Origin of the sequence: Bacillus sp. ISL-45 (genome assembly GCF_018613195.1) — a bacterium.
GTDB lineage: Bacteria > Bacillota > Bacilli > Bacillales > Cytobacillaceae > Mesobacillus.
Map to the genome: position 1 here is coordinate 56071 of NZ_JAGGQQ010000001.1, position 52786 is coordinate 108856.

At 44.7% G+C, this 52786-nt stretch carries 54 protein-coding genes and 2 riboswitches (1 of these 56 cut by a window edge); of the genes, 18 read left to right on the top strand and 36 right to left on the bottom strand.

The annotated features are described in order from the left end of the window. The 18 genes from sufD to J7E35_RS00410 all read right to left on the bottom strand — a co-directional run. A protein-coding gene (sufD, locus tag J7E35_RS00325; protein WP_214776230.1) for a Fe-S cluster assembly protein SufD crosses the window boundary here: on the bottom strand, positions 1-175 show its beginning. The gene continues 1133 nt to the left of window position 1, outside the view; only the first 175 of its 1308 coding nucleotides appear in the window; it begins with the start codon at positions 173-175; its stop codon lies beyond the left edge, outside the window. 18 nt (positions 176-193) lie between these two features. Further along, the gene (gene sufC, locus J7E35_RS00330) at positions 194-979 is read right to left on the bottom strand and encodes a Fe-S cluster assembly ATPase SufC (RefSeq protein ID WP_214776231.1); all 786 of its coding nucleotides are present in this window, start codon (positions 977-979) and stop codon (positions 194-196) included. 1031 nt (positions 980-2010) lie between these two features. After that, positions 2011-2163, bottom strand: coding sequence for a YuzK family famiily protein (locus J7E35_RS00335; RefSeq protein ID WP_214776232.1), 153 nt, complete (start codon positions 2161-2163; stop codon positions 2011-2013). Positions 2164-2427: 264 nt separating this feature from the next. Next, positions 2428-2799 (bottom strand): carboxymuconolactone decarboxylase family protein, encoded by a 372-nt coding sequence (locus tag J7E35_RS00340; protein WP_214776233.1) that lies wholly within the window; start codon positions 2797-2799, stop codon positions 2428-2430. A gap of 104 nt (positions 2800-2903) precedes the next feature. Next, positions 2904-3743 carry a MetQ/NlpA family ABC transporter substrate-binding protein gene (locus tag J7E35_RS00345; protein WP_214776234.1) on the bottom strand — a complete coding sequence of 280 codons (840 nt, stop codon included), beginning with the start codon at positions 3741-3743 and terminating at the stop codon, positions 2904-2906. A 14-nt stretch (positions 3744-3757) separates the two neighbouring features. Further along, on the bottom strand, positions 3758-4426 hold the full coding sequence (locus tag J7E35_RS00350) for a methionine ABC transporter permease (RefSeq protein WP_214776235.1): 669 nt from the start codon (positions 4424-4426) through the stop codon (positions 3758-3760). After that, the gene (locus J7E35_RS00355) at positions 4419-5444 is read right to left on the bottom strand and encodes a methionine ABC transporter ATP-binding protein (RefSeq protein WP_214776236.1); all 1026 of its coding nucleotides are present in this window, start codon (positions 5442-5444) and stop codon (positions 4419-4421) included. Before J7E35_RS00355 ends, J7E35_RS00350 begins: the two co-directional genes overlap by 8 nt. Before the next feature lie 286 nt (positions 5445-5730). Further along, a riboswitch (SAM riboswitch) is annotated at positions 5731-5844 on the bottom strand. Between the two features lie 111 nt (positions 5845-5955). Next, complete coding sequence (locus J7E35_RS00360) at positions 5956-7272, bottom strand: O-acetylhomoserine aminocarboxypropyltransferase/cysteine synthase family protein (protein ID WP_214776237.1); 1317 nt, start codon at positions 7270-7272, stop codon at positions 5956-5958. A 77-nt stretch (positions 7273-7349) separates the two neighbouring features. Continuing rightward, positions 7350-7452: riboswitch (SAM riboswitch) on the bottom strand. A gap of 86 nt (positions 7453-7538) precedes the next feature. Then, entirely contained in the window at positions 7539-7877 is a 339-nt protein-coding gene (locus J7E35_RS00365) for a hypothetical protein (RefSeq protein WP_214776238.1), read from the bottom strand. A 183-nt stretch (positions 7878-8060) separates the two neighbouring features. Then, positions 8061-9326, bottom strand: a complete 1266-nt coding sequence (locus tag J7E35_RS00370; protein ID WP_214776239.1) for an MFS transporter — start codon at positions 9324-9326, stop codon at positions 8061-8063. A 208-nt stretch (positions 9327-9534) separates the two neighbouring features. Continuing rightward, on the bottom strand, positions 9535-9843 hold the full coding sequence (locus tag J7E35_RS00375; RefSeq protein ID WP_214776240.1) for a thioredoxin family protein: 309 nt from the start codon (positions 9841-9843) through the stop codon (positions 9535-9537). Between the two features lie 6 nt (positions 9844-9849). Continuing rightward, positions 9850-10206 (bottom strand): toprim domain-containing protein, encoded by a 357-nt coding sequence (locus J7E35_RS00380; protein WP_214738930.1) that lies wholly within the window; start codon positions 10204-10206, stop codon positions 9850-9852. A gap of 334 nt (positions 10207-10540) precedes the next feature. Beyond that, positions 10541-10780, bottom strand: coding sequence for a YusG family protein (locus tag J7E35_RS00385; RefSeq protein ID WP_214776241.1), 240 nt, complete (start codon positions 10778-10780; stop codon positions 10541-10543). Positions 10781-11124: 344 nt separating this feature from the next. Further along, on the bottom strand, positions 11125-11505 hold the full coding sequence (gcvH, locus tag J7E35_RS00390) for a glycine cleavage system protein GcvH (RefSeq protein ID WP_214776242.1): 381 nt from the start codon (positions 11503-11505) through the stop codon (positions 11125-11127). Between the two features lie 53 nt (positions 11506-11558). After that, on the bottom strand, positions 11559-11915 hold the full coding sequence (locus J7E35_RS00395; RefSeq protein WP_214776243.1) for an arsenate reductase family protein: 357 nt from the start codon (positions 11913-11915) through the stop codon (positions 11559-11561). A 225-nt stretch (positions 11916-12140) separates the two neighbouring features. Next, a complete protein-coding gene (locus J7E35_RS00400; protein ID WP_214776244.1) occupies positions 12141-13925 on the bottom strand; it encodes an acyl-CoA dehydrogenase family protein in 1785 nt (594 codons plus the stop codon). Positions 13926-13979: 54 nt separating this feature from the next. Beyond that, on the bottom strand, positions 13980-15155 hold the full coding sequence (locus J7E35_RS00405; protein WP_214776245.1) for an acetyl-CoA C-acetyltransferase: 1176 nt from the start codon (positions 15153-15155) through the stop codon (positions 13980-13982). A 59-nt stretch (positions 15156-15214) separates the two neighbouring features. Continuing rightward, positions 15215-17596, bottom strand: a complete 2382-nt coding sequence (locus tag J7E35_RS00410; RefSeq protein ID WP_214776383.1) for a 3-hydroxyacyl-CoA dehydrogenase/enoyl-CoA hydratase family protein — start codon at positions 17594-17596, stop codon at positions 15215-15217. A gap of 240 nt (positions 17597-17836) precedes the next feature. Between J7E35_RS00410 and J7E35_RS00415 the strand changes: the two genes are divergently transcribed. Then, positions 17837-17968 (top strand): YuzL family protein, encoded by a 132-nt coding sequence (locus J7E35_RS00415; protein WP_214776246.1) that lies wholly within the window; start codon positions 17837-17839, stop codon positions 17966-17968. Between the two features lie 169 nt (positions 17969-18137). Here the strand turns inward: J7E35_RS00415 and J7E35_RS00420 are convergent, their stop codons facing one another. Continuing rightward, positions 18138-19055 (bottom strand): proline dehydrogenase family protein, encoded by a 918-nt coding sequence (locus tag J7E35_RS00420; protein ID WP_214776247.1) that lies wholly within the window; start codon positions 19053-19055, stop codon positions 18138-18140. A 217-nt stretch (positions 19056-19272) separates the two neighbouring features. On the opposite strand from J7E35_RS00420, the gene J7E35_RS00425 reads away from it, so the two are divergent. Together J7E35_RS00425 and J7E35_RS00430 are read left to right on the top strand one after the other, a co-directional pair. Next, on the top strand, positions 19273-19557 hold the full coding sequence (locus tag J7E35_RS00425; RefSeq protein WP_214776248.1) for a hypothetical protein: 285 nt from the start codon (positions 19273-19275) through the stop codon (positions 19555-19557). Between the two features lie 25 nt (positions 19558-19582). Then, on the top strand, positions 19583-19924 hold the full coding sequence (locus tag J7E35_RS00430; protein WP_214776249.1) for a spore coat protein: 342 nt from the start codon (positions 19583-19585) through the stop codon (positions 19922-19924). A gap of 276 nt (positions 19925-20200) precedes the next feature. Here J7E35_RS00430 and J7E35_RS00435 read toward each other — a convergent pair whose 3' ends face one another. From J7E35_RS00435 to J7E35_RS00455, 5 genes are read right to left on the bottom strand one after another with little or no spacing between them, the layout of a single operon-like run. Further along, the gene (locus J7E35_RS00435; protein ID WP_214776250.1) at positions 20201-20443 is read right to left on the bottom strand and encodes a YusU family protein; all 243 of its coding nucleotides are present in this window, start codon (positions 20441-20443) and stop codon (positions 20201-20203) included. Between the two features lie 13 nt (positions 20444-20456). Further along, a complete protein-coding gene (locus tag J7E35_RS00440; RefSeq protein ID WP_214776251.1) occupies positions 20457-21221 on the bottom strand; it encodes an IucA/IucC family C-terminal-domain containing protein in 765 nt (254 codons plus the stop codon). Then, positions 21218-22039, bottom strand: coding sequence for an ABC transporter ATP-binding protein (locus tag J7E35_RS00445; protein ID WP_251040682.1), 822 nt, complete (start codon positions 22037-22039; stop codon positions 21218-21220). The genes J7E35_RS00440 and J7E35_RS00445 overlap by 4 nt, the downstream gene beginning before the upstream one ends. 23 nt (positions 22040-22062) lie before the next feature. After that, the gene (locus J7E35_RS00450) at positions 22063-23118 is read right to left on the bottom strand and encodes a FecCD family ABC transporter permease (RefSeq protein WP_214776252.1); all 1056 of its coding nucleotides are present in this window, start codon (positions 23116-23118) and stop codon (positions 22063-22065) included. Continuing rightward, positions 23115-24119: a FecCD family ABC transporter permease gene (locus J7E35_RS00455; protein ID WP_214776253.1), complete on the bottom strand. Its 1005-nt coding sequence runs from the start codon at positions 24117-24119 to the stop codon at positions 23115-23117. Before J7E35_RS00455 ends, J7E35_RS00450 begins: the two co-directional genes overlap by 4 nt. A 284-nt stretch (positions 24120-24403) precedes the next feature. On the opposite strand from J7E35_RS00455, the gene J7E35_RS00460 reads away from it, so the two are divergent. The 4 genes from J7E35_RS00460 (at position 24404) to J7E35_RS00475 (ending at position 29336) form a co-directional block, all read left to right on the top strand. Next, complete coding sequence (locus J7E35_RS00460) at positions 24404-25366, top strand: ABC transporter substrate-binding protein (RefSeq protein ID WP_214776254.1); 963 nt, start codon at positions 24404-24406, stop codon at positions 25364-25366. Between the two features lie 251 nt (positions 25367-25617). Next, positions 25618-27162, top strand: coding sequence for a spore germination protein (locus J7E35_RS00465; protein WP_483297642.1), 1545 nt, complete (start codon positions 25618-25620; stop codon positions 27160-27162). Positions 27163-27184: 22 nt separating this feature from the next. Next, positions 27185-28279, top strand: a complete 1095-nt coding sequence (locus J7E35_RS00470) for a GerAB/ArcD/ProY family transporter (RefSeq protein WP_214776255.1) — start codon at positions 27185-27187, stop codon at positions 28277-28279. Continuing rightward, on the top strand, positions 28269-29336 hold the full coding sequence (locus tag J7E35_RS00475; RefSeq protein ID WP_251040683.1) for a Ger(x)C family spore germination protein: 1068 nt from the start codon (positions 28269-28271) through the stop codon (positions 29334-29336). Before J7E35_RS00470 ends, J7E35_RS00475 begins: the two co-directional genes overlap by 11 nt. A 39-nt stretch (positions 29337-29375) precedes the next feature. Here J7E35_RS00475 and J7E35_RS00480 read toward each other — a convergent pair whose 3' ends face one another. After that, complete coding sequence (locus J7E35_RS00480; protein WP_214776256.1) at positions 29376-30551, bottom strand: FtsW/RodA/SpoVE family cell cycle protein; 1176 nt, start codon at positions 30549-30551, stop codon at positions 29376-29378. A 420-nt stretch (positions 30552-30971) separates the two neighbouring features. Here J7E35_RS00480 and J7E35_RS00485 point away from each other — a divergent pair, with 420 nt between their 5' ends. The 6 genes from J7E35_RS00485 (at position 30972) to J7E35_RS00510 (ending at position 36655) form a co-directional block, all read left to right on the top strand. Further along, positions 30972-31754, top strand: a complete 783-nt coding sequence (locus J7E35_RS00485) for an undecaprenyl-diphosphate phosphatase (protein ID WP_214776387.1) — start codon at positions 30972-30974, stop codon at positions 31752-31754. Between the two features lie 735 nt (positions 31755-32489). Further along, complete coding sequence (locus tag J7E35_RS00490; protein WP_251009766.1) at positions 32490-33410, top strand: substrate-binding domain-containing protein; 921 nt, start codon at positions 32490-32492, stop codon at positions 33408-33410. A gap of 4 nt (positions 33411-33414) precedes the next feature. Next, positions 33415-34275, top strand: coding sequence for an ABC transporter substrate-binding protein (locus J7E35_RS00495; RefSeq protein WP_214776257.1), 861 nt, complete (start codon positions 33415-33417; stop codon positions 34273-34275). Between the two features lie 60 nt (positions 34276-34335). Continuing rightward, positions 34336-35034 (top strand): ABC transporter permease, encoded by a 699-nt coding sequence (locus J7E35_RS00500; protein ID WP_214776389.1) that lies wholly within the window; start codon positions 34336-34338, stop codon positions 35032-35034. Further along, complete coding sequence (locus J7E35_RS00505) at positions 35031-35762, top strand: ABC transporter ATP-binding protein (protein WP_214776258.1); 732 nt, start codon at positions 35031-35033, stop codon at positions 35760-35762. Before J7E35_RS00500 ends, J7E35_RS00505 begins: the two co-directional genes overlap by 4 nt. Before the next feature lie 140 nt (positions 35763-35902). Further along, positions 35903-36655 (top strand): (S)-benzoin forming benzil reductase, encoded by a 753-nt coding sequence (locus J7E35_RS00510; protein ID WP_214776259.1) that lies wholly within the window; start codon positions 35903-35905, stop codon positions 36653-36655. Positions 36656-36834: 179 nt separating this feature from the next. Here the strand turns inward: J7E35_RS00510 and J7E35_RS00515 are convergent, their stop codons facing one another. Next, positions 36835-37278: an STM3941 family protein gene (locus J7E35_RS00515; RefSeq protein WP_214776260.1), complete on the bottom strand. Its 444-nt coding sequence runs from the start codon at positions 37276-37278 to the stop codon at positions 36835-36837. Positions 37279-37439: 161 nt separating this feature from the next. Here J7E35_RS00515 and J7E35_RS00520 point away from each other — a divergent pair, with 161 nt between their 5' ends. The 3 genes from J7E35_RS00520 (at position 37440) to J7E35_RS00530 (ending at position 39425) form a co-directional block, all read left to right on the top strand. Then, on the top strand, positions 37440-38789 hold the full coding sequence (locus J7E35_RS00520; RefSeq protein ID WP_214776261.1) for a sensor histidine kinase: 1350 nt from the start codon (positions 37440-37442) through the stop codon (positions 38787-38789). 51 nt (positions 38790-38840) lie between these two features. Further along, complete coding sequence (locus J7E35_RS00525; RefSeq protein ID WP_214776262.1) at positions 38841-39143, top strand: hypothetical protein; 303 nt, start codon at positions 38841-38843, stop codon at positions 39141-39143. A 126-nt stretch (positions 39144-39269) separates the two neighbouring features. Continuing rightward, the gene (locus tag J7E35_RS00530) at positions 39270-39425 is read left to right on the top strand and encodes a hypothetical protein (protein WP_192470097.1); all 156 of its coding nucleotides are present in this window, start codon (positions 39270-39272) and stop codon (positions 39423-39425) included. Positions 39426-39584: 159 nt separating this feature from the next. Here J7E35_RS00530 and J7E35_RS00535 read toward each other — a convergent pair whose 3' ends face one another. From J7E35_RS00535 to J7E35_RS00555, 5 genes are all read right to left on the bottom strand, one after another. After that, entirely contained in the window at positions 39585-39776 is a 192-nt protein-coding gene (locus tag J7E35_RS00535) for a hypothetical protein (RefSeq protein WP_214776263.1), read from the bottom strand. Positions 39777-39860: 84 nt separating this feature from the next. Then, positions 39861-40778, bottom strand: coding sequence for a DUF7916 family protein (locus tag J7E35_RS00540; protein ID WP_214776264.1), 918 nt, complete (start codon positions 40776-40778; stop codon positions 39861-39863). A gap of 938 nt (positions 40779-41716) precedes the next feature. Further along, positions 41717-41902, bottom strand: coding sequence for a hypothetical protein (locus J7E35_RS00545; protein WP_214776265.1), 186 nt, complete (start codon positions 41900-41902; stop codon positions 41717-41719). A 49-nt stretch (positions 41903-41951) separates the two neighbouring features. Next, entirely contained in the window at positions 41952-43328 is a 1377-nt protein-coding gene (gene nagE, locus J7E35_RS00550; RefSeq protein ID WP_214776266.1) for an N-acetylglucosamine-specific PTS transporter subunit IIBC, read from the bottom strand. A 284-nt stretch (positions 43329-43612) separates the two neighbouring features. After that, on the bottom strand, positions 43613-44818 hold the full coding sequence (locus J7E35_RS00555; RefSeq protein ID WP_214776267.1) for an MASE3 domain-containing protein: 1206 nt from the start codon (positions 44816-44818) through the stop codon (positions 43613-43615). 184 nt (positions 44819-45002) lie between these two features. Here J7E35_RS00555 and J7E35_RS00560 point away from each other — a divergent pair, with 184 nt between their 5' ends. Then, the gene (locus J7E35_RS00560) at positions 45003-46022 is read left to right on the top strand and encodes a YeiH family protein (RefSeq protein ID WP_214776268.1); all 1020 of its coding nucleotides are present in this window, start codon (positions 45003-45005) and stop codon (positions 46020-46022) included. 225 nt (positions 46023-46247) lie between these two features. Here the strand turns inward: J7E35_RS00560 and J7E35_RS00565 are convergent, their stop codons facing one another. Together J7E35_RS00565 and J7E35_RS00570 are read right to left on the bottom strand one after the other, a co-directional pair. Beyond that, complete coding sequence (locus J7E35_RS00565; RefSeq protein ID WP_214776269.1) at positions 46248-47660, bottom strand: FAD-binding oxidoreductase; 1413 nt, start codon at positions 47658-47660, stop codon at positions 46248-46250. A 134-nt stretch (positions 47661-47794) separates the two neighbouring features. After that, on the bottom strand, positions 47795-48823 hold the full coding sequence (locus J7E35_RS00570) for a ThiF family adenylyltransferase (RefSeq protein WP_214776270.1): 1029 nt from the start codon (positions 48821-48823) through the stop codon (positions 47795-47797). 144 nt (positions 48824-48967) lie between these two features. Between J7E35_RS00570 and J7E35_RS00575 the strand changes: the two genes are divergently transcribed. Continuing rightward, positions 48968-50809 carry an aldehyde ferredoxin oxidoreductase family protein gene (locus tag J7E35_RS00575; protein WP_214776271.1) on the top strand — a complete coding sequence of 614 codons (1842 nt, stop codon included), beginning with the start codon at positions 48968-48970 and terminating at the stop codon, positions 50807-50809. 227 nt (positions 50810-51036) lie between these two features. On the opposite strand, the gene J7E35_RS00580 is transcribed toward J7E35_RS00575, so the two are convergent. The 3 genes from J7E35_RS00580 to J7E35_RS00590 form a co-directional block, all read right to left on the bottom strand. Beyond that, a complete protein-coding gene (locus J7E35_RS00580) occupies positions 51037-51309 on the bottom strand; it encodes a MoaD-like domain-containing protein (RefSeq protein ID WP_214776272.1) in 273 nt (90 codons plus the stop codon). Position 51310: 1 nt separating this feature from the next. Next, entirely contained in the window at positions 51311-51583 is a 273-nt protein-coding gene (locus J7E35_RS00585; protein ID WP_214739017.1) for a ubiquitin-like small modifier protein 1, read from the bottom strand. A gap of 91 nt (positions 51584-51674) precedes the next feature. Next, positions 51675-52559 carry a selenium metabolism-associated LysR family transcriptional regulator gene (locus tag J7E35_RS00590; RefSeq protein ID WP_214776273.1) on the bottom strand — a complete coding sequence of 295 codons (885 nt, stop codon included), beginning with the start codon at positions 52557-52559 and terminating at the stop codon, positions 51675-51677. Positions 52560-52786: the final 227 nt, after the last annotated feature.

The following is a 52786-nucleotide window of genomic DNA, read 5'->3' on the forward strand; positions in this document are numbered from 1 at the left end:
ACTGAGTGAAATTCCACTTGTCAATTTTCGTTTTATCCGGTCTTGGCATGGAAAGATCTTCAGCTTTCGCAAGTGATTGTACACGAAGCTCTGTCAGCCATTCCGGTTCATTCATTTCTTTTGAGAAGGAAGTAATGTACTCCTGGTCAAAAGCCCATTTCGTTTCCGTAGTCATTATAAATCCCCCCAACGCTTAAGCTTCTTGCCCAACTGTTTCGTCTTCGATGCCCAGTTCTTGTTTAATCCAGTCGTATCCTTCTGCTTCTAAGCGCTGTGCAAGTTCTGGTCCACCAGACTTAACAATGCGGCCCTGCATCATAACATGAACATAGTCAGGAGTGATGTAGTCAAGAAGGCGCTGGTAGTGAGTGATAATCAAGCAGCCGAAATCTTCGCCGCGCATTTGGTTGATTCCTTTAGAAACAACCTTCAATGCATCGATATCAAGACCTGAGTCGATTTCGTCAAGGATTGCAATTTTTGGTTCAAGCATCATCAATTGTAGAATCTCGTTACGCTTCTTCTCGCCGCCGGAGAAACCTTCGTTAAGATAACGCTGTGCCATATCCAGATCCATCTCTAGGAATTCCATTTGCTTATCCATCTTGCGGATGAACTTCATAAGTGAAATTTCATTTCCTTCGCCAAGACGGCTGTTCAGAGCAGAACGCAAGAAGTCAGCATTCGTTACACCGCTGATTTCGCTTGGATATTGCATCGCAAGGAAAAGACCAGCACGAGCTCTTTCATCAACTTCCATTTCCAGAACATCTTCGCCATCTAAAGTTACGGAACCGTTTGTTACTTCATATTTCGGGTGACCCATGATTGCAGAAGACAAAGTGGATTTACCAGTACCGTTTGGTCCCATGATCGCATGGATTTCTCCACCCTTTACTTCGATGTCCACACCTTTTAATATCTGCTTGCCTTCAATCTCAACTTGAAGGTCCTTAATTGATAATACAGATCCTGCCATAATATTACCTCCGTCAATATAGAAAAGATTTTAAGCCGACTATTGCCGTCTTTAGCTCTATTCTCATTTTATTCTCATTACAATCTTATAACAAATGAAAAGTGTTAGCAACACTTTAGAAGTGGAAAGAAATACAACGAACCCCGCAGATTTTTGTCAAACCCCCATTGATTTTTGGCTCATGCCGAGTGGGAAGGAAACGACCGAGCAAATTCATTTGCTCGCAGCGTTTCATTTCCACTCGGCAGCTTTTCAGCCGTGGATGAAAAGCAAGTGAAGCGGCAGCTTCACGATGTGAGCCAAAAATCAGCAGAAACCCTGACATACACCCTATTCTGCAGATGGACCTCCTAGTCTTCTTTTCACTTCCCCCACCCCGCCATTCAGCTTGCTGAATGGCGACAGGACACGACGACATAACACCATTTCATTTTAACAGAACAAGCAATTTAAAGTCGGGATATCCGCTCAAAGCTTGTACATCATTTTATTTTTCACCTTCTGTTATAAAAAAATGTACTCCGAAGCTGAAGTAACTCCTTCTTCTGACAGCCTATCCCTTTTGGACCCCAAACCTGTCTGAAGTTACCTCGACTTCTGACAGCTTTTCGTCTTTTGGCACCGAACCTGTCTGAACTTCCCCTTACTTCTGACAGCTTTTTCTCTTTTAGCACCAAACCTGTCACAATAACAGTTTTTTCTTGACAGCTTTTCCCTCTAACACCTCAAACCTGTCACAATAACGGTTTTTTCTTGACAGCTTTTCGTCCTTACACCTCGAACCTGTCACGATAACGGCTTTTTCTTGACAGCTTTTCGTCCTGACACCTAGAACCTGTCACGATAACTGCTTGATCTTGACAACTCTTAACCTAACACCTCAAACCGCTCTGAATATCATCTTGATAAGGACAAATCTCTGTAGTGTTTTCAATTCCACCTTAATGTTAACCACAACAAATAATAAAGAAACCAGTGCATCATTCACACTGGTTCCCAAAGAGTTTCTTCTATATAATATATTCTCTCGCTTACGAGTGGACTTTTCTGTCCAGGTCTGCGACCATCCGTTGGCTTTTGATATAATCTCTTTCGCGTTTTCTTTCGACTTCCATTCTTGCGTCATGGTTCATGCTGTATACCTCGTAACTAATTCCATGAGCTCCATGCATTGCTTTTTCCATTTCACTTGTGTAGTTCAGTTTGAGCTGACTAATAGTGAATCATCCCTTCGGTTTTTCGCTTTAATAAGCGTTTTTTTGATAATGCAATCTTAACACCTTTTATTTACCACTATCAAAGCGGTTAAAACCGTTAATTTTTGGATGTAATGGAATATGGCGGCCTAACGCGACTTCACCTCTGTCATTCTTAGAATACTGGCAATATCCTCCCAATTGAAGCCTTTCCTGTTATTTAACAGCCATTTGAACTGAATTTAACAGTTTTTACTGCTTCAAAGTATTCAGTTCGGACATTGCTTCCTGGACGAGTGTCACGGCCTGGCTCATTGCTGCGCCGCCGCCAAATGCAGCTGTAACTCCAACCGCCTCCAGAATTTGCTCCTCGGACGCCCCCTGATCAAGGCATCCTTTCAAATGGTAGATAATGCAATATTCATCCTGGGAATACAAAGAAATCCCAAGTGCAATCAATTGTTTTTCTTTTTGCGTCAAGGTTCCTTCCTGAAAACATACTTCCGTGAATGCATTATAGTGGCTTGCAAGCTCCGGCATTTTTTGCGTGAAAATGCCCAATCCTTGCTTATATTCATGAAGAGCTGCTTCTGTTGAATTCCGGGGTTCATAATGATGCTCCATTGTTTCCACTCCAATCTGCTTTTTTCTCGGTTAGTATGTTAATTTTCCTGGCCCGTTATGCGGCAAAAAGAAAAAGCAGGCTGCCCGCCTGCTTTTTTTAGGAGTTATTCTTTTACTGGTACGACTGCACCTTCATATTTTTCAAGGATGAAGTCCTGGATTTCTTTTGAATGAAGCACTTCAACCAGCGCCTTGATTGCTGGCTTGTCGGCATCTCCTTCACGTACAGCAATTACGTTTACATAAGGAGAATCGCTCTCCTCGATTGCGATAGAATCCTTTAGAGGGTTCAAACCAGCGTCAATTGCATAGTTGGAGTTGATCAATACTGCGTCGCCTTCACCATTGTTGAAGATCTGCGGAAGCATTGCTGCTTCATACTCTGTATCAAACTTTAGTTCTTTAGGATTTTCTGCAATATCATCAATTGTAGCTGTTACTTTTTCTACGCCTTCTTCAAGGGTGATCAATCCCTCTTTTTCAAGCATTGTCAAAATACGGCCATGGTCTGCTACTGAGCTGCTCATAATGATGTGCGCACCCTTTGGCAGATCATCCAGTGTAGTATGTTCCTGGGAATATATACCGATAGGCTCGATGTGGATGCCGCCAGCATTTTCAAACTTATAGCCATGTTCAGCCATTTGTGACTCAAGGTAAGGGATATGCTGGAAGTAGTTAGCATCTAGCTCACCTGAATCAAGGGCCTGGTTTGGCACAACATAGTCATTGAATGTCTTGATTTCCATCTCGTAACCTTTTTCTTCAAGTAATGCTTTTGCTTCTTCCAGAATTTCTGCGTGAGGTACGTTTGAAGCACCTACGACGATTTTTTTGCTTTCTTCCTTGCCGCCTTCTCCTCCAGTGTTTTCCTCAGAAGTTCCGCAAGCTGCAAGTCCCGCTGTTAAAATTAGTGCTAACAGTGCTAATAACCATTTTTTCATTTCAATTCTCTCCTTTATCTCTTATCTAATTTTCTAGTGAAGAAATCCCCTGCAAACTGGATTATAAACACAATTATCAAAATAATGATGGTGGCCATCAAGGTGACATCATTCCGGCTTCTCTGGAAACCTTCAAGGTATGCCAGGTTCCCAAGTCCGCCTGCGCCGATGACTCCGGCCATCGCAGTGTAACTGACCAGCGCGATTGCCGTCACTGTAATACCGGAAACCAATGCTGGCATCGATTCCGGCAGCAGCACCTTCCAGATGATCGTTGTCGTCTTGGCCCCCATAGACTTTGCTGCTTCAATGACCCCTTTATCAATCTCACGCAAGCCAATTTCAACCATCCTTGCGTAAAATGGAGCCGATCCAATGATCAGTGCAGGCAATGCAGCGTTTTCCCCGATCATCGAGCCCACGATGACCTTTGTAAAAGGAATCAATAGGACGATTAAAATAATGAATGGGATCGATCTGAAAATATTAACAATTGCGCTCAATACTAAATTGACCGGTTTGTTTTCCCAAATATTGCCCTTAGATGTCAAAAACAGCAGCAGTCCCAGGATTGCTCCAAGGATGAAAGTAGCCACAACGGAAATGGCACTCATGTATAGTGTCTCAACTGTCGCTTCCCACATTCTGTCCCAGTTGACATTCGGAAACAATGTCTCAGCCATTCGAAATCACCTCCACGCCGACTTCATGCTGGCCGATATACTCTATTGCCCGGGCTACTTCGCCCTCTTCACCATCAAGATGGATGAACAAGGTTCCATATGAACCATTTTGTGTCTGCGAAATTTTACCCTGGACAATATTGACCGTTATTGAAAACTTACGGATCAAGTTGGTGATCAGCGGCTGTTCGGTCCCTTCACCTACGAATGTCAGCTGGATAACACGACCATGTGGATATCGCTCAAGTAAGTGGTCAACTGTTTCCTTTGTTTCCTCCGGTTCTGTCACCTGCTGGACGAATCTTTTCGTGATTGGCTGCTGTGGATTCTTGAATACTTCCAAAACAGGTCCTGTTTCAACAACCTTTCCGCCTTCCATTACGGCGACACGGTGACAGATTTTCCTGATAACGTGCATTTCATGAGTGATCAGGACAATCGTAAGACCGAGCCTTTTATTAATATCAACAAGGAGATCAAGAATCTGGTCAGTCGTCTGCGGATCAAGTGCTGACGTTGCTTCATCCCCAAGCAGTACCTTAGGATTATTGGCAAGCGCCCTGGCGATTCCGACCCTTTGCTTCTGACCGCCGCTCAACTGGGAAGGATAGGCATCTCCCCGGCCCTCGAGACCTACAAGTGTGATTAACTCTTTTACCCGTTTCTCTCTCTCAGCACTTGGAACTCCTGCAATTTCAAGCGGGAACGCGATATTCTCTGCCACTGTTCTTGACCAGAGCAGGTTGAAATGCTGGAAAATCATGCTGATTTCCTGGCGGGCCTTGCGCAGTTCTGCTCCCTTAATCCTGGAAACTTCCTTGCCGGCTACAACTACAGAACCTGATGTCGGGATCTCCAGCCCATTCAGCATTCGAATCAAAGTACTTTTACCGGCACCACTGTAGCCGATGACTCCGTAGATTTCTCCTTCCTTGACTTCAAGGTTGACATCATCGACTGCCTTAACCTCTCCCTTGTTGGAAGGATAAATCTTTCTGGCATTTTTTATTGTAATCAATTGACTCCCCCTCTTTGCATCCGAGTATTCCACACTTATTAAAACCGTTAAATTTCCCTAAAAATAAGAAGGTTATCAATCTAGTTTCCCATTCCCTAACCGAAAAAATTCAAACTCAGTAAAATCGGGCAATAGGCTCTTATCCTTAACGGGAAAGTTGTGCTCTTGTGATAAAATCTTTTCGGACATGCTTTTTGGCTATAACTTTTTAGCATTTATTCGAAAAGAACAAAATAAAAGCCTTCCTGCAAGTGAGCAGAAAGGCATAGTAATAGTGGATTCCTTTCTCTCATCTGTCAAAGCGATCGCTTTGCGTGAATTGGCACCATTTCAGCAAGCAATGCTTACTGACGGTTGCCGGGCTTCATAGGGCACTTCCCTCCACCTCTCTTGATAAGAGCACGCTATTAAATTATCTAATCGGTTTTAAGTTACGAGTGTGATTGTAGCACGGAGTAAAAAAGTGTGTCAATAAAATTATTTTCAAATATTTTCTGGAAGGTTATGGATTTCAAATTTTAGCCGGGACTCCAGGTACTCCGGTCGCTTTTTCGATCGCCTGCTCCAGGTCTTCAATGATGTCCTCAACGTTTTCAATCCCCACTGACAGGCGGATTAAATCTTCAGGAACCCCAGCTGCTTTAAGGCCTTCTGAGTCCAGTTGCTGATGGGTTGTGCTTGCAGGATGGATAATCAGACTTTTTGCGTCGCCGACGTTCGCGACATGGGACCATAATTCTAATGAGTTGATCAGCTTTGCTCCGGCTTCCCTGCCGCCTTCAATTCCAAAAATGACTACTGCCCCGGCTCCCTTTGGAAGATAACGATCTGCCAATTCTTTGTCAGGATGTGACTCATGACCTGGATAGCTGACCCATGTAACAGCAGGATGGGACTCAAGGTAACCTACGATTTTACGGGTATTGGCGATATGCTCCTTCATGCGGACATGCAAAGTTTCTATGCCAAGATTGAATTGGAACGCACTCTGCGGACTGATTGCCGGTCCAAGGTCACGCAAAAGCTGTACTCTTGCCTTTACGATATAGGCGGCAGCACCGATTGCTTCACTGTAGACAATGTTATGGTAGCTGTTGTCCGGCTCATTGAAGCCTGGGAATTTAGGAGACTTCCAATCAAAGTTTCCTCCATCCACAATAATCCCGCCCATGACTGTCCCATTTCCTAATAGCCACTTGGTTGCCGAGTGGACGACGATATCTGCGCCATGTTCAATTGGCCGGCATAGATATGGTGTTGCAAATGTGTTATCGATGATCAGCGGAACACCTGCTTCGTGAGCAACTTCGGCCACAGCTTCAATATCCAGAACCCTGAGACTTGGATTGCCGATTGTTTCTGCATAGACTGCTTTTGTTTTTGGAGTGATCGCCTTTCGGAAATTTTCAGGATCAACAGAATCAACTAAGTGAACTTTTATTCCATACTTTGGAAGGGTGACAGCAAATAGATTGTATGTGCCCCCATATAGATTAGCGGCTGCGACAATCTCATCACCCGCATGCGCAATGTTCAGGATGGCCATCGTGATGGCAGACATCCCGCTTGATAAAGCGAGCGCACCTACACCGCCTTCAAGCAAAGCCACTTTTTCTTCCAGGGCAGTAACAGTCGGATTATGTATCCTTGAATAAATATAACCCGGTTCTTTAAGTGCAAATAAATCTGCTGCATGTTCTGTGTTTTCGAATTGGAATGCATTGCTCGAATAAATTGGTACTGCCCTTGCTCCGGTCACCGGGTCTGGTGACTGGCCGCCATGTACCCCCAGCGTTTCTATCCTGTAAGTCTTTTGCTCATTAGTCATCTCCATCTCTCCAATCTAAATAATTTATCTGAAAAAACAAAAACCCTCTTCCTAAGAAGAGGGTCATTTATCATCTCTCCTTATCTTTTCAGAGCAAAAACTCTGCTGGAATTAGCACCGTGTTTCACAACCGGTTGCCGGGCTTCATGGGGCCAGTCCCTCCGCCTCTCTGGATAAGAATATTCAATTTCGTTTTTACTGCGTTAAAGTGATAATAGCACGTCACAAATTACCAGTCAATATATTTAGATTATTCAGATATAAATTTATACACGAACTGGTCCCGCAAGATAAAATAACGATTCCAAAACCAATTGGGCGCGAAAAGGACAATCAGTTGTAAAATAATTCATCTTTATTCCTTGCAGCAATTTAAGATTCCCATCAAATAAATGCTCAAAATACGCATTCATCCCCGAGATCGTTGCAGTTTTTCCCGTATCCATGCAGGGATCACAGCGGGCAACCCTGCCATCCTTAAAAGACATGTAGTATGTGTTACCCTCTGCTTCTATTTTTAAGATTAAATCCAGTTTTTTTACTAGTTGCAGAATATGCTCCTTGTTGGGAATCTCATTTACAAACCTGTCTATTCGTTCTTGCATTCCGATCAACTCCCTCATATTACATATTCCTTGTAATTAGGGAAAAACCTGTTGGAATCCTTCGACAAATAATTCGATGAAAAATGAATTTACATCGTGAATAACGTAAAAAAAGACAATACCGTGTGATATTTCGGCATTGTCTTTCATTTCCCGAGAAATATATCCAAAGAAATACAGTAATCAAGCCGTTTTTGTATTCACTATGCCGGATTTTGGCTTATCCATCGTTTTGAAGACTACGAAGAAATAAGTGGATCCAACTAAATACAGACAAGCAGTGATAGTAAAAACTGTTGCATATCCCCAATAGGAACCGTATTTCAAGACAATCCCAGTCGATACCGGCCCCATCACTGCCCAGCCGAGATTAAACACCATTTGATTCACAGAGTTGGCCAAACCCTTCATGGAATCATCAACCTTCGACATCATTAACGACATCTGGATTGGATTGCCCGCGTTCATTAGTGCCTGACGGAATAAAAAGCCTAGAGCTGCCAGCCAAAAATTCTGAGTGTACGCTGTCAGCAGCAAAAACGGCAAAGAAAGCATCTGTAAAACAACTACCGCTCTTACTTCCCCAAGTCTGCGCACAACCAAAGGCCCGATGATCATCGCAACAGCTGTTGCTCCTTGCCCCAGTGAAATGACCAGGCCAATCAATGAATTGGAAGCCATGAACCGATCCGCAAAATAGAGGTTCAAGTATGGGATGACCAATCCTGCTCCAAAGCCTATCATCAATTGGGCTACCGCAAACAGCAGGATGATTTTGAAGCTGGCTTTTTGGGGGATGATTTTGGATTTTCCTTTTATATCGCCAGCCGATATGCGGGATGGCCGATTTTCATTTAACCTCATAATCGGAAGCAGGGCAGCCATAAACAAGAACGATCCAATCATCAATGTATATCTGATACTTTCAAGTCCAGGTACCACCATGCCGAATAAGTCTGTGAGGATTCCACCCAAAAGACTTCCTATTACATTGGCACCCGTCATTATCGCAAAGTGAATACTGAATAAATGTACGCGTTGTTCAGGTTTCGAATTCTCCGCCAGCCAGGGAATGATCGACACCTGGATAAATGCGGAAGCAAGGCCTGTTCCAAACGCAAAAAGAATTAATAAGGACTGACTTTCAACAATACTCCGGCTGAATAAGATCAGCCCTGTCGCGACGGCTCCATACAGCATCAATTTTTTCCTGCCTGCTTTATCACTCAGTATGCCTGCTGGGATAAGAATGAGAGCAGTTGCCAGCGAGGTCATGGCTATGACCTTTCCGTTTACAAGCTCATTATAGCCTAACTCCCTGATGTAAAAATTATAAATGACCATGAAAATTCCAAGGCCAATCTGGGTCAATATGTTCGCAATGAAGGTAAGTCGTATGTTTCGATTATAAGTTTTAATTTGTGCCGCCCATTCCTGGTATAGAGCCATTTTATTTCGCCCCTCAATTATTTCGCTAATCTAAATATAATATTTATGGAACGATATGTAAATCTATTTTGTCGGTTCATTTTTATTAGAAAAGGATCTCTATCCAACGGGGAAGTATCGCTTCTATCCGGCAATATCATCTTTTATAGGTAAAAACAAAACACATATCTGAAATGGGCAAAAAAAAAACGGCATAGCCGCTTTTACATCAATTTAAACCTTTTAGTTTTTCATAAAGATAAGGAACAGATTGAAATGCGTAGATTTTTTCTAGCACCTCTCCCTTGTTCAACACAATCAGACATGGGACACTTTCAATCTCAAATCGTTCCGCCATCTCAGGCAGATAATTCAAGTCTGCTTTGCCTGAAGGAATTTCCGGCAGCAGCTGATCGATGACAGTGAGCATCTTTCCAGCTACCTGGCAGGTACCGCACATTGGTGTGTAAAAATATAGGTAACCTGTTCTTTTTTCCTCCAGGAAGGTTTCCATCTCTGATTTAGTCCATTCTTCCATCTACAGTCATCCTTTTTCTAAATACTCTGCATGAACATCAATATTTGCGCCAATTAAAACTGTAGCAAGGTGATTTTCCGGTGCCGTAGCCACTTCCCTGTACATCCTGTCAATATACAAATGGTTCGCCTCAGGAAATTCCCTTTTAAATTGCTTTCTCAATTTTTCCCCTGACGCATCTGCATCCACGAGGATATATACATCTTTATCAAAAAGGGAATCAATCAGTTCATCAAGCTTCGAAACACCAATAGTCCCATTAGTACAAATAATTTCAACCGGTTCATTTAGCACGGTTTGAACTTTCTTTTTGTCTGACGAACCCTCTACTATGATCACCTTGTGATTTTCGTCCATCGCCATAACCACCTATGCACCAGAGATAATTACCTTACAATATTATAAACATGAATATTGAATTTGTGCTGTTATGTTCATATTTCTATTGTCACTGTTTTTAAAGGAGATTGCAAAAAATTAGACTAGCATGCTGACAGGAAAGCTGCTTAAACTTTTCTTATATGACCATATTGAGCGTTGCGCTGTGTTTTGGGTTTATAGAAACTTCCTGTGTGACCTTTTTCATGATCTAGCGTGATTTAGGGCTTATAGAATTTTCTATGTGATCTAACCAGCATTGCTTACTTGGAGCACATAGAGAAAAACAGCGGCATGTCTGGCCGCTGTTCTGATTTGTCTAACACCAGCCGCCTTCATCACAATCAGTATACCGAGGTTGTGATTGATCCGGCACTGATACATGCTGGTAAATCTTATTCTGTTCTGCCTCATAGTGATGCTCCAATTTCATCTGCATTCCTTCTGGAAGCTCTATGGATCCAATGTGTTCGTTTTCCAGGTAAAGCTGTACCTGGCCGTTTTCAAGCTTTCCTGTCACTCTGTCCGTTATATCAAGCTTTTGTTGGTTCAGTGTCATAAGTTTCACCCTTCTTCGATAGTTGATTGCTTTTAGTTTGTCCGAATTCAGGCAATGAATTGATGGAAAAATGAAGGAGTTTATAAGAAAAGCGGAAGCGCCTTGTTCAGCCCTGACAAGCGTTGGAGGGCCGGCCAATGAAGTCGCTCTTTGACTTCATTGGCCGGACCGAAACGTCTCGAGCTGCTCAAAGCTAACGCCTTTCGCAAGATACTCGAGGAAGCAATAGCAGGGATGAAAACTGGTTAGGCGCTGGAGCTGGAGCTGGACAATCTTCATCATAAAATTTCCAATAAATTATTCACAATAGAAAACGCCTTGAATTATCAAGGCGTCAGTTTAAATTATTCTTTGATCATGTCTTCGTATTGTTCAGATGTCATTAGCTTTTCAACTTCACTGTTGTCAGATAGCTCAACAGTAATCATCCAAGCTTTTTCGTATGGTGATTCGTTAACAAATTCAGGGCTGTCATTTAATTCTTCGTTAATTTCCACTACCTTGCCGCTTACTGGTGCATAAAGCTCTGATACCGTTTTTACGGATTCTACACTTCCGAATGGCTGGTCAACAGTGATTTCGTCGCCCACTTCCGGCAGTTCGACGAATACGATGTCGCCAAGTTCAGATTGCGCGAAATCTGTGATTCCGATGCGAACCTTTTCTCCTTCTACCTTTACCCATTCGTGTTCTTCAGAATAACGCAACTCTTTCGGTGCATTCATTGACTATCCCTCCAATTGTATATCTCTATCGATTAATATCGATGGGACCAAAATTACAGCCAGGCTTTTTCAAATTCATCCTCTTTAAAGCCTACAGTTACTTTTTCCCCGTCTGTCATCAGCGGGCGTTTGATGAGCATGCCGTCAGATGCAAGCAGTTCAAGCAGCTCATCTTTAGATGCTGTCTTGATTTTGTCTTTCATCCCCAGTTCCCTGTATTTCTGGCCGCTCGTATTGAAAAATTTCTTGATATCGAGGCCACTTTTTTCCAGCATTTCTTCCAGCTGGGATTGGGAAGGCGGGTTTTCGACAATATGTACTTCATTATAGTTTACTTCATGCTGGTCCAACCATTTTTTGGCGTTCCTGCATGTGCCGCATTTAGGGTACCAATAAAACGTCTTTGCCATATTTTTCACCACCCTTTGCTAGTATCCCAATAATAAAACCCTCTAATCGGATAGTAACATAATAAGGCTGAAAAATACTAACATTCCGTGTTTAATTTCCCCGATATTTTAGGCATCCATTACTTAATTCTACATAATTCGAAAAATTCCTGCATGAATTAAAAGGCAGTCCAAAAAAGTAAACACTCCTCCCGGAAAACAGGAGAAGTGTTCAAAAACATTAGATTAAACGATGAAACGCTCTGCTTCGATCAGCTTTTCAGATGCTTCACGCTTCTTCGCAATGACATTGATCGGAGTATGTCTTGTGAACTTGCGCAATGCAGAAGTCAACATGCGAAGCGCGTCGCCTTCTTCTGTTGCAACAAGAGTTTCTTTTGCGTCACGCTCGATTTCATTGAATGCTTCCTGGCAGAAGATTTGCGTGTAAAGAAGCTTTTGCTTGCTCTTTTCAAGACCTTCTTTGTCGATCGCTTTTTCTGTACGAAGAACAGCAGATTCCATTGAATAAGCGTTAGAGATGATATCCGCGATATTAACGAGGATCTCCTGCTCTTTTTCCAATGCTTTGCCAAACTTTTGTGCAGCTAATCCAGCTGCAAGCAAGCCGATTTTCTTCGCGTTTTTAACAAGGTATTTCTCCTGTGCCAACGGCTCATCGCCTGGCTCTTCAGGCATTAGCATCATGAGCTCTTCCTGCAGCTGTTGAGCTTTTTGCAATAATGGAAGCTCGCCCTTCATAGCTTTACGCAGGAATGTTCCTGGTACCAACAGGCGGTTGATTTCGTTCGTACCTTCGAAAATACGGTTGATCCTTGAATCACGGTAAGCTCTTTCGATTTCATACTCCTGCATGAAGCCATATCCACCGTGGATCTGTACACCTTCATCTACAACATAGTCAAGTGTTTCTGTTGCGAAGACTTTGTTCATTGAGCACTCGATTGCGTACTCAGCGATTGAGTCAGCGACTGCTTTACCGTTGTTGATTTCTTCCTCAGACAACTGGTTCATTCTTTCTTCGAACAAGCCTACTGTACGGTATACAGAGCTCTCAGTTGCGTATATTTTGGAAGCCATTGTCGCAAGCTTCTCTTTTGTAAGGTTGAATTGTGAAATAGGTGTCTTGAACTGCTGGCGCTGGTTAGCATACTTTACAGTCAGACCGAATGCCTGCTTGGCACCGCCAGTTGCGCCTACACCCAGCTTATAACGGCCAATGTTCAGGATATTGAATGCAATAAGGTGGCCTTTTCCAGCTTCACCAAGAAGGTTTTCGACAGGAATTTGAGCATCCTCAAGAATCAATGTACGTGTAGAAGAGCTCTTGATCCCCATTTTCTTTTCTTCTGCGCCTACTGATACTCCAGGATATTCTCTTTCAACGATGAAAGCGGTGAATTGTTCGCCATCGATTTTAGCATAAACAACGAATACGTCCGCAAAGCCAGCGTTTGTGATCCATTGCTTTTCTCCGTTCAGAACGTAGTGAGTGCCTTCAGCATTCAGCTTAGCAGTTGTCTTAGCACCAAGTGCGTCTGATCCCGATCCTGGCTCAGTAAGAGCGTAAGCTGCAAGCTTTTCACCAGTAGCCAATGGTGGAAGATATTTTTGTTTTTGCTCTTCATTACCGAATAGAACGATTGGCAATGAACCGATTCCAACGTGTGCACCGTGGGAGATGGAGAAACCGCCGGCAACTGCCATCTTCTCAGCGATTAAAGCTGAGCTGATTTTATCAAGGCTTAAACCGCCGTATTCTTCAGGAACGTCAGCTCCAAGAAGGCCAAGCTCTCCAGCTTCCTTCAATAGTTTCACAGTGCGGTCAAACTCATGCTGCTCGATATATTCAACCTGAGGCAATACTTCGTTCGTGACGAAATCCTCAGTTGTTTTTGCAATCATTTTATGCTCATCTGTGTAATCCTCTGGAGTGAAAACATGGTCATAAGTTACATCTTCGATTAAGAAGCTTCCGCCTTTTACAAGCTTTTCTGTTTGGTTACCCATTTATTGTTCCTCCTATCCATTTTGGGGAGAGGCTGAGGCCTCTCCATATATTGTTTAAAGTAGTTCAAATACTCCAGCTGCACCCATGCCGCCGCCGATACACATTGTGACGACGCCGAATTGCTCATTTCTGCGTTTCATTTCGTGGATCACCGTCAAAGTCAGCTTCGCGCCAGTTGTTCCCAGTGGGTGTCCCAATGCAATCGCTCCACCGTTCACGTTGACTTTATCTTCATCAAGACCCAGCTCGCGGATGACCTGGATTGATTGTGAAGCGAAGGCTTCGTTCAATTCGAATACACCGATATCTGAAACTTGAAGTCCAGCAAGCTTCAATGCTTTAGGGATTGCTGCCACGGGACCGATTCCCATGATTTCAGGAGGTACTCCGCCAAGTGCGAATGACCTGAATTTAGCCAGAGGCTTCAATCCAAGAGATTCAGCTTTTTCGCGGTCCATGACCATGACTGCCGCTGCTCCGTCACTAGTCTGTGATGAGTTACCTGCAGTTACTGTGCCGTTGATATTGAACGCCGGACGCAGCTTCGCAAGTGTTTCCAGGTTCGTGTCAGGACGTACTCCCTCATCCTGTTTGAATTGGATTGTCTTTTCAACAAGCTTATTGTCTTTTCCTACTGTACGGAGGGTTACATCGACAGGAACGATTTCATTCTCGAATTTGCCTTCCTGGATTGCTTTTGCCGCGCGCTGATGGCTTCTTACTGCAAATGCATCCTGGTCTTCACGGGATATGCCGTACTTCTTGGCTACTTCCTCAGCTGTGTGGCCCATTCCCATATAATATTGCGGAGCACTTTCAGCCAATTTAGAATTAGGGCGGACGACATGGCCCATCATTGGAACAAGGCTCATTGATTCGGCACCACCAGCGATAATGGTGTCTGCATGGCCAAGCATGATTCTTTCCGATGCATTCGCAATAGCCTGCAGTCCTGAAGAACAATAACGGTTGATTGTAATGGCCGGCACTTCATGTGACAGACCAGCAAGTGCACCGATATTACGCGCCATATTCAAGCCCTGTTCTGCTTCTGGCATTGCACAGCCAATGATTAAATCATCAATATTCCCTTCATAATTGCCTGCTCTTTTTAGAGTTTCTCTTACTACAAGAGCTCCAAGATCGTCAGGCCGGACATTAGCAAGAGTTCCTTTTTTTGCTTTTCCGACCGGTGTCCGTGCTCCGGCTACGATTACCGCTTCTCTCATCTCATTCCCTCTCTTTCCTTTGATGTTAAAATATATTTCACTGTGAAACTATAAATCTATTAGTTGCGCAATGGCTTGCCTTTTAAGAGCATATGCTGCATGCGCTGCTGTGATTTCGGTTCTGCCACAAGGCTTAGGAACGCTTCTCTTTCAAGGTCAAGCAAGTATTGCTCATCTACTTCGGTTCCGTATGGCACTTTTCCGCCGGCGATGACATACGCAAGCTTCTTCGCGATTTTCAAGTCATGTTCAGAAATGTAACCTGATAGATGCATCGTTTGAGCACCCAGCAGCAGGGTTGCATATCCCGGTTCGCCTGTTACAGGAACCTTCTTCCTCACAGGTGCTTTATAACCGCTTTCATATAAGTTCAATGCAGCCTGTTTGGCATCATATAACAAGTGATCGCTGTTAACGCTGATACCATCTGCTTCATTCAGGAAGTTATTTTCACGGGCCTCTTCTCCTGAAGTGGAGACTTTAGCCATTGCGATTGTTTCGAATACTTTATTCGCAACCTTTTGAAGGTCGAAATCAACGCCTTTTGGCAGTCCTTCAAGATGCTTGATATAAAGCTCCTTGTTTCCGCCGCCGCCCGGAATCAAGCCTACACCAGCTTCTACCAGACCCATATATGTTTCCATGGATGCCTGGATATGAGCTGCCGGCAAGCACATTTCAGCGCCTCCGCCAAGCGTCATTCCAAATGGAGCAGCTACAATTGGCTTAGAGCTGTATTTGATTTTCATCGTCGTCTGCTGGAATTGGCGTACGACCATATCAAGATCCCAGATATTATCATCCTGGGCTTCCATCAGGATCATGGCAAGGTTGGCACCAACTGAGAAGTTTTTGCCCTGATTGCCGATTACAAGACCCTTAAAATTCTTTTCTACTTCATCGATCGCGAAGTTGATCATCTGAAGGATATCTGGTCCGATTGAGTTGCTGTGTGAGTGGAATTCCAGAAGGGCGATTCCATCTCCAAGATCAATAAGGCTTGCGCCGCCATTCTTTTTAATGACACCCTTTTGCTTCTTCAAGAGCTTCAGGTTAATTGCCTTTGGATTTTCTTCTACAGCTGCGTATTCACCATTATGGTAATAGCTCAGTCTGCCATCTTCTTCTTTGTAGAATGAAGTGAAGCCTTTTTCGACCATTTCTTTTACCCACGCAGGAACAGTCTTGCCTTCAGACTCCATTTTGCTGATTGCTTTTTCGACGCCTAGTGCATCCCAAGCTTCGAAAGGCCCCATTTCCCAGCCGAATCCCCACTTCATTGCACGGTCAACCGCGACGATATCATCGGCAATTGTCCCAAGCAACTCAGCTGAGTAAACAAGCACAGGGCTGAAAATATTCCATAAAAGTTCACCGGAGCGATCCTTACCATAAACAAGCGCTTTCATTTTATTGGCAAGGCCTTTTTCCTGCTTAGCCATTTCAGTAGACGCTGTCTTTAATTTTTTACGCGGGCCGTATTCCAGTGTCTGTGGATCGAGTTCAAGAATTTCCTTGCCCTGTTTCAGGAAGAATCCCTGCCCTGACTTGCTTCCAAGCCAGCCGTTCTCAAGCATCTTCTTCATGAACTCAGGTACTTCAAAGACTTCCTTTTCTTCCCCTTCAACCTGGTCATACACGTTCTTTGCAACATGGGCGAATGTATCGAGACCAACTACATCCAGTGTTCGGAATGTTGCGCTCTTAGGACGGCCGATCATTGGGCCAGTTACAGAGTCAACTTCACCAACACTGTAGCCGCCTTTCACCATTTCTCTTACTGTTACCAGCAATCCGTAAGTACCGATACGGTTTGCGATGAAGTTAGGTGTATCCTTCGCCTCAACGACACCTTTTCCTAGCTGGTCTTCACCGAAAGTCTTAATGAATGAAAGGACTTCAGGATCCGTATCCTTAGTAGGGATCACTTCAAGCAGCTTCAGATAGCGCGGCGGGTTGAAGAAATGCGTGCCCAGGAAATGCTTCCTGAAATCTTCGGAACGTCCTTCCGCCATTGCCTCGACTGAGATTCCTGAGGTATTTGAGCTGATGATGCTTCCCTGCTTGCGGTATTTATCTACATCAGTGAAAACTTTCTTTTTAATATCAAGGTTTTCAACCACTACTTCAATAACCCAGTCGACATCTTTGAGTTTTTCCATATCATCTTCGAAATTGCCTGCTTCAATTAGAGCAAGATTCTTTTTGGAAGCCAAGGGTGCCGGCTTTTGCTTCAATAACTTCTGCAGTGCTCCTGCACTGATTCGATTGCGCACCTGCTTGTCATCAAGTGTCAGGCCTTTCGCTTTTTCCTGTTCCGTTAATTCCCGAGGTACAATATCCAGCAGCAATGTCGGAATCCCGATGTTTGCCAGATGTGCGGCAATCCCTGATCCCATGACACCTGAACCAAGCACCGCTGCCTTTTGAATTTGTCGCATCAATTTTGTCTCCCCCTTTGACTCTTTTTGAATGAATACTCATTCATTTTTGCACCAAAAAAAATATGCATATAAATGAGCTCTGTTAATTACTACTATAAAATATTTAAAAAATTTCCGCAATAATAAGGTGCGGAAAAAAGAAAATTTTTTGAATCTTTAATCCCCATGCTTATTTCTCCTGACTTGGGCACTCTATAAAGGCAGTACCTTTATCTTTAAAAACACGGAGGTATGATCATGGCTAGATTGAAAAAAGATCCATCCAAGGCTGGCGTCAGCGCTGCAAGTGTAAAAGGAAATGCTGGCCCGTCTATGGGTAAGGGCGGCGAAAGAAAACAGAACAGCCAGAACAGCCAGTATAAAAAATAAAAGCGTAAGCGCCTTGGTCGGCGTAGACAAGCGTCTCTAGGAGTTAGGAGCCCCAGCTAGACAAGTCTCGAGAGGCTACGCGCTGAAGCTGGATAATTCTCAAAGTAGAGTTGTACACCCTCCTAAATGAAATAAATAAAACAGGCTGACAAGTTTGTCAGCCTGATCATTATTTCTTTAACATTCCTTTTAAAACAAATGCCACGTTTGCCGGACGCTCTGCAAGACGGCGCATGAAGTAACCGTACCAGTCTGTTCCGAATGGGACATAAACGCGCATCGTATAGCCTTCTTCGGCAAGCTGCAGCTGCCTTTCCGGCATGATTCCAAACAGCATCTGGAATTCGAACTGGCTTTTCGGGATATTGTTTTCTTTTGCAAATTCTTTTGTAAAATTGATGATATTGTCATCATGTGAAGCAACTGCAGTGTAGTTGCCATTCATTAAGTGCATTTTGATGATTTTCTTGAAGTTCTCGTCAACATCCTTCTTCTCCGGGAAGGCCACTTCCGGCGACTCTTTGTACGCACCCTTCACAAGGCGGAGGTTTGGAGAATATTGATTCAAATCCTCGATATCTTTTTCAGTCCTGTATAAATAAGCCTGGATGACCGTGCCGATGTTGTCATATTCGGACTTCAGCTGCTTGAAAATATCCAGAGTCCTCTGGCAGCGCTCGTAGTCCTCCATGTCGATTGTCACAAATACATTATTCTCTTTGGCTGTATCCATGATTCGGCGCATATTGTTCATGACTACTTTTTCAGAAATATCAAAGCCGAGCGAAGTCATTTTGACGCTCATCTGCGAGTTTAATTTTTCGCGGCCAATCGCTTTTATCATTGCAATCGAGCTTTCAGCTCTCTCATTCGCTTCTCTTTCATTGTCGACAAATTCGCCAAGGAAATCGACGGTTGCCGCAAGGTTCTTGCTGTTAAGCTCTTTGATGACTTCCACTGATTGCTCGACTGTTTCGCCGGAAACGAAGCGTTTTGCCCCTAGACGAAGGCCGTATTTCTTGGCCATCTTCGTAAAAAATTTATTTTTCGATAGAAAAAGAAAGAAGTTCCTCATTAATTGTTCCATAGCTTTTCCTCCCCTTAATGAAAACGATTACAACACCCTTTAAAAAAATTGCTTCATCTATATATATTTTGCAAAATTATTTTATCACTTTTTATTAGCTTTGAATATTACTTTCGTAGGAAAATGTTCTTTTTTGACGAATCTTGTCCTGCATACTTTATTTCGGCCCGGGAACGATAATATCCGTAGGAATGAACATAAAACAGGAGGTTCTATTATGCAGCAGCAAAACGTGAATTTTCAAGGCCAGCAGCAAGGGGTCATGCAGACGCCGCCGTCAGTTGTATCGACTAAAGATTCTTTATACTTAACAGATATGCTTTCATGGAACTTACTTGCGATGAAAAAAGCACATTTCTTTGCCCAACAGTGCCAGGACCAGGAGTTGAAGATGGAAATCGAAAAGTGCGGACAAATGCATCAGAGACACTACCAGAACATCCTTACACACTTGAACAGCCCGCAAAATCAGGCATATTCCCAAACCCCAGGAATGCAATAATCGAACAAGACAGGAGGAAAAGCGGATGAACCAGAATCAGCAAAAAATCCAAAACCCGGAAACACAGGTCCAAAAGACACCGCAGATGAATGATCGTGATTTTATCAATGATATTTTAACGACTGAAAAATACATGACTCACGGGTATGATACTGTTCTTAATGAATTAAGCCACGACCAACTTTATCAGGATGTACTCGGAATCTACACCGAAACAGCCAATGCCCAGCGCAGCCTTTATAACCTGATGTTCAAGAAAGGCTGGTACGGAGTCGAAGCGGCAGACGCACAGAAGCTTCAGCAATCTCATCAGCAATTCCAGGGATACTCAAATCAATTCCCGTATGGCGGACAGCAGCTTCAATAATGGAAGCTGTCATTATGATGGAACCGGGCTTGTTTGACCGGTTCTTATCTTTTCTCTTTGGTTGGTTCTTCAACTTTTCCCTTACATTGGTGCACTGATACTCTCTCTTCCCCCCTTAACCCCTTGTTCTTTTTCTGGACACTGAAACAACTTATCCCTTCTCTTGCTTAGCCTTTAACATTTGTTCGGGTACTGAAACTTCGTTTACATGTCTTTTCACTTTTCTCCGCTAAAAGCAGACAATAAAAAACCACCTCGCTAAGAGATGGTTCTTCGTTATTTCTGACGTTTTTGCTCATTCAGTTCTTTGACTTCTGCTATAACGTTCTTGATCTGTTCCTTGGCATCCGGGTATTCTGCATTCCAGTGCTTTGCCAGGGGAGGCATCGACTTAGCGATATGGCTGTACACTATCCATGTTTTAACCTTTTCAATGTTATCTGCGGAGGCTTCGCCAACCAGCAGCTCGGTATATTTTTCGAGCAAGCCATTGATTTGTTCTGAGAATTCGTTATCCAATTTCCATCCTCCTTTAATTTATGCCGCATGTCCTTGGACAGGTTTTGCAGTAACCGCCTTTTTCCTTTAGCAGATAGCTGTAACAACAGGTTTTTCGTATCCTGATATAAGAATTTGCTTCTTCCTGATAGACTGGTTCACTGTAATACCTCGCGATTGGGTTGTTGTGATAGCGTCCGAACAACTTCCCGGGGGCCGACTTGATCAGAAAGGAAAAGTCATCTTCTGCCCTCATCTTTACCTCGAGATCCTCGGTCTGGCTTAATATTTTTTCATAGAGCCAAAAAATATAGACTGCGACATTTTCCCATAAAATCAATTTTGAGATTTTCGCAGATTTTGAGATGGCATCCATGACTGGAAATAGATTATCCGCAAACAAATGCCTGACTGCTTCCTTCCTCCACTCTTCCCGCTGCCCCGAAGGACACACGTCGGTGCTTTTGTTTTTCAGATAAAACCCAGGCAGCCAAAGTCCATCCTTAATGGCGTCTGCCAGGATAATATTTTCCGGTGAAACATCCAGCTTTTTGTTAAAAGCCGTCATGGAGTATAGATACAGGACGGCAAGAAAGGCATGGCGTTTGATGAAAACGGATGCCGCCGTTTTAGCATCTGGAGCCTTTAACCCTTCATTGAACCTTTCCAGATAAGTCCCCATTGCCGAAGCATCCGTAAACGGCCTGAAATCGATCTGAATATCTGTTTCAGGCTCGGAAACGACAAAACGGTAGTTGGCGAGAATTCCGCTTTCAGCTGCAGTCAGTTCCGCCTTCATACGGGTGCTCCTACTTTGTCCCTGACGATGCGGCGCCCTTTGCCATGGGGAATGCAAAGCGGCGTGCCGAACAACGGATCGATGGTCACTTCACAGTCCATTCCAAAAACATGTTTCACAAGACCGCAGTTAATGACAACTTCCGGCTTTCCCTGATCAAAGATTTTCTGGTCCTTGATCGCGACGATATTATGGGCATATCGGCAGGCAAGATTCAGGTCATGTAAAACCATGACAATCGTTCTGCCTTCGTTTTCATTCAATTCAAAAAGAAGGTCGAGGATCTCGATTTGATGAGTCATATCCAGATAAGTTGTCGGTTCATCGAGCAGGATGATATCCGTATCCTGCGCCAGGGTCATCGCAATCCAGGCACGCTGACGCTGTCCCCCAGACAATGAATCGACAGTGCGGTCCTTCAGGTGGTCAATGCCTGTTGCCTTCAAAGCATTTTCAACACTTCTTTCATCTTCTTCCGACCATTGCTTCAGCCAGGTCTGGTAAGGGTATCTGCCTTGTTTTACAAGCTGCAGGACGGTCAATCCTTCCGGAGCTGAGGGTGACTGGGGCAGAATCGCCATCTTACGCGCAACTTCCTTCGTAGACAGCTTGGAGATCGCCTCGCCTTCCAGGAGGATCGCTCCTGCCTGCGGCTTTAGCAGCCTGGCGATTGAGCGGAGCAAGGTGGATTTACCGCAGCCATTCCCTCCGATAAAAACGGTAATTTCCCCTTTGGGAATTTTTATGTCTAATTCATTTATGATAATGGAATCTCCATAGGAAAGCGTCAGTTTTTCCGTTTCTATTGCCTGGTTCATGTCGATTCCCCTTTCTGTCAGGTTTAGGAATTTCTCGTCTTATATAGCAGGTAAATAAAATAGGGTGCGCCGATTCCGGCGGTGAAAACTCCTGCAGGGACCTCTAGTGGCGAAAACATCGTACGTCCGATCAAATCAGCCAGCATGACCAAGATCCCGCCAATTACAGCCGATACTGGTAAAAGTGCCCCGAATGCTGAACCGACAAGCCTTCTCGCCATATGCGGAGCCATCAGGCCAACGAAACCGATTCCTCCGGCAAAAGCGACCGAACTGGCAATCAATGCCGTGCTGACGAGCAGCAGTACGAACCGCTGCCTCTGTACATGGCCTCCAACGCCTGTGGCTATATCTTCCCCAAGCTCCTGGACATTGACATTCCTTGCAAAAATAAACGCAATCAGCAGCATGATGACCGTCCATGGAACAAGCACGGCAACATTGCTCCAGGTGGATCCATAGACCGTTCCCGTAATCCAGATATTCGCCTGGCTTGCGCGATAAATAGGACCCATGATCATCATCAGTGTGGTCAATGCCTGCATCAGCGCAGAAATCCCGATGCCAATCAATACTAGGCGTACAGGCGATACGCCATTTTTCCAGGAAAGAAAATAAACAAGGAATGCTACAATAGAAGCACCCGCAAAAGCCGCTACCGGCATCCATTCTATGCTCACTGTCAGTGCATTATTATCACCGCTGAAAACTGCCAGAAACCCGACTACCGCCACTGCTGCGCCACCAGTGATTCCAAGGATATCAGGTGAAGCAAGCGGATTCCTGATCATCCCCTGGAGTATCCCTCCAGCAACTGCCAGACTGATGCCAACCATCAGGGCGACGATGATTCTCGGCAAGCGGAAGGATTGCACAACCAATCTCTCCATATCGCTTCCCCCGCCAAAAAACACCGCAATCACGCTTAATGGACTTATCGCCATATCGCCCATGCCTGTACTGATGACAAACACGGCTATTGCGGCAATCAGCAGTCCCAATAAAATCCCGGCTGCCCTTTTATCTATCAGAAAAGATACTTTATCTTTAAAAATCCTTAGGCCTTTATACTGGCTCATTTTCCGTTGAACCCCTTTCTCGCTATATAAATGAAAAATGGAGTCCCGATCATCGCTGTCATGACACCGACAGGGATTTCCTGGGGCATCAGCACGTAGCGGGCAGCGATATCCGCCGCCAACAACAGCATTCCTCCAAATATTGCCGAGAAAGGAATCACCCAGCGGTGGTCAATGCCGACAACCGCCCTTGTCAAATGCGGAATGACAATCCCGATAAATCCAATTGGTCCAGCAACAGCAACGGCTCCGCCAGATAAAAGAACAATGATCACACCTGCACCAAGCTTTACAAGACCAGTATTCATTCCAAGCCCCTTCGCAACGTCCTCATCCATTGACAGAACGTTCATTTTCGAGGAAATCAGGATAGCTGCCAGCCAGCCAACAACTAAATATGGAAGAACACTGATGAGCGTTTCCAGCTTACGCCCCTGTACGGAGCCAGCCAGCCAGTATAGTACCTGTTCAAGTGCTGCCTCATCCAGAACAAGAAGCCCCTGGGTGAAGGAGGAAAACATTGCTGTCATCGCTGCACCTGCAAGAGTCAACTTCATCGGTGTCAATCCTTCACGTCCGGCAGAGCCAATCACATAGACACTGACTGCTGCCAGTGCTGCACCCAGGAAGGAAATCCACGCAAAGGCCTGAAGACTGCCGACAGAAAATACCGTAACAGCCACAACTACCGCAAAACCGGCTCCGGCATTGACCCCAAAAATCCCCGGTGAAGCAAGGGGGTTTTTTGTTAACGTCTGCATCAGGACACCGGCAATTGCCAGGCTCGCACCTACAGCAGCCGCAATCAGCGCCCTGGGAAGCCGGACGGATTGAATGATGATATGTTCATTTGAACCATCATAATCGGTGAACGTGTTAAAAGCTGTTCCCCACGATGTATCGGTATAGCCGTATACGATACTTGCACATATTAAAAATAAAATAAAAAAAAGGGCCGCTACTAATCCGATCCATCTTTGGCCGTTGGTTTTCAGAAGCATGCTGGTTACCTATCTTTCTGCCGGGAATACTGTTATTTATTCTTTCTTCTCAAATAGCATTGATCACAGCTAATAAAAGTATTTTTAAAAAGTTGCTTATGTTGTTAATTTAACTTTACGTGAAAAAAGGGTTCTTTTCACCGGTTTGGCTGACAAGTTCACAAAATCGTCAATGATGATGAAAATCATTATCAATTAGTGTTGACATCTCACTCTATTGCATTTTATCATAAGGAGGCAGTAATTGAAAACGATTATCACTAACAGTCTAGGAGGAACTACATATGAAAGTTTCAAAACATTTACTGGCTCTTCTCAGCATCTTCACCGTCCTGCTTTTGGCAGCATGCGGCAGCAACGAAGATGATGCTAAGAAAACAGCAGAAGCACCAAAGGAAAAGGAAGAAGGATACACAGTTGAACATGCAATGGGTGAGACCACCCTGGACAAGACTCCAGAAAAGGTTGTCATCCTGACAAATGAAGGGACAGAAGCACTTCTTGCGCTTGGAGTCACTCCAGTCGGTGCCGTCCAGTCATGGACAGGCGACCCTTGGTATGACCATATTGCTGAGGATATGAAAGATGTGGAAGTCGTTGGTGTTGAGAGCCAGGTTAATGTAGAAGCCATTGCTGCGCTCCAGCCAGACCTGATCATTGGCAATAAAATGCGCCAGGAAGATATTTATGAACAGCTTAAAGCAATCGCACCTACTGTTTTTGCAGAGGACCTTCGCGGAAATTGGAAGAACAACTTCGAACTTTACGCAAAGGCTGTAAACAAAGAGGAAAAAGGCAAAGAAGTACTTGGTGATTATGACCAGCGTATCGAAGGTCTGAAAGAAAAGCTTGGAGAAAAGTTAGATACAAAAGTATCGATGGTCCGCTTCATGGCAGGCGATGTACGTATTTACCACAAAGATTCATTCTCAGGCGTTATTCTTGAACAAATCGGCCTGGCTCGTCCAGAAAGCCAGGATAAAGAAGACTTTGCTGAAAAAGGCGTAACAAAGGAAAGAATCCCGGCAATGGACGGAGATATCCTCTTCTACTTCACATATGATGAAGGCGACGGCAAAGCAACAGAAGTCGAAAAGGAATGGATTGAAGACCCGTTATTCCAAAACCTTGAAGTAGCGAAAAAAGGTGAAGTCCACAAAGTGGATGATGCTATCTGGAACACAGCAGGCGGCGTATTGGCAGCCAACTTGATGCTTGATGATCTTGAAAAACATATGTTGAAATAGGCTTTTTTCTCGAACCAGGATTTTTACAATAATTTTTACAAATGCAGCTTTAAATAAAATCCCCCCAAGATTTTATTTAACTAATCCCCCTTCCCCATATATATATAAGAGCAGAAACCCCGCAAAATTTTGCGGGTTTTTCTTTTTTGTTCCTCCCCCATTCACTTACAAATCAAATCAAGAAAACAATCTTCATAATCCTCCCATTTCCGGAAAGAATAAGTGTAAATCTAGATTGGCGGAGATTAACAATGAGACATCCATTCAAGAAAAAACTAATGCAAGAAATCGAGAAGGAAGCTGCACGTCAAGATACCGAAGGACAAAAGCCAGAGCAATATCTCAATGAGCACGAATGGGAAAAAGCGCTTTTAAGGTCACATGATTTTAAAAAGACTTTTTACGTGAATCAAAAATCAGAAAAAAAGTTCTGCTTCTCTTTTATGTCAACTTTAGTAGATGAAAGCATCCTTCAGAACAATGCCCTCCCGTATCTGCTGGAAGGCGAATTAACGGAAATCGAAGATGTTAAAAGCCTGATCCCCATTGCTGATGTCCAGGTTTCAGACAACAATGAGGATATTGAAACGAAATTATTCAACGGATATGTACTCCTGACACTTGAGGGTGAAGAAAAATTTTTCGCCTTTATTGCTGCCCAAAAAGAGGTTGTCCGAACAGTCGCCCAGCCTGAGGTAGAATTCAGTGTTATCGGGCCAAAGGAATCTTTTGTAGAGTCCCTGGACCATAATCTCAATATGATCCGCAAAAGGGTCCCTGTGAAAGAGCTGATCATTGAGAATTACACGGTAGGTTCCATTTCTAAATCAGGTGTGGCTATCCTGTATATTGATGGAATTACAAATAAAGATAATGTCAATACTGTAGTTCAGCGGGTCAAAGATATTGAGTTTGATGAAATTACCGATAGCTCCTATATCGTCCAGTTGATTTCAGATAACCAGAACTCTCCTTTTCCGCAGCTTCTTGATACAGAAAGGCCAGACCGTATTGCGGCAATACTTGCAGAAGGTAAAGTCGCCATCCTTGTAGATGGTTCGCCGCACGCATTGATCGGGCCAACTACCCTGGTGGAATTTTTCGGGTCTTTCGAAGACTATTTCCTGAATTATTTATTGTCTTCTTTTTTCCGGCTGATCCGTCTATTCGCCGTTGCTTTCTCGATCCTGATCACACCGATTTATGTAGCAGCCCTTTCCTATCATTATGAATTGATCCCGAAGGACCTGCTAAGTACATTGATTACGTCAAGAAGGGAGATTCCGCTCCCTCCTATCCTTGAAGCGTTGTTCCTTGAATTGACGATCGAGCTATTGCGTGAGGCCGGGGCCCGCCTGCCAACCAAGGTCGGCCAGACGATCGGTATCGTAGGAGGAATCGTAATCGGGACAGCTTCCGTTGAAGCTGGCCTGACGAGTAATGTCCTGCTGATCATTGTCGCACTGGCAGCACTGGCGTCTTTTACTACACCAGTATACCGGATGGGCAATACAATCAGGCTGCTGCGATTCCCGTTCCTGTTTTTCGCTGAGCTTTGGGGAATGCTGGGAATCGTCGTATCTTTCTCGTTCCTCCTGGCGCATTTGCTTAAACTGACATCATTGGGCAGGCCATTCCTTGAGCCTTTATATCCTCCGAGAGTGTCAGATTTCAAAGATGCGATCATTCGGTTGCCATTTACAATGCAATATAATCGGCCTCAATATTTGAGGACAGAAAATCCAGTCCGTTTCAGTGAGAAAAAGGCAAAGGAAAAAAAGGACATCGACGAGTGAGCATTGGAGGTTTTGAAAAAACATGCAGCAGCCAATACCTGAAAGATTGCAAGTGTCACCATTCCTCGTCCTCTATTTAATCATGTCCATGCAGATTGGAATCGGTGTCCTTGGCTACCAGCGCATCATCGCAAAGGACGCTGGCTATGATGCCTGGATATCGGTCATTGTTGCTGGTTTAAGCATCCATATCATCGTTTGGATGATCTATAAAATATGCGGGACGGTTGAAGGAGATATTGTCTCTGTCCATGCCTTTGTCTTTGGCAAAATCATCGGCAATATTTTAAGTACTGTTTTTATTGTCTACCTGCTAATCTTTGCGTTGGCTGTTTTAAGGACTTACCTCGAAGTCGTTCAGGCATGGATGTTCCCAGAGATCAGTCCTTTCTGGTACAGCCTTGTCTTTTTGATTCTTTCGGTTTATATCGTATTTGGCGGATTTCGAACAGTGACCGGTATAGCTTTTTTCTGTATCGTCCTCCCTAGCTATCTGCTGCTGACGTTTGGCTTTGCACTCAGGTTTGCAGAATTCAGGAATCTGCTGCCGATACTCGATCATTCTCTAAAAGACATGGCGATCAGTGCGTTCAATATGTCCCTTACGTATGTCGGGTTTGAAATACCGCTGTTTTTCTATCCATTTATCAAGGATGCACCTAAATCACAAAAATGGGCCCATCTAGGTGTCTTTATAACGACCATTATTTATACCATACTGGCGATTATAACTTTTACTTATTTTTCTGAAGCACAACTGGCCAAATCCATCTGGGCAACACTTGAAATGTGGAAAATTGTCAGCATGCCCTTTGTTGAACGATTTGAATATATCGGAATCGCAAACTGGAACCTGATTATCCTCCCGAATATTTGCATCGCTCTTTGGGGCGCCAGCATGATTTTAAAAAGATCCTTTAAGCTGCAGCAAAAAAAAGGAGTGATTGCCCTCGCTATCGTCTGCTTAATCGCTATTCCTTTTTTGGATACAAGGGCTAAAATAAATTTACTGAATGACTGGGTCGCACGGATTGGGTTCAGTGTGACCTTCGTCTATATTCCTTTTTTATTTATCGCAACGATGATCGCCAAGAAGGTGAAAAAAAATGATGAATAGGATTTTGGTCGTACTTTCGTTTATTTCCCTTTTGCTTACAGGATGTGTCGAAAAGGAAATTATTGATGATGTTAATATCGAAATGGGCGTGGGTTATGACCAGAAGGAAAATGATAAAATTGAAGGCACGATCATGGTCCCTATTTTTAACCCCGATAAGAAAATTGGTAATTTCACCTTTTCTGCAACAGCTTCGAGCAACAGAGATTTAGTACAAGAGATTCAGCGCAAGTCCGCACAGCCACTCGTAACAGGCTCCCTGGAAATTGCCATCTTTGGTGAAGAGATCGCTAAAAAAGGGATCAGGGAATTCATCGATGCTTTTGAGCGTGATCCGAGTATCGGCGCCAGGGTATATTTTGCAGTTGCAGATGACAAGGCAAAAGAAATTTTAACAGGAACATATGGCAATAGAGGGAATGCTGTTCATTTATCTCAATTGATCAAGCACAACACTGAAAGTCGCAATTTGCCGATTACCAACATGCACCTCTTTTTATTCGATCTATACCAGGAGGGAATAGACCCCTATCTGCCAATCCTGAAAAAAACGGAACCTGAAGTAATCGATATCGTCGGAATTGCCTTATTCAAGGATGAAAAAATGGTGAGTGAACTGCCTTCAGATAAAATGTTCTTCCTTAAGCTTCTTACTGATAAATTCAGCGAAGGATCTTATAGATTGGAAATGGATGAAGAGCAAGTCGCAATCAAAGATCTGGATTCGAAAAATAAGTTAAAAATAAGGAAACGGGAACCCTATGTTGTAGACGTAGAAATTGAGATTAAAGGACTTATTCGTGAGTATACCGGAAAGATTGTGACACCTGAAGTGATCAAGAAGATTGAAAAGGAATTTGAGGATCAAGTCAACAAAGAAACCACAGCGATGATACAGGATTTCCAGGAAAAAGGAATCGACCCAGTTGGTTTTGGCCAATTCATCAAAACCAAAACAAGAGGCTTTGATTTTAAAAGATGGGAAGATGAGTATAAGAATTTAACGGTGAATGTAAAAACTGATGTGATCATAACAGAGGTAGGGATTGTTGAGTAAATGAAAGAGGGTGTCCATATATGGCACCCTCTTTCATTTTTATGCAGAAGTCGAGAACATGTATTTCTTATAATGGTACCGTATCGAGAAAATCAAGCTTACCGCGAGCATATTGCCCATTAACGAGCTACCGCCGTAGCTGATGAATGGCAAAGGGATACCCGTGATTGGCAGCAGGCCGATAGTCATGCCAATATTCTGGAATACGTGGAAGGTAATCATGCTGATGACACCGACACAGATGTAAGTGTAGAAATCGTTTTTTGTTTCCATGCCAATCTTCGTGATTTGATAGATCAGCAGGAAAAACAAGCTTACGATGATGCTTGCACCTACAAAGCCGAATTCCTCGCCGATGATGCTGAATATGAAGTCAGTATGGCTTTCTGGCAGGTATACTTCCCTTGTGCCATAGCCTTTCCCGACAGTTTCACCTGAGCCGATCGCCAGCAGCGACCTCGTCAGCTGAAACCCGGTTGTGCTCTGGTAATTATAAGGGTCAAGCCAGGAGTAGATCCTCCCGAATTGATATTCCTTCACCCCAAGATATTTTTCAAGGATTTCAGGCTTCCAGATCACAAAATAAAATATGATTGAAATCAGTGTCAGGCCTGTCCCGAAAATAGGGACAAGCAGCTTCCAGGTGATGCCCGAGATGAAAATCATCCCAAGCATGATGGCAATATAAACGAGTGAAGTACCAAGGTCAGGCTGCTGCATGACAAGCAAGAGCGGCACCATCGTGACAATACCGATTTTAATCAAAAGCCAGAAGTCCGTTTGCATCGATTTCAGCCGATACTTCTGATGATGGTCGACAATCACCCGAGCAAGCGCCAGGATGATGAACACCTTCACCAGCTCGGAAGGCTGAAGGGTACCCATTGCCGGCACCCTGTACCAGCTTTTCGCGCCATTGATGACAGGAGCAATACTTGAAGGTGCGACAATCAGCCCTGCCAGCAGGACCAGTCCAAAACCATACGCATACCAGCTCAATTTTTGCAGCTGGTCGGAGTCAAGAGTGATGACCGCGGCAATAATGCCGACACCTATTATGTACCAGATGATTTGCTTAATCAAAAAGTTTTCAGAGCCATACTGTCCCGTCGTTTGGGCACTGTAAATGGCGATGCAGCTTGACAGAAATAATAAGATCAATATCGTAACCAGCCCATAGTCGAGCCGGGAAGTCGTTTTAGGATTCGAAGTCATTTTTATTCCCCTTTTAAATGAAGGCAGATTCCATCTGACATTTGAGTAAGCTTTTTATTAGGGCATAGAATCGAGCCCTGAATGAAGAACTGTTCAATACTTCATTATATTTTTTTCGACAATAAATCACAACTTCTGACTATGAAATGGTTATTATTACATATCTGAATAATATTATTCAGGAAATTTGACGGAGGTAAATGGAGGAGGTTTCCTTTTCAACTTTTAGCCCTTAATGACGGACAGTTTTGCGGCTTTGCCTGGGATTTTTGTCCGTCATGACCTCGATGACGGACAGTTTTACTGCTTCCCCCGGGATTTTTGTCCGTCATCGAGTCATCTGTAAATTTACGTGCATACTGCTGGGACATGTTTCATAGCTTTGTAAGGGACAAAGTCTTTGAAAAAGTGGGGATTCGTATGCTATCAAAAATTGAAGCTTTCATACTTGGAATTATCCAGGGCTTGACGGAGTTTTTGCCGATCAGCAGTACCGGGCACCTTTATCTTGGCAGGAATTTGTTCGGTCTTGAAGAGGCCGGCTTGCTGCTCGATACGATGCTTCACGTAGGTACGCTGCTGGCGGTGTTTGTGTTTTATAGATATGAGTTTATCAAGATTTTGAAAGATCCGTTTGGGAAGCTGACCTTCCTCCTTGTTGTCGGCACGCTGCCGGCTGTCGTGGTCGGACTGCTTTTTGAGGATTACTTTGATGAGATATCGAAAACCGGCGTGACGATTGGCTGGGAATTCCTGATTACGGGGACCATGATGTGGTTCGCCGACTCAATCAAAAATGGTCGCAAAAAGATGGAGGAGATCAGCTATACAGATGCACTGGTGATTGGCAGCTTCCAGGCAGCGGCTATTTTTCCTGCGATTTCCCGTTCCGGATTAACGATTGTCGCGGCGCTATGGCGTAAGCTCGACCGCGAGACTGCAGCCTACTTCTCTTTCCTGCTTTCAACTCCTGCGATTCTGGGAGCGATTGTCCTGCAGGGAAAAGATCTTTTCAGCGGCGGAAGTGAGACAATTTCGATTCAGGGTTTGCTGATTGGGATCATTTCAGCAGCGATTTTCGGTTATATCGCGGTCAAATGGATGATTGGCTATTTGACAAATCATTCTTTGAAGCCTTTTGCGATTTATGTGTGGATCATGGGGCTTGTTGTTCTGTATTTTCAGTATGCAGGGCAGTTCTAATAAGGTTAGCGATAATTTAATTTTATTGGCGGAGTTCACAATTTTATTGGCGATAATTTCGTTGTATTGGCGATTTTATAACTTTATTGGCGAAAATCCAGTTTTATTGGCGAATTGGAAATTCTCGCTGATTTTTACCAGTTCAGTTCAGCTAATCACCATAAAAATGCACACCTTTCACTTGGTGTGCATTTTCCTTTTATCAGCAGCCGCCGTCTCCGCCCATTAGGACAAGACCTTCACGATACTCGTCATATTCAAGTGCCATACCTTGAGTATAGTCGACGATATTGGATTCGATTGCGACTTGGATTTCATTGATTACTGTTACATGATCATCTTCTTCCGGCTCCTCCAGAGCCAGACCAATCTGCGGGCCTCCTCAGCCAAAGCCGCCGAAGTATACGCGGATACCTTCTGCGTTGCGCTCAGCGAGGATCTCTTTTAAAATGTCGCGCGCTTTATCTGAAATCTGCATTCTCCCTTTTCCTTTCTTCATCAATTCTGTCTAGTGCTTAGTTTACCATGGTATCAATAATAAATACACAATACTGCCCGGAGTATTTTGTGAAGGTTATATTTGGAAAAAATTGTGCATCTCCAGCTGTAATTGTGAACGATTTTTGATTGAAACACGACGAAACTAAACGAAACTTAACAAAACTAAACAAAAAGTATACCCATCTACTAAATATTCTATTATATTTAGTTTAGGATGAAAAGGAGGGAAACCATTTGCAAATCTACACTCCAGATGAAATCGCTTCCATGCTGAAAATTTCCAAGCATACTGTCTATGAAATGATTAAGCGTGGTGATCTTGCAGCCTTTAAAGTAGGCAATAAAATGCGGATTGAAGAAAGCGAGTTTGAAAGATATAAAGCCAGCATGTCCGCAAATCCGGTGAAAGCGCAGGAATCAAAGGCGGCAGGCCAGCATTCTTTGCAGCTCGCAGGCAGCCATGATTTCCTGGTCGAACAGCTGGTAAAGTACATAGCGTCTGAAGGAACAGGACTTTCCATCACTCCCTCCTACATCGGCAGTCTTGAAGGGTTGATGATGCTTTACAGAGGCAGTGCTGATATCGCTGCGGTCCACTTGCTTGACCCGGCATCGCAGCAATACAATCTTCCCTTCATCCGCCAGCTTTTTGTCCATGAGCCGATTACGGTGATGAGACTTGCTTCCCGGGACCAGGGCTTGATTGTCGCAAAAGGAAATCCAAAGAACATCACCGGTGTCAAAGACCTGGCAAGAAGTGATGTCACGATCATCAATCGGCAAAAAGGTGCCGGAACCCGCTTCCTGCTCGATTCCTTCCTGGCCGGTGAAAAACTTGAGCCAGCAGCAGTGAACGGTTATGAAAATGAAGAATGGACCCACCTTGGCGCAGCGGCCCACATCAGCAGAGGAAGTGCAGATGCTGCCTTCGGAATCAGATGTGCAGCAAGCCAGCTTGGACTAGATTTCATCCCGCTTACGAAGGAACAGTTTGATCTTGTATTCCGCTGGACTCCCGGAAACAAAGATGCTCTCATACATTTGATTGACCTAATCCAGCTTACCAATTTCAAGGACAGCATCGCCGACCTTGATGGCTATGATGCTGAGGAGTTCGGAAAAATCATCTATGGAAACCATTTATCGGAGGCATAAAAAAATGAAACTGAAAAAATTAATATCTATCTTACTTGTGCCTATGTTAGCTCTTGTAACCGGATGTTCAGATTCTGATTCTACTGCCAATGAACCAGAAAAGGCTCCAATAGAAGAAAAAAAAGACCTGATTCTCGCGACTACTACCAGTACCCAGGACAGCGGATTGCTCGAGGTGTTACTGCCTGAATTCGAGAAAGACAATAACTACAATGTAAAAACGATTGCGGTCGGCACTGGCCAGGCACTTGAAATGGGAACGCGCGGCGAAGCGGATGTCCTGCTTGTCCACGCTCCAGCTGCGGAAGAGGAGCTTGTTAAGAGCGGCGATGCAATCAACCGCCAGAAGGTCATGTACAATGATTTCATCTTTGTCGGTCCTGCTGAAGATCCAGCTAAGATAAAGGGTTTATCTGTGGCTGAAGCATTGACGAAAATCACTGAATCAAAAGCTTCATTTGTATCACGCGGTGATGATTCCGGTACACATAAAAAAGAGCTGGAGCTTTGGAAGAAATCTTCCCTTGATCCAAAATCCTTAGGCGATGCCTATATTGAGACTGGCCAGGGCATGGGTGCAACACTCATGATTGCCTCAGAGAAAACAGGCTATACCCTGACAGATCGCGCGACATTTCTGGCGCAAAAGAAAAATATGCCTGACACTGAAATGCTGGTAGAAGGTGATGAAAGCCTGCTGAATATTTATCATGTTATGCAGGTCAACGATGATAAGCATGAAAAAGTGAATGCAGAAGGTGCGAAAGCATTCGTGGAATTCATGATTGCTGAAGACACAAAAAACATCATCAAGGACTTTGGCGTGGATGAATACGGTGAGCCTCTCTTCTTCTTGTTCGAATAGGATCACTGGTAATGTATAATCATATTATGCAGAAAATTTAGAAGGAAAGCATGATTGCGCATGGAACTTTTACTAGAAGGATTAAAAAAAGCTATAGAGATGATTCTGTCAGGTGATCCGGAGATTCTTGAGATTACCTTGCTGACATTGAGGGTGTCGATTACAGCCGTGTTGGTCAGCACATTGATCGGCATACCAACAGGGATGTTCCTGGGTCTCTCCCGTTTTCCAGGAAGGCGGTTCATACTTGCCATCATTAATATTGGCATGGGCCTCCCTCCGGTCGTTGCCGGCCTGTGGATCACCCTTTTCCTGTGGCGATCTGGCCCGCTTGGCGATTGGTCCTGGCTTTATACGCCAACAGCGATCATTCTCGCGCAGATCCTGGTTTCATTGCCAATTGTCACGGCGCTGACAAGCACGGCCTTCCAGCAGATTAATCCGAAATTGATCTTACAGGTGAAAGCGCTTGGAGCGACGAAAATCCAGCTTTACTGGATCTTGATGAAAGAGGTCAAGCTGGCGATTCTTGCAGCCATCATTGCCGGGTTCGGCCGGGTCATTGCCGAAGTAGGAGCTGCCATGATGGTCGGCGGCAATATCAGCGGCGAAACACGGATTTTGACGACTTCGATTGTCATGGAGGTATCGAAAGGCAATTTCGACATTGCCCTCGCGCTCTCATTCATCCTGATGACGCTTGCTTTCATCATTACATTCAGTTTGACTTATTTACAGCAAAGGAAGCGGAGCCTATGACCCCACTGATTACTGTAAAAGACTTAGAAGTGACGGCAGGTAAAAAGAAACTGCTTTCCATCCCCTATTTTGAGATTCAAGAGGGGGATGTCCTTGGGGTCATGGGACCGAATGGCGCAGGAAAAAGCACGTTTATTAAGGCGTTATCGATGCTTGAAAAACCGGCCCATGGATCGATTTTTTTAAAAGGTCGCGATATCACTGTTGACCTGACACTGGAGGCGCGGAGACAATTCGCTGTCGCGATGCAGCAGCCGCTCCTTCTTGATACGACTGTTTTCCACAACATTGCGGTAGGACTGAAACTTAGGAACCTTCCCCGCCAGGAATTGAAAAACAAGGTCGCCTATTGGCTCGATAAATTCCAGATCGGCCATCTTGCCAAAAAGCAGGCTGCCCATCTGTCGGGCGGTGAGGCTCAGCGTGTCAATCTCGCACGGGCCATGGTGCTCGAGCCAGAAGTCCTGTTTTTGGATGAACCATTCTCAGCACTGGACTTCCCCACAAAGATCCAGTTGTTGAAGGATATCAAGTCGATCATCCAGCAGACGAAAACAACGACCGTTTTTGTCAGCCATGATCTTATGGAATTGAAATACCTGGCCGGAACGCTGGCGATTCTGATGGATGGCGAGCTGAAGCAGACCGGTCCGACAGAAGAAGTGTTGTCATCCCCCAACACATCGACATCCACTTTTATAAATGAGTGGAAAAGCCTTCTCAATTAGATTGTTTCAAGCATGGCTGCAGAAAGCCATGCTGTTTTTTCGTTTGATGAAAATCAAATAATCGATTATCCTTAGCTATAAAAATCGGGATATAGTATGATTCAATGCGAGCATTATTTTTACATAAAGGAGTGTATATAATGAAATATGCAATCATCACAGGTGCTTCAAGAGGGCTCGGAGCTTCAGCAGCACAAAAAATGGTATCTGAAGGTATTCATGTGATTACTGTGTCCCGGAGTGAGAACAATTCACTAAAGCAGGCTGCGGAACAATCCGGGGCGGGATATACCCATCACAGCTGCGACCTTAGCTCCGAGATCCAGGTTTTAAGTATATTCGCCGCAATTGCAGATGATGTTTTTAAAAAGGCAGAAGCTGTTTATGTGATTAATAACGCTGGAATCATTGAGCCGATTGACGTTGCTGGAGAGCTCGATGCATCTTTAGTGCAGAAAAATATCCAGGTTAATCTGACGGCACCAATCCTGATCAGCAACTTATTTATACAAAAGGCAAATAATGCTGGCACGAAATTGATCGTCGCTAATGTAACATCTGGCGCTGGTGAGAGGCCAATCCAGGGATGGAGCATTTATTGCAGCACAAAAGCCGCTGTCAACATGTTCACGATGACTGCAGGCCTCGAGCTTACGAACAGCAAAAGCAGCAGCAAGGTCATCGCCTTCAGTCCAGGTCTGATGGATACCGATATGCAGATGACGATCCGCTCTTCTTCTGAAGAATCATTCGCCGATGTAGATACCTTCAGGAATTACAAAGAAAGCGGCAGTCTCCGCAGCCCGGATACTGTTGCCGGAGCACTTGTAAATCTTGTATTGGCCGATGACCTCGAAAACGGAAGAATTTATAAAGTGAATGATTTGCTTTAGTATTTTGCATGTCCGGGATATAAAATTATGAAGCCAAAAAGCGAAGGAGCAATCCCTCTTCGCTTTTTTTTCATTCACATCTTCGTTTCCTTCGCCTGGTCAATTCGCTCTTCTCCATGGGATTCAATGAAAAAGGGAATATTCATTTCAAGCAAAAGGTCCAGCAGTTCCTGTTTTTTCTAGCTTAAGCCGATATTGAAAGCGGGGAATCCTGTCCTGACATTCAATCTCACAAGACGCTGTCCGCCTTTTGGCATCGAGTCGATGTACTTAGCTTCGTCAATTAAGATGATGCCCAAAGTGGCATTATTATGTACCTCGTATGGCAGAATCCCATCTATATCCTCCCATGGAATAAAACCAGGACCTGCTTTGCCTCGCAATGTCAGTCCTTTATCACTGATCGTCACATTAGCTTCTTTTTCAAAAAAAGTTTTTCCTAAAAATATCAGGCTCCATCCCAGTATGATGATCAGCGCTCCGAACAGGATCATCCCCATGCCATTTCCTTCTGGTTCGGACAGCATACTTATGAACCCGATAAAAAAACCAACGGTCACAAGTCCAATAACAGCAAAGAGAAATGCGATTCTTACCTTCGAAAAATGAAAATCCCTCTCCATGTTTCTCCCCCTATTCTAATGTTTACTTGGATAAATTACCCATATTACCTATTTCAAAAAAACAATTTATTCCATCTATAAATCAATTATTCTGCTCTGTTTTTGGATACTTTTTTAGTATGATGAAGGTAAGATTGATCATGGGAGTGGGAGTGACATAAATGGATCGGATTTCTTTTAAAATCGGGGCAGTTTTTTTCATAACGATACTGCTGGTCGAAAGTGTCTTATTTTACTACCTTCATTCTTCTATCATCCATTCAAGGATTGACGAGGAGCTGGCTTCCCTGCAAACGCGTGGCAATAACCATCGTGATATTCTTGAGACTTCCTATACCCAGGAAACCATTCACCATATTACGATCATGGAATCAAAGACGGATACCCATGTCATTATCACTGATCATACAGGCGCAATTGTTTCTTCATCGGTCCCGACCGATAACTCCATGAAGGATATCATTAGAGAAACTCCTTCTGATGTTCCGCGGGCTGGCACGATTTTAGAGGATGACTGGCAGGACAAGCAATATATAGCGTCAGTTAGTACCCTGGAGAACAATGGTGCTGTTTATATGTTCAAGAACACCCAGCGCGTCCAGAGCCTTATTGCCAAGCTGAATAAACACTTCTGGCTTGCCGGTATCCTTCTGCTGATCTCAATGGCTCTGATTACCCTTTTTCTATCCAGGTTCATCACCAAGCCAGTCATTAGGATGAATGAAGCAACTTCTAAAATTCGCCAGGGCGACTATTCCGTTACTCTGCCCCGCCGTGGAAACGATGAATTGGGAGAGCTTTCAGAGTCGATTCAGGTACTGGCTGATGACCTGAGCCACATGAAAAGGCAGCGGAATGAGTTCCTCGCGAGCATTTCCCATGAACTGCGGACACCGCTCACCTATATAAAAGGGTATGCGGACATAGCGGGCAAAGCAGGAACATCAACAGAGAACAGAAGTCATTACCTGAAAATTATCCATGAAGAGGCAACGAAGCTTTCCGGTCTGATCAAAGGGTTATTTGACCTCGCAAAAATGGACGAAAACACTTTTACCATTCGAAAAGAACGTGTAGCGCTTTGTGAATTCATGCGTGGAATACACACGAGGATGGCACCATCTTTTAGCGAAAAAAATATCGCGCTTAATTTTGCCTGTCCTGGGGAAGTCTATATCGAGGCCGACCCAACCCGCTTTGAACAAATCATCATTAATCTGCTGGATAATGCAAGAAAGTATTCTGAGGAAGGCACTGCGACTTCAATGCAGGTTTTTAAAAAGAACCGCACAGTTCATATTATCGTGAAGGATGAAGGAAAAGGAATTCCCGAAGAAGACCAGGCCTGGGTTTTTGACCGATTTTACCGTGTCGACAAATCGCGGTCAAGTGCTTTGGGGGGTTCAGGGCTAGGGCTTGCAATCGTAAAAGAGCTCGTGGAAGCGCATGGAGGAAAAATTATTCTCAGCAGCGAGCTTGGCAAGGGCACAACTTTCGAAATCATTATCTGATTGGTTTTAAAATCCTGAAACATGGAATACATAACTAGAGGGGTGATGTCATTGAAACAAGTTAATTCGTTGGTGGAAATTGTTGAAGCTGTAAAGAAAGACAACAATGGCAATAAAGTCTTGCTCAATCAGCACGAAACCTCACGCTCCGCCGTCACTTTGGGTGACGAAGACACAGAATCCGGCACGAGGCTTCATGTGAAAGCAGTGTTGGACAACACACTCTACTACTCAGAAGTATTTACCGATGACACACTGTATGAGGAAGCAAACAGCCTAATACAGGAGCTTAAAGGTCTGGCAGAGGTTGAGTTAGTAAGCGAGGAAGAGATTGACCGACTAATTGAAAAGTGAGTGATAATGGGCAGCTGTGTGCAGGCTGCCTTTTTATTATGCCTAGCCTCGGTTAAAAAGTTTTTACATATTGCCACCCTTTTACCGGGAAAACTAAGATTGTACTCACTATAAGGAGGGTTTGTAATGACGAAAAAGTTCAATAAGGGCAGCAGAAACCAAAATTCTCCCAAGCTCGGGAACCAGATGGCCGAGTTTTCCGGCGAATTGACAAGCGGGGACAACAGCAAGGGAAACAAGCACAACAAAGATCAGAGTGATAAAACCGATCGTCACCACTAAAGTTCCAGAACAAAAAGCGCAAGCACCTCGTTCAGCCCCGACAAGCGCTGGAGGGACTGACAGTGAAGTCGTTCTTTGACTTAAATTGGCAGGACCGAAATCGAAAAGTATAAATTTCCTGGTGTACAAGGAAAAAAGCCGGCAAACAATTGCCGGCTTTTAGTCCATATCTGTCAGAATGGCTGTCTGGTTATTCAGGTTTGCAGGATCGACTCCGTTGCTTTCATTTTCATCATAAAAAGCCTCCTGGATCTTCATGTTCGCTTCCGCTGTTTCTCTTTGTTCTTCTTCAGAACCTGGATTGACAGGCTTTGCGTTTGGATCGATATGAACAAACTTGTCCTTTTCCATGATGTATCCCTCCTGATGTTATTATCAGCCTTGGACTTTACTTTTACCCGCATTCTGGTTGAAGCGAACTGGAAAAATAAGGATTCACCTGCGGGCAGAGGCTGCCATCCGGACATAAGTATGCCGTTTGCCGCGTACGACAATGGAATAGGCCATGATGTTCTCGGGTGAAGCGATTCCTCCTGCCCCGGCGTCTCCAATATGGTAGAGGTCAGCACCAGCCATCTTGCTGTTCAGAGCAATTTGCTTGATTGTTTGTTCATCCGCCCCCTCCTGGCTTGTACCTGTCGTCAGGATTGCGAGCGCTCCTTTTTGGTGGACAAGCTCAACTAGCTTAGCCGTCTTTTCAACCGTGAACCCTGGTACTGTGCCTGGCGAGGGGATCAGGATAATGTCAGCACCTGCTTCGACAAAGGTATGCAAGGTTTCTTCCGTCATCATCGTGCTACCCGTCTCACCAGCCACCCCTGCACCATGCATCTTTCCCGCAATGATCAAACCATCTGGACCGAACGCTGCCCTGGCTTTCTCAATCGCCTTCGTGATCTCGGCATTCGTCACGCCTGTTTTGGGATTTCCTGTCAAGCAGACGAAATCGAAGCCAAGCTCCTTCGCTCTTTTAAGGGAAGCATCGGTAGCAATCCTTCCTTCAGGCAGCTGCTGGAGCGCCTCAAGCTTGTCCGCCTGGAGGTCGACTGGCTCAAGGTTTAAGCCCACCGGACGGCCAACGAGCTTCTTTAATTGGGCGACCACTTCCGACGGTTCTGCTTCTGGCAGGCTCTCAATCGAAGGATTCTTTACATCAAAGAAGTTCAGCAGGATCAGGTCCGCGCCGAATGCCGCCGCCAGTTCCGCATTCGTCACGGCAGGGTAAAACGGCGAGAATGCTCCGATTACCTCAGATAAAATCGTCCGTCCCTCCGAAGCAATGATGGCCTTTTTCAAATCCTGTCCCGTCATTTTTTCAAAATCAGATGCTGTGCAGTCCAACAGACGTTTCATGATCATATCCCTCCATTTTATGTATTGGCTATGTTTCTATTTTTCAGTTTGTATTTTGTTCCATTCCAGAATATTAAATTGACCTGGCATAGTAAAACGGTAAGCTAGCTGCTTTTTTTCTCTTTGGATGGTCATAAGAAGCTTTATAAAGACCACCTTGCCTCATTTTTCCTCTTTGCATGGTCATAAGAAGCCTTATAAAGACCACCTAGCCTCATTTTTCCTCTTTGCATGGTCATTAGGAGCCTTATAAAGACCACCTTGCCTCATTTTTCCTCTTTGCATGGTCATTAGGAGCCTTATAAAGACCACCTAGCCTCAGTTTTCCTCTTTGCATGGTCATTAGGAGCCTTATAAAGACCACCTAGCCTTACTTTTTCTCTTTGCATGGTCATTAGGAGCCTTATAAAGACCACCTAGCCTCATTTTCCCTCTTTGCATGGTCATTAGCGGTCTTATAAAGACCACCTTGCCTTATTTTTTCTCTTTGCATGGTCATAAGAAGCTTTATAAAGACCACCTTGCCTCAATTTTTCTCTTTGGATGGTCATAAGAAGTCTTATAAAGACCACCTTGCTGCTTTTTTTCTCTTTGCATTGTCATAAGAAGCTTTATAAAGACCACCTAGCCTCATTTTTCCTCTTTGCATGGTCATAAGCAGCCTTATAAAGACCACCTTGCTGCTTTTTTTCTCTTTGCATGGTCATAAGAAGCCTTATAAAGACCACCTTGCCTCATTTTTTCTCTTTGGATGGTCATAAGAAGTCTTATAAAGACCACCTTGCTGCTTTTTTTCTCTTTGCATTGTCATAAGCGGTTGTTATAAGGACGATCTAACATAATATTTGCGAATCATCTATGAAAAAAACTTGGCGGTACGATTACCGCCAAGCCTGCTTCTTATTGAAAAGTATAAACTTTTACACTCAGATTAGTGTCTAGCTGCGGCTCCTAACTCCTCGAGACGTTTGTCTAGTTTCGCCTCCTAGAAACTCCGAAACTTCAACTCCGCCGGCAAAAGCAAAAAGCGCTTCTTTGTCGGAGTCTCCAGTTTCTGTGTTTCTGGGCAGTCGGCTATACTTTTCGATTTCAGTCCTGCCAATGAAGTCAAAGAACAACTTCACTATCAGGCCCTCTAACGATTGTCGGAGTTGGGCAGTCGCCTCCGCTTTTCTATTTCCGCTTCATCTCATTGGCCAAAAACTCTACATCGGTTCCAACAATGACTTGAAGGTCTGTTTTATTTAGTTTTAATACACCTTTTGCTCCCAGGCGCTTGAGCTCTGCTTCATTTACTTTTGTCATATCATCGACTTTTAAGCGAAGGCGTGTGACGCAATTGTCCAGCTCCTTGAGATTGCTTTTGCCGCCTAATGCTGCAAGATAGTGATCTCCAAGCTCTGCGTAATTGCCTTTTGAAGCACCGCTATCTGTGAACTCGCCTTCAACCTCGTCTTCACGTCCTGGAGTCTTGAGGTCAAGCTTGATGATCAGGAAGTAGAAAATCACGAAATACAGAACCGCGTAAACGAGGCCGACACCAAGCAGCAGCAATGGCTTTTGCGCTATTCCATAATTCAGCACATAGTCGATTGCACCGGCTGAGAATCCGAATCCATGGTGGATATCCAGCATGTAGGTGATGGACATGGCCAAACCAGTCAACACAGCGTGAATTCCATAAAGTACAGGAGACAGGAACATGAACAAGAATTCGATAGGCTCCGTAATCCCTGTCAGGAAGGATGTGAACGCTAAACCGACAAGCGCGCCGGCAGTAGCCTTTTTGCGCTCCTTTTTCGCCGCGGCAATCATCGCGAAGGCTGCAGCTGGAAGGCCGAACATCATGACTGGGAAGAAACCGTTCATGAATATTCCAGCTTTAGGATCACCTGCGAAGAAACGGTTCAGGTCACCTTTTACAATATCCCCCGCCGCATTTGTGAATTCACCAAATTCAAACCAGACGAGCGTGTTCAGGACATGGTGAAGACCCATTGGAATCAATAAACGGTTCAAGAAACCGAATACGCCTACTCCAACTGCACCCGCGCCAACAATCCATTCACCGACATTGTTGATGCCCGCCTGGATTGGGGGCCAGACATAGCCGAAAATACCGGCTAAAACAATCATCACCAATGAAGTGATGATCGGAACAAAACGTTTGCCGCCGAAGAAGCCGAGCCAGTCCGGCAGTTTGATATCATGAAAACGGTTGTATAGCAAGCCAGCGATGACTCCGGATAAAATCCCGCCAAGCACGGCCATATTGATCTCTTCATTGACAGCACCTGCGCCCTTTGTCAAAACAAAATAGCCAATCGCTCCAGCTAGACCGGCTGCACCGTGCCCATCCTTCGATATACCGACTGCCACACCAATCGCGAATAATAATGCAAGGTTCGCAAAAATTGCGTCACCTGCCGCAGAAATAAAAGCAATATCCAATAAGTCCGGCTGCCCAAGACGCAGCAATAGTGCAGCTGCAGGCAAAACTGCGATGGGAAGCATCAACGCCTTCCCGATCCTTTGTAAGAATCCTAGCACCTTCAACACCTCTCCCATTAAAATGTAAGTGCTTACATTTATCCGTGGACCTTGTAGAAATTTGTAAACACATTCCTAGTTTAACACTTCGACTCCCTAAATAATACCCTAAAAAAAGACTATTTTTTTAAGAGATGAGCTCTCCTTTCTTCAGTGCGTCACCCTCGAAACCTGGACAGGGTTGATACTTATAGCTTATTCACTTATTTTTATAAAATTCCGATATGGCGCGCTGGCAATTAAAGAAACAAAAAAACCCGCATTTCTGCAGGTTCATCCAAATCTCACAAGGCATTTGCCTTTGTATTGCGTGAGCAGCGGTCCAGGCGTGAATACCTGACAATTCCCATAACGGCTCCGGCAACCTCCACTACCTCGCCATTGTTCATGACAGGCATGAGCGAAATCGTATACGTATTTCCGCCAATTTCAATTTCAAAAACAATCTTCTCATTATTTTTCCAGACACAGTCATAATATCGTTCAATTCTCCCTGCTTTTTCCGGCAGGAATTCACCAAGGGTCTTGCCATTGATTTCATTCGGGGTGAAGCCAAGATCGTCCAGCAGCCCGCCGCCGACAATGTGGTGAATGAAATTATTTCCCTGTTTTGACAGCTTGAAAATGACCCCATAGTGGCTATGGATCATTTCCTCGGTTTCCCTCCATAACTTTTCGGGAGGGTCCTTCAGGAAGCTGTCGTCCGTAATCGTCGAAAAGTAGAAGCCTCTCATGATGAAAAAGTAGCCAATCACCTTGTATAAATGCCCAGTAAAATTATCGATATCATAAACACTCTGGTAGATGGTGAACACGAGCTCAGATAAAAAAAGAAACGTGAATGCCAGCGCCACGTAAAGATGCTGACCGTTCTTGCCTTCATTATAAAAGTAAAGCGATATGACAATAGAGATGAAATGAAGGAAACTGACACCGTATTCTATGAGATTTTTCAAGATGGTTGTCCCTTTGCCTTCAATGACGAGCAGCGGAAGGCTTTGTTCATACTTGAAAATCACGAACATGATGACACCTATAACCGCTGAACAAATTGCCAGGCAGATACGCCTTGGATCCTGCCTCAGCTTGCGTTCGGGCAGGACAAGGACAAGCACTATCATCAATGATTCAATGCTTCGTGCCGAAACCCAGAACCATGTCGCCTTTGCGATCGAGCTTTCGGTTATAAAAAAAGGCATCCCTTTGAATGTGAGTGTATGCAATAAGTCGAGCATTCCGACTATGAAAAATAAAAAGCTCAGCATCAGGATTTTCCGGGATTTCGAAAGACCGAAAACTTTCCAGCCGTATGAAAAGATCGAAAAGGAAACAGCAATACTGAAAAATTCCAAAATCGTATGGATGGCAATATAATTTTCAGGATTCAAATAGGACGAAAGGTCGGCATGATAGAGATGGATCAGCATCAAAAGCATGACCGCAGCTACAGTATAAACGAGAAACCTTCCCTCCGACATGCTCTTCTCCATTTGCTCACCTGCTTAGGGAGGATATAAGTTACCTTTATTATAAGCACCATCCGCGCCCCTTGCTTAGCGTACATATAGCCGTTTTGTGAATATTGACAATTCCGGTTAAATACATATTAGGGTTTTGCTATTTCTCTTTTATTCGGTAAAGTGGTAGTTAGATACATTTGAAGGACGTGTAATCATGAAAGTGAAAGAACTTTTACCCCGTTTTAGCGTGCCTGTCTTCAAGGGTATTGCCTTAACCCTGGTTCTGGCACTGGCCGCGCGCTTGATCGCTGGCCTTCCATTCTTCGCGATCCTGGGACAGCTTGTCATTGCCATCATGCTTGGAATGATATGGCGGGCGTCTGTTGGAGTGAACAGCGGACTGTTGGAAGGTGCCTCATATTCCAGCAAAAAGCTGCTTCGGCTCGGAATCATATTGCTTGGATTCAGGCTGAATCTCTATGATATATACAATGCCGGAACAACGGTGTTTTTTATCGCATTCGCGAACCTTACCTTCGCTTTAATTGCTGTTTATGGACTAAGCCGGCTTTTTAAGGTGGAAAAAAGGCTTGGCATCCTGACCGCCTGCGGGACTGCGATTTGCGGAGCTGCCGCTGTCGTCGCCATCGCACCAGTCATCAAGGCAAATGAAAAAGAAACGGCTGTTGGGGCAGCCAATGTTGCTGTGCTTGGAACGATTTTCACCATTCTTTATACCTTGGTATTCTCTTACCTTGATTTGCATGCTCTCGATTATGGGGTTTTTGCAGGAGGAACCTTGCATGAAATTGCCCATGTTGTTGCTGCTGCTGACCCGGCCGGCCAGGCTGCACTCGACCTCGCTATTATCGTAAAATTGACCCGGGTTGCGCTGCTTGTTCCGGTAGCTATTTTAATAGGTTTCTTGATCCAGCGTAAGGAAACCGGTGACGCTGGTAAAAAAATGACTCTGGCTAACCTCCCGATTCCCTGGTTCATCCTTGGATTCCTAGCGGTGAGCGCATTCAATACGACAGGAGTTGTCAGCGATGGCACCGCGTCTGCCATCGTCAGCCTCGCCTACTTGCTCATCGGCATGGCCATGGCAGGACTTGGGTTGAATGTTGACTTTAAGTCCTTCCGGCAGATGGGCGGAAAGGCATTGTCTGCAGGACTTGCCGGGTCTGTGCTGCTTTCGGTGTTTGGGTATTTGTTGGTTGTGATTTTGCTGTAGATGGGGTATTTTTACGGAGATTCGGAGTTTTTAATGAAGAAAGTTTTAGAACCCTGGGTCGACTTCGGACAAAGTTCCATGAAAAATTCGCGGTTTTATCCGAACTCTACTTCACGACAAAGTAGAATATAGATCCCCAGTCAATGCAAGGCGAAGAGCTGTCCGAATCACGTTTATTTCGGACAGCTCTTATTTAGATGAACAGTATACCTTCAAACTCAATAGTCAATCCACAAATATCTTCCCAGGATTCAGAATACCGTTCGGATCGAGGGTGCTCTTGATCGACTTCATGACATCATAGGCAGCGCCATGCTCTAGTCGCTGGTATTTTGCTTTCCCCAGGCCGACACCATGTTCACCGGTGCAGGTGCCTCCGCGCTTCAATGCGTAGTGGACGATTTCTTGATTGATCCGTTCGCCTTCTTTTACTTCATCGTGATTTTCCTTGTCCATCAGCAGCAGAACGTGATAGTTTCCATCCCCTACGTGGCCGACGATCGAGCCTTCAATTGCAGAAGCATCGATCAATTTACGGGTGTGGAGAATCGCACCTGTCAGTTCAGAAACCGGAACGCTGACATCCGTCAGCATAATGCTTTTCTTGCCGGCTGTATGTTTGTAGGCATACAGCAAATTATGCCTTGCGTCCCAAAGCTGGTTCCGTGCCTTTGAGTCGGCCTCGAATTGGAAGTCCGAACATCCATGGTCCTTCAAAATTTCAGTGGCAAACTCTACATCCTGGGCAAGTCCTGCCTCGTTGCCATGGAATTCCATAAACAGCGTCGTGCTTTCTTCATAATCTGTTTCCATGAATTCATTCACTTTTTTTACCGACTCTGCATCGACGAACTCTATCCGTGCCACAGGTATGCCGCCGGCTAAAATGCCAACCACGGCATCGACGGCATTTTTCACAGATGGAAAAACTGCCCGCCCGGCGGTAATCGCCTCCGGGATGCCATATACTTTCAGCGTAAGTTCAGTGATGACACCAAGCGTTCCTTCCGAGCCGACAAACATTCCGTTCAAGTGGATTCCTGAAGATGACTTGGCTGCAAGGCTGCCAGTATGGATGATGTCACCGTTCGCAAGCACAACCTCAAGGTCCCGCACCTGGTCGCGCATGATGCCGTACCTGACCGAAGTTGTGCCGCTCGCATTTGTGGCCGCCATCCCGCCAAGCGTCGCATCAGCTCCAGGATCGACGGTAAAAAACAAACCATACTTTTTCAGCTCTTTATTCAAGACCGACCTCGTGACCCCAGGCTGGACTTTCACAAGAAAATCGCTTTCCTTCACTTCGACGATGGCATTCATCTGTGAAAGGTCAAGGGAAATCCCGCCATTCACCGGGATTACATGTCCTTCCAGACTCGTTCCCAATCCGAATGGCACAACAGGAATTTTCCGCTCGTTCGCGAATTTTAGCACCTTGCAGACATCCTCTTTATCCTGCGGGAATACAACAACATCCGGCAGGCGCGGTTCGTGATATGACTCATCCCGGCCATGAAGCTCCAAAACCGTTTCATTAACCGTCACCAGTTCTTCATCTACTACTGTCTTCAATTCTTCTATGTAGCCTGCCAAGTCAATCTCCCCTTCTAAAATGTTATGGCCCTTGGTTTTTCGCATTTCAGACTCTTGCTTTACCGGATTATCCTTTAGGAACCCATGTATCTCGCATAATAGTTTTTTGCTTTTACCGGATTATCCATTATGAACCCAGGGTCTTGAATAATAGTTTTTTGCTTTTACCGGATCATCCCTTAGGAACCCATGTATCTCGCATAATACGATTTTGCTTTTACCGTATCATTCGTGCCATGGATGAGGACCCTTCCATCTTGGAAAATGACCATTGTGATTTCTTTGTCCGGCATGAAGCGGAGCAAAAATGGATTGCCTTTGACCTCGCCACTATTTTTCAGGGTGCTGGCGAGTTTCTCCAGGTCCTGTTTCGTTTTTTTCCGCGGGTTGATCTGGATTGTGTTCCGGCCGCATAAGGATGCATAGTTAATTTGCTGGTCGGAGGACCGGTCCAAGAATTCGTAATTGTGGTGGACGCATGCGGGGCATTCTGGATTGCGCCCCTGGCTGACGTCCATTTGCAAAAAGGAGTTGTACCAGATATCCATCTGTTCAAGATTAGGATTCGACTCTGCCCCCACGAGCAGCTTGAGTGCCTCGACTGCTTCGAAGGATCCAATGATATCCGTAATCGGTGAAAGTACACCGATGCTGTCGCATGTCTCCCCCAGTCCAGCAGGAACGGATGGAAATAAACATCTGTAGCAAGGGGTTTCCCCCGGTTTGATGGCGGCGAACATCCCTCGTGAACTGACTGCCCCGCCATACACCCACGGAATGCCGTGCTTGACGGCAACATCATTAATGAGATAGCGGGCCATGAAATTATCGGTTCCATCGACAATCACATCAAAGCCTGCAAGCAGATCCTCTGCGTTGTCGAGCGTTAAGTCTGAGATGATTGGCTCTATTTTTACCTCTGAATTGATCTTTTTCAGTTTTTTTTCAGCGGCAATGACCTTCGGCAGGTTCTCACGTGCGTCATCCTCATCATAGAGAGTCTGGCGCTGAAGGTTGGAAAGCTCCACAAGGTCACGGTCGATAATTCGCACATGCCCGACACCTGATCGGACCAAATGGTTGGAAATCACCGTTCCCAGCGCGCCCATGCCGACGATGACAGCAGAGCTTTTTACTAACTTCTCCTGCCCTCCACTTCCAATTGGCTGGAATAAAATCTGCCTTGAATAACGCTCCAAATCTTTCATCCATATCCCCTCATTTCTATTTCATTATATCTTTAAATAAAGCTTTTTTTTAGGCTGAATTTTCACTATACTTAAAATTAAGAGGAAAATAGGCCTCTTGTATTATTTTTTATCCATATCAAATGAAAGAGGTGGATTAGTAAGATGAATTTTGGGGGATTTAAAAACAAAGAAGTCGTAGTTGACTTGTCAAATGGCACTGTCGATTACCGAGGCATCAATGAAGACGACGTGAAAAAGTATGTCGGCGGCCGTGGTCTTGGGGTTAAGTATGTTCTTGACAACGGACCTGAAGTAGAGCCTTTGTCAGAAGAAAACATCCTGTGCATCATGACAGGGCCTGTAACAGGTTCACGTTCATCTATGAGCGGACGTCTGGCAGTCGTGACGAAGTCTCCATTGACTGGCACGGTTACTGACTCGCACATGGGCGGATGGACAGCAGCCCGTTTGAAGTGGGCCGGAATCGACAACGTCATTTTCAAAGGCAAGAGCGACAAGCCAGTATACCTTTATATCGAAGACGGCAAGGCAGAAATCCGCGACGCTTCTCAATTGTGGGGATTGAGCACGCGCGCGACTGTACAGTCTTTAAAAGATGCACATGGCGAAGAAAATTTAAGCGTTATGACAATCGGCCAGGCTGGCGAAAACGGCGTGCGTTTTGCCGGTTTCATGAACGAGCACGACCGTTCTGCGGGACGGGGCGGTACTGGAGCGGTTGCCGGTTACAAAAAATTGAAAGCAATCGTCATCAAAGCTGCACAAAAAGGCAACATGCCTGAGCCGGCACAAAAAGACGAATACAACCAGGCGAACAAGAAAGCGGTTAAAGCGATTCTTGAAGGCGGCCTTACTGCTCCTAACAAAGGCGGATTGTCCGTATATGGAACAAACGTCCTTACCAACTTGATCAATGAAGTGGGAGCGCTTCCAACTCGCAACTCTCAATTGACACACTGGGATGAAGCAGAAAAGCATTCTGGCGAGTGGGTTAACGAGCATCTGCTTGTTGCCAACAACACATGCCACGCTTGCCCGGTCGGCTGTAAGATCGAAGTTGAAGTCAAGGAAGGCAAATATAAGACTCGCGTAGAAAGCTTTGAGTTTGAATCTGCATGGGCACTTGGTGCGAACAGCGGATTGAGCGACTCTGAAGCGATTGCATACTTAATCGATATCTGTAACGAATACGGCATGGATACAATCGAACTTGGCCACGCCATCTCTGTCACAATGGAAGCTTATGAAAAAGGCATCGTTGACGAGAAGCTTGATTGGGGCGACGCTGACGGCATGATTGAAATCGCTCGCAAAATCGCATTCCGTGAAGGCTTCGGCGGCATCCTTGCTGAAGGTCCTGCACGCGCGACTGCTGCATGGGGCGTTCCTGAACTCTCTATGTCAGTAAAAGGCCAGTCCATCCCGGCTTACGATCCACGCGGTATCCAGGGTATCGGCCTTGGCTATGCGACAAGTAACCGTGGTGCCTGCCACCTTCGCGGCTACACAATCGCATCTGAAATCGCCGGCATTCCTGAGCCAACAGACCGTACAGTAGCAGAGGGCAAGGCCGAGCTTCTAAGCGTATTCCAGAACCTGCTTTCATTCTCTGACTCTATGAATATCTGTAAGTTCTCTTCATTCTCTGAAAATGCAGAGCATTATGCTGAGCAATACAGCACAATGACTGGCATTCCGATGTCAGCGGATGATGTCATGCTAGCAGGCGAAAGAATTTACAACCTTGAGCGTTACTACAATAACCTAGCTGGCTTCAACAAGCGTGAGGACGACTTCCTGCCAAAACGCTTCACTGAAGAAGGCGCTTCTGGAAACAGTGAAGGACTTGTCTCCCGCATGGATATCATGCTTGAAGACTACTATAATGTCCGCGGCTGGAAAGATGGCGTTGTTACAGAAGAAAAACTTCGCGAACTGGGCATCATCGACGAAGAAACAGCTCCGGCTACAGAGGAAGTATAATAGATTTGAAGGAAACCAGGCAGAAATTGCCTGGTTTTTGCTTTAAATGATCAAAAAGTGATGTACGAAAATCTTTTATAACGGAACATCTTCAGAAGTCTCCTCGAAAGGAGCCCCGATACCTTTTTTAGCGCGATTATAGAACATGTACGAAATGGAACACTCAATGCGAAAGCAGCCTCCAGTAAAATAAAAAAGGCTCCGGCATTAATCTGCCGAACCCTTAACTACCCGCCTACCCGGGTTGTTTTATAACGGTAATTTTTGATCAGTTGTTCGAGCTCACCCATGGTTTCTGCAGCAAAGCGGATATGTACTGCATTGACGATGAATGTTTTTGTAAAAGCAAGCTCATCCTCGCTTAAGATTTCTGCTCTCCATCCTCCCGCCTCATACACAAACGGGAAGGAGTCGGTCACGAGCCTGCCGCCCAGCTCTTCAAAGTACATTCCAAGGTGATCCAGGTTAATTCCGCGGAATTCTAGTATTCTATCAACCATATCAGCCACCGGCAACCGGAGGGAACAGCGCGAACTGGTCGCTTTCTTTTACATACGTTTGAAGGTCCTGGTCATGGACGATGTTTCGGCCATTGATGTAGACATGCACAAATGGCTTGAGCGTCTTTTCTTCTGTAAAAATCTCTTCGTGCAAATCCGGGAACATTTCGCACATTTTATCAAGCACGTCCATTACCCGGTCTCCATCAGGCTTCACTTCGACTGTCACGCCTCCGCAAATCTCCCTGAGATTAGCAAATACCTTAACCTGCATCCTAAACGCCCCTTTCTCCTTACCTTAATAATAAATTGAAAAATGAAAAATGTCATTAGCTCATTCATCAGGGGCTCTTCACTCTCATTTACTATTTTTTATTCACTATTTCTGAGAATTGTCTGATCATCGGAGTGTTTTCAGCATCTGTATCGGTCACAAGATAAAATTCCCGTTCGTATGGTTCAAACATGTCGACGATTTTAATGCGCCCAGCTCTTTGTGCAGGCATAGCCGCCAGCCTGGAAATAAAACTGATGCCCATCCCTGCTTCAACTGCAGCGATTACGGATTCTGTGCTTCCGATGGATACGGCAACTGTCAAAGCTTCAAACGACAGGCCTTTTTCTGCTAAGTAATGCTCCATCATTTTGCGGGTGCCCGATCCTTCTTCACGGAGGACGAAATCATATTGTTGAATTTGTGAAAAATCCGCTGATTCCGTTTGGACTAATGGGTGGCCGTCTGGCGTAACTAAAACCAAAGAGTCCTTGGCAACTGGGTTGCTCTTTAACAATCGGGATTCGACCTTCATCCCGATGATCGCAGCATCAATCTGGTGGTTCTGCAGTTTTTCAAGGACCTTTTTCGAATCACCGATTTCGATTTTGACATCCACTTTCGGAAAAAGGCTGCGGAACTTTTTAACCCAGCCGGGAAGCAAATAGGTTCCCGGTATGGTACTCGCCCCAATTGTCAGTGTGCCTGTCAGGGTACCCTGGAATTCGCCGAGTTCGCCCTCCAGTACCCTCCACCGCTTGGCAATATCCTTTGCCGCTGTATAAACAAGCATCCCTGCAGGAGTCGGCCTGATTCCTGCTGCTCCCCTGTCTAGCAGTTCAAATCCCAGCTCATCTTCCAGGCTTTTGATTTTCAGGCTGACAGATGGCTGTGAGCTTTTAAGCGCGGCCGCTGCTTCAGAAAAACTATTTTTTTCGACAACCATTATGAATGCCTCAAGTTTTTTCAGATTCATGGCATTTCTCCAATTTCAGACATATTATATAATCCAATATTAATACGAATTGCCCTGATATGGACAATAAATTTAAGTTAAAAAGATTTTATTAGACATTTTAGGGGATACTGACGTCAAAGTGTCTATTAAACAGGGCTTCTTAGACATTTTGGAGAGTATCGGGCATCAAAATGTCTATTAAACAACACTTCTTAGACATTTTGGAGAGTATCGAGTGTCAAAAT

What these genes read in the sequence shown, in the direction of transcription:
- J7E35_RS00380 (WP_214738930.1), bottom strand. Translation starts at nt 10,206, where the DNA reads ATGGCGATGGACGAAAATCACAAGGTGATCATAGTAGAGGGTTCGTCA.
- J7E35_RS00395 (WP_214776243.1), bottom strand. Translation starts at nt 11,915, where the DNA reads ATGGCAAAGACGTTTTATTGGTACCCTAAATGCGGCACATGCAGGAAC.
- J7E35_RS00480 (WP_214776256.1), bottom strand. Translation starts at nt 30,551, where the DNA reads ATGACTTCGAATCCTAAAACGACTTCCCGGCTCGACTATGGGCTGGTT.
- J7E35_RS00500 (WP_214776389.1), top strand. Translation starts at nt 34,336, where the DNA reads ATGGAACTTTTACTAGAAGGATTAAAAAAAGCTATAGAGATGATTCTG.
- J7E35_RS00370 (WP_214776239.1), bottom strand. Translation starts at nt 9,326, where the DNA reads ATGGCTCTATACCAGGAATGGGCGGCACAAATTAAAACTTATAATCGA.
- J7E35_RS00580 (WP_214776272.1), bottom strand. Translation starts at nt 51,309, where the DNA reads ATGGTTGATAGAATACTAGAATTCCGCGGAATTAACCTGGATCACCTT.
- J7E35_RS00475 (WP_251040683.1), top strand. Translation starts at nt 28,269, where the DNA reads ATGATGAATAGGATTTTGGTCGTACTTTCGTTTATTTCCCTTTTGCTT.
- J7E35_RS00430 (WP_214776249.1), top strand. Translation starts at nt 19,583, where the DNA reads ATGAACCAGAATCAGCAAAAAATCCAAAACCCGGAAACACAGGTCCAA.
- J7E35_RS00375 (WP_214776240.1), bottom strand. Translation starts at nt 9,843, where the DNA reads ATGGAAGAATGGACTAAATCAGAGATGGAAACCTTCCTGGAGGAAAAA.
- J7E35_RS00345 (WP_214776234.1), bottom strand. Translation starts at nt 3,743, where the DNA reads ATGAAAAAATGGTTATTAGCACTGTTAGCACTAATTTTAACAGCGGGA.
- J7E35_RS00385 (WP_214776241.1), bottom strand. Translation starts at nt 10,780, where the DNA reads ATGACACTGAACCAACAAAAGCTTGATATAACGGACAGAGTGACAGGA.
- J7E35_RS00340 (WP_214776233.1), bottom strand. Translation starts at nt 2,799, where the DNA reads ATGGAGCATCATTATGAACCCCGGAATTCAACAGAAGCAGCTCTTCAT.
- J7E35_RS00505 (WP_214776258.1), top strand. Translation starts at nt 35,031, where the DNA reads ATGACCCCACTGATTACTGTAAAAGACTTAGAAGTGACGGCAGGTAAA.
- J7E35_RS00350 (WP_214776235.1), bottom strand. Translation starts at nt 4,426, where the DNA reads ATGGCTGAGACATTGTTTCCGAATGTCAACTGGGACAGAATGTGGGAA.
- J7E35_RS00535 (WP_214776263.1), bottom strand. Translation starts at nt 39,776, where the DNA reads ATGGAAAAGGACAAGTTTGTTCATATCGATCCAAACGCAAAGCCTGTC.
- J7E35_RS00575 (WP_214776271.1), top strand. Translation starts at nt 48,968, where the DNA reads ATGAATTTTGGGGGATTTAAAAACAAAGAAGTCGTAGTTGACTTGTCA.
- J7E35_RS00410 (WP_214776383.1), bottom strand. Translation starts at nt 17,596, where the DNA reads ATGCGACAAATTCAAAAGGCAGCGGTGCTTGGTTCAGGTGTCATGGGA.
- J7E35_RS00510 (WP_214776259.1), top strand. Translation starts at nt 35,903, where the DNA reads ATGAAATATGCAATCATCACAGGTGCTTCAAGAGGGCTCGGAGCTTCA.
- J7E35_RS00400 (WP_214776244.1), bottom strand. Translation starts at nt 13,925, where the DNA reads ATGGGTAACCAAACAGAAAAGCTTGTAAAAGGCGGAAGCTTCTTAATC.
- J7E35_RS00470 (WP_214776255.1), top strand. Translation starts at nt 27,185, where the DNA reads ATGCAGCAGCCAATACCTGAAAGATTGCAAGTGTCACCATTCCTCGTC.
- J7E35_RS00425 (WP_214776248.1), top strand. Translation starts at nt 19,273, where the DNA reads ATGCAGCAGCAAAACGTGAATTTTCAAGGCCAGCAGCAAGGGGTCATG.
- J7E35_RS00495 (WP_214776257.1), top strand. Translation starts at nt 33,415, where the DNA reads ATGAAACTGAAAAAATTAATATCTATCTTACTTGTGCCTATGTTAGCT.
- J7E35_RS00360 (WP_214776237.1), bottom strand. Translation starts at nt 7,272, where the DNA reads ATGACTAATGAGCAAAAGACTTACAGGATAGAAACGCTGGGGGTACAT.
- J7E35_RS00540 (WP_214776264.1), bottom strand. Translation starts at nt 40,778, where the DNA reads ATGAAACGTCTGTTGGACTGCACAGCATCTGATTTTGAAAAAATGACG.
- J7E35_RS00560 (WP_214776268.1), top strand. Translation starts at nt 45,003, where the DNA reads ATGAAAGTGAAAGAACTTTTACCCCGTTTTAGCGTGCCTGTCTTCAAG.
- J7E35_RS00530 (WP_192470097.1), top strand. Translation starts at nt 39,270, where the DNA reads ATGACGAAAAAGTTCAATAAGGGCAGCAGAAACCAAAATTCTCCCAAG.
- J7E35_RS00405 (WP_214776245.1), bottom strand. Translation starts at nt 15,155, where the DNA reads ATGAGAGAAGCGGTAATCGTAGCCGGAGCACGGACACCGGTCGGAAAA.
- J7E35_RS00335 (WP_214776232.1), bottom strand. Translation starts at nt 2,163, where the DNA reads ATGGAAAAAGCAATGCATGGAGCTCATGGAATTAGTTACGAGGTATAC.
- J7E35_RS00555 (WP_214776267.1), bottom strand. Translation starts at nt 44,818, where the DNA reads ATGGAGAAGAGCATGTCGGAGGGAAGGTTTCTCGTTTATACTGTAGCT.
- J7E35_RS00440 (WP_214776251.1), bottom strand. Translation starts at nt 21,221, where the DNA reads ATGAAGGCGGAACTGACTGCAGCTGAAAGCGGAATTCTCGCCAACTAC.
- J7E35_RS00415 (WP_214776246.1), top strand. Translation starts at nt 17,837, where the DNA reads ATGGCTAGATTGAAAAAAGATCCATCCAAGGCTGGCGTCAGCGCTGCA.
- J7E35_RS00455 (WP_214776253.1), bottom strand. Translation starts at nt 24,119, where the DNA reads ATGCTTCTGAAAACCAACGGCCAAAGATGGATCGGATTAGTAGCGGCC.
- J7E35_RS00420 (WP_214776247.1), bottom strand. Translation starts at nt 19,055, where the DNA reads ATGGAACAATTAATGAGGAACTTCTTTCTTTTTCTATCGAAAAATAAA.
- gcvH (WP_214776242.1), bottom strand. Translation starts at nt 11,505, where the DNA reads ATGAATGCACCGAAAGAGTTGCGTTATTCTGAAGAACACGAATGGGTA.
- J7E35_RS00585 (WP_214739017.1), bottom strand. Translation starts at nt 51,583, where the DNA reads ATGCAGGTTAAGGTATTTGCTAATCTCAGGGAGATTTGCGGAGGCGTG.
- J7E35_RS00515 (WP_214776260.1), bottom strand. Translation starts at nt 37,278, where the DNA reads ATGGAGAGGGATTTTCATTTTTCGAAGGTAAGAATCGCATTTCTCTTT.
- J7E35_RS00520 (WP_214776261.1), top strand. Translation starts at nt 37,440, where the DNA reads ATGGATCGGATTTCTTTTAAAATCGGGGCAGTTTTTTTCATAACGATA.
- J7E35_RS00565 (WP_214776269.1), bottom strand. Translation starts at nt 47,660, where the DNA reads ATGCGAAAAACCAAGGGCCATAACATTTTAGAAGGGGAGATTGACTTG.
- J7E35_RS00450 (WP_214776252.1), bottom strand. Translation starts at nt 23,118, where the DNA reads ATGAGCCAGTATAAAGGCCTAAGGATTTTTAAAGATAAAGTATCTTTT.
- J7E35_RS00445 (WP_251040682.1), bottom strand. Translation starts at nt 22,039, where the DNA reads ATGAACCAGGCAATAGAAACGGAAAAACTGACGCTTTCCTATGGAGAT.
- J7E35_RS00590 (WP_214776273.1), bottom strand. Translation starts at nt 52,559, where the DNA reads ATGAATCTGAAAAAACTTGAGGCATTCATAATGGTTGTCGAAAAAAAT.
- J7E35_RS00465 (WP_483297642.1), top strand. Translation starts at nt 25,618, where the DNA reads ATGAGACATCCATTCAAGAAAAAACTAATGCAAGAAATCGAGAAGGAA.
- J7E35_RS00365 (WP_214776238.1), bottom strand. Translation starts at nt 7,877, where the DNA reads ATGCAAGAACGAATAGACAGGTTTGTAAATGAGATTCCCAACAAGGAG.
- sufC (WP_214776231.1), bottom strand. Translation starts at nt 979, where the DNA reads ATGGCAGGATCTGTATTATCAATTAAGGACCTTCAAGTTGAGATTGAA.
- J7E35_RS00485 (WP_214776387.1), top strand. Translation starts at nt 30,972, where the DNA reads ATGCTATCAAAAATTGAAGCTTTCATACTTGGAATTATCCAGGGCTTG.
- J7E35_RS00570 (WP_214776270.1), bottom strand. Translation starts at nt 48,823, where the DNA reads ATGAAAGATTTGGAGCGTTATTCAAGGCAGATTTTATTCCAGCCAATT.
- J7E35_RS00460 (WP_214776254.1), top strand. Translation starts at nt 24,404, where the DNA reads ATGAAAGTTTCAAAACATTTACTGGCTCTTCTCAGCATCTTCACCGTC.